Raw genomic sequence first — 56054 nt, 5'->3', positions numbered from 1 at the left:
TTCCATCATTATCACATTCAATTCCATTTCCCGCATCACCCGTATCTACGAATTGTGGATCACGTTTTGAGATAGAGAAGGAAACTTTCCCTGTGAAACCAAAATCAAAATCATAGTCATCGTCTGCTGTAGCATAAGCATATAAATATTTAGGGGACACCGTTCCGCCAAAGAATTCAAAAGCATCATCATTGGCATAAATTGTCTGCACATTCTCGATGATTGTTTTGCTTCCTACTGCCCCAAAAGTCAAGGCATTGATTTCTGAGTTAGGTAAAGCAGCAATTCCAGCATACTCAATACGCACATATTTCATCACGCCACTGTTATCCTCATCATTCGAACCACCATAAGCACGGCCGATACCACCTTCGATCGTAGGCTCTGAGGTACGATTCGTTTTAGCTCTTCCTAGGATAACGATTCCTCCCCAATCCCCTGGAGCGCGTTCGCCAGCTGGTCTTCCAGATGTAAATACGATTGGTTTAGCTGCTGTACCCTCAGCTTGAATTTTAGCCCCGCGCTCGATACACAAAGCGCCCTTCTCAGAGATATCACTTTTGATAACTGTTCCAGGCTGAATAATTAATGTAGCTCCATCAGTTACGTACACGTATCCTTTTAATGTCCATTCCTTATCCGCAGTTAACGTAGTGGTTACGGAAATGTTACCACTTAACGTCGTTGTGGAAGGCACGTTGATTGGGGCTACATCGCCACCTAAATCCTTTGAACAGCTAAATGTCGCTAAAGCTGCTACGATAAAAAGTAATTTTTTCATGTTAGAAATTGTAATTAACGGTGAGTGAAACGGATGTTTCGTTGTTTGTTTTAATTAAATCACGTGAAGGCTTTTGGTAGAAAACAGTGGGCTGAGCGAGCATATCACTCACCGCCAATTTAATTTCTCCCTTATTATATTTTCTTAAGAAAACGATATCAATAACGTCTCTTGAGTTTTCGAAAATGTCTGGATACCCCTGAAAACCAACTGATGCAATACGATCACCAACTCGGTTATAGGTTAAGTTGATGGTATTATTTCCTTTGTGGAAATTTAACCCTCCATTCAATGCATAATTTGATTGACCTTGCAACTGACGTTTAACACCTTGCACTTCCACTTCAGATTGAATTAATGCCATGTTTGAGTACAAGTCCAACCAAGAATTAATGGACTTTCTAAATTCCATTTCTAAACCATATACAATGGCCGATGGTGGATTCGTGTAGGTCAAAGCTAAATTCGAAGGAACTGAACCATCGGCTACAATTTGCTCAATAGGCTTAATGAATTTCTTTCCAAAAACGCCCACAGAGAAGATTTCACCCGCATTAGGATAGAGTTCCCACTTAAAGTCCACATTGTAGATATCCGATTTTTCTAAGTCTTTGTTTCCTAATAACTGTGCGTTACGAACGAAGTCATAGTAAGCAAAATTTGCAACCTCACGGAACTCAGGTCTAGCTAAGGTCTTACTTAACGATGTTCTCCACTTTGTTTTCTCTGTGGCCGCATAGGTTAAATTCAATGAAGGTAAAAGATCTAAATACTCACGCTGTACATTTACTTTTTGGCCACTAAAATCAGCCGTTCCAATCGTAAATACGTTGTATTCTGTCCTCAAACCGGTATTTAACTTAAGTAGACCAATCTCTTTTTCGTACATCACAAATCCACTCGCTAAGTCAAAGTCCGCCGTATAGCGATCCGTATTATTCGTTATCTCACCTAACATATCGATGGTTTCATAACGGAAAACACGTGCCTTGAAATTTCTGTATTTCTTCAAATAACCCATCCCTACCTTAAAATCACCAATGGACTTATTAATAGATGCATTCCCCGAATTTTCATCCATCACGCTCCAGAAGCGATAAGTGTCTCTCCAAGCTGTTAGGAATGGATTCCCCGAGTTTAAATACGATGCCGTAGGATTTACACGATAATCAGGCTGATCGCGAAGCATTAAATTATAACCTACGTTCAAATCCCAAGTCTTAATTTTCGCATCAAATTGGGTATTAACCACCATTTTGCGAATTGCGTTTGAAGAATTACTGAATACATTCTGCACGTTATCGTAGTTCTCTCCTGTTCTATTTAAGAAGTAATCCTCTGTTTGGTAATTCGCGATAGTTTTCCAGCTATAGCGATTTTCGCCTAAATAGACCACATTCAATAAACCGCTTACCGACTTCGTTTGGGAGAAGTTAATGTCTTTGTATTTGTAGGCTAAATCCGTAGAAGACAAATAATCAATCCGCTCGGTCGTATTTGAAGAGAAGGTGTTTCTCGCTGTAGAGCTAAACAATACGTTCCAGTTATTTTTCTTGACCCCAAAAGAAACGCTACCATTGATATTTGGAATACTTGACGATTCAGAAATTCCTGGGGAATCAATCAATTTCGTATAAGCACGCTTATCCCCGTTACCACTAATACGAAAGGTATTTGTCGAAGGGAAAATAGATGGGAAAGGGACAGATTCAATTAATCTGAAGCTTTTAAAGGTAGATAAAGAACCATAACTAAGCCCTAAGGAAGCGGACGCAAAATCACCCGAAACTTCTTTGGTTGTAATCTGAACTAAACCACCAGCGAAATCACCTGGCAAATTAGCAGCAGCCCCTTTATTAATAATAATGTTATCAATTAATGCCGTAGGAATAATGTCAAAAGAAAAGGCACGACGATCTGGTTCCGTTGAAGGCAATTGAGTTTTATTTAACAAGGCAGAATTGTAACGATCTGCAAGACCACGTACGAGTACGAATCTATCATTCTGTATCGTAACACCACTCACACGCTTCAACGCATCACTTACGTTTCTATCGGGGGTTTTCTTAATGGATTCAATCGACAAACCATCTGCCACGATGTAACTAGCTTTCAACGTATTAATTAACGCAGACGCAGTTTCCTTCTTTGCAACAGTCCTTACAACGACATCAGAAAGTAATTTACTATCCTCTTCTAATTCAATTGAAACGACAATAGGATCTGCGCCAACAACAAAAGAGTTATTGACATATTCTTTATATCCTACATAACTTGAACTTAACGAATACTTCCCTGGAGCTACATTTTGAAATACAAATTTACCATCAACGTCAGAAGATGCTCCAATGTTTTTTCCTGAGGTAGGATTCTTTAACCAGATCGTGACACCTATAAGTGTCTCCTTAGAAGACTTGACAACTCCAGAAACTTGAGTTTGACCAAAAGAGAAAAGTGGGGATAAAGCGAATAAAAGGATTAATTGGTGCTTAAATGAATACATGATAGAATTGGTGTGAAACATTGTTTTTCTTGACTTAATCATGCAACAAAAATATTACCCCCAAATCCGGAAACTATTAAGCCATTGTAAGGCTTCTGTTAGGCCAATATTAAATCGAAGTTCGATCCGTTAACAATTTGGTAACACAGCGATTCGTTCCTAAAAATTTACCTTTTCCGTTCCGTTTTTTGGTATAATTCCAAGAATTATAATTTTTTATAGAAGAACTTTCTTGAAAAAGTGAAATTTAATGTGGATTTAATTTGCGGAGTTTTTCAAACGCATACATTTGAATCAGCAAACGGAACTAATCCGCCTAAACAGTACCAAACAAAAACGCTTATGAAAAAGCACATCAAAAACGCTATGGCTGTCGCATTTTTTGCAGCTAGCATGTCTGTGGTTTCTGCCGCGAATGGAGCAGAAGTAACTTTACCAGTAAGCATCGATCAAGTAGGAAAATTTAAGTTTTTGGTCAGCGCTGAACCTAAATCAAATGTATACGTCATCATCCGAGATGCAGATAATAATATCATTCATCAAGAAGTCATTTCTTCGAAGAAATTATTCAATCTAGCCAGTTTAGTTGATGGAAAATACCGCCTAGAAGTCCAAAACGCACGCAAACAAGTGCTGACTTCTAAAACATTCAACATCCTAACTGAAGTGAAGCGCGACATGGTTGCGGTTCAATAGGAAAATGCCAACAAAGTGAAAGATTAAGGGGAAAAGGGCGCGGAGATTCTGCGCCTTTTTATTTGTCCCATAAAAAAGCCCGAAGCGAGTAACTTCGGGCTTTTTATTAGTTCATTAGATCCACAAATTGATCGAACAAGTACCGCGAATCATGCGGTCCTGGAGACGCTTCTGGGTGATGCTGGACCGAAAATGCCTTACGGCCTTTCACACGTAAGCCCTCTACGGTATGATCATTTAAATTGACATGCGTTAATTCAGCCTTTTCAGAAGATTTCAACTCATCCATCTTCACGGCAAAACCATGATTTTGTGAGGTGATCTCAGACAAACCTGTGATCAGGTTTTTCACGGGATGATTCAATCCACGGTGCCCATTGTGCATTTTATACGTAGCTAATCCGCACACCTGAGCCAAAATTTGGTGTCCTAAGCAAATGCCAAATACCGGTTTATCACTCGCCAAAAATTGCGATACTGTCTCAACAGCATACGGCATCGTCGCTGGATCACCTGGACCATTCGAAACAAAGTATCCATCTGGATTCCAAGCTGCGATTTCAGCAAACGGGGTTTTAGCGGGGAAAACTTGTAAGTAACAATCGCGCTCAGCGATGTTGGACAGAATACTTTTCTTTACACCTAAATCCAAGACAGCTACCTTCTTGCTAGCTGAAGGGTCACCTACGAAGTAAGCTACTTTGGTACAAACTTGAGATGATAATTCAAGACCTTCCATCGAAGGAATCTTAGCTAACTCCGCTTGTAGCGTAGGTAAATCAAAAATCTCCGATGAAATCAAGCAGTTCATGACACCTTTCGTACGGATATGTCGTACAAGTGCACGGGTATCAATCCCTGAAATACCAACTAGATTAGCCTTCGCTAAATAATCTTGCAATGATCCATCTGCTGTTTCACGTGAATGAACACTGGCAAATTCATTACACACCATACCGGCGATTTGAACTTGGCCTGATTCCGCTTCAAGTCCATCAATGACACCGTAATTTCCAATATGCGCCGTGGTATTGATAATCACTTGGCCACTATAGGAAGGATCGGTATAAATTTCTTGATACCCTGTCATGCCGGTATTGAAGCAGATCTCCCCTCCGTGGGTTCCGATCTTGCCTAAAGCCTTGCCATGAAATAGGGTTCCATCTTGTAATAAGAGTACTGCGGGTGTCGACTCAGTAACTTTCATATAATATGTGCTAAATAATTGGCTATCAATCCTAAAAAAAGGGCTTCAACGAATTGTTGAAGCCCTTCCAAAAAAATCTGGGAAAAGAATTAAGCGTCTTCTCCTTTTTCTTCTGTAGGCTCCTCAGTTGCAGGTGCTTCAGGAGCATCTGCTACAACATCAACAGCTGGTGCTTCAGCAACTACCTCTGCGGCAGGCGCTTCCTCAACCACTTCTGCAGCTGGTGCTTCTTCAACTACTTCAGCAGAAGGAGCTTCAGCAACTGGTGCTGCGGCTACTGCCTCATCTTTCTTAGCTCCTGCACGACGGCTACGACGTGTTTTGCCTGCTTTCTCAGCAGCTGCAGCTAACATAGTTTCGTTGAAGTCAACTAGCTCGATGAAACACATTTCTGCGTTATCACCTAAACGATTGCCTAACTTAATAATACGTGTATAACCACCTGGACGATTCGCTACTTTCTCAGAAACGATGCTGAACAATTCTTTGATGGCATCTTTATTTTGTAAATAAGAGAAAACCACACGACGATTGTTTGTGCTGTCAGTTTTTGATTTCGTGATCATTGGCTCAATGTATTTACGCAACTCTTTTGCTTTCGCAACAGTTGTTTCGATACGCTTGTGCAAGATTAACGAAGAGGCCATATTAGATAATAAGGCTGCTCTGTGGGAAGCTGTTCTTCCTAAGTGATTGAATTTTTTACCGTGTCTCATTGTTGTAATTCGTAAGTTAAAAGCTCTTTCGAGCTGCGGTTAGTATGCGACTTGCGTACCACCTATTACTTTTAGTTTAATTATTAATCTTCGTCTAAACGATATTTAGATACATCCATTCCGAACGTTAGACCTTTTTCTTCGATCAATTGTTCTAACTCAGTTAAGGATTTCTTACCAAAGTTGCGGAACTTCATCATATCTGAAATTTCTAATTTCGCTAATTCTCCAAGTGTACGAACGTCTGCAGATTTCAAGCAGTTGTACGCACGAACAGAAAGATCTAAGTCAGCTAATGAAGTCTTCAATAGCTTGCGCATGTGAAGCATTTCTTCATCTACGACATTGTCTTCTTCTGCTTTAGGAGTTTCAAACGTCATTGTTTGATCAGAGAACAACATAAAGTGTTGGATCAAGATATACGCAGCACCTTTCAATGCATCTTCTGGGTGGATAGAACCATCCGTTTCGATATCAAGAACTAATTTCTCGTAATCTGTTTTTTGCTCTACACGTGTGTTTTCAATGCTGAACTTAACGTTCTTGATTGGCGTGTAGATCGAATCGATTGCGATGTGTCCGAAAGGAAGCTCGTTTGCACGAGGCTCATCTGCAGGCACGTAACCGCGACCTTTTTCGATAATTAACTCTACCTCAACTTCTTTAGAAGCATCTAAGTGACAGATAACTAAATCTGGGTTTAGGATGGTAAAGTAAGGAGTGAATTTCGCGATATCACCGGCAGTAATGGCTGTTTGGCCCTTTACTTTCAATGTCACTTTATTCTCTAAAATCTCTTGTGCTTTCTTGAAGCGAACTTTTTTCAAGTTTAAGATGATTTCAGAAACATCTTCATGTACACCTTCGATGGCAGAAAACTCGTGTAAAACACCAGAGATCTTAACACTTGTGATCGCATACCCTTCTAAAGAAGAAAGTAGGATTCTACGAAGTGCGTTACCAATGGTAACACCGTAACCTTTCTCGAGCGGCTTGAACTCAAATAACCCGTGAAAGTCATCGGCTTTCTCCATCACAACTTTTTCGGGCATTTGGAATGCTAATATTGACATATTTCGTAGCTTAAAATGATACTGAAAAAACGTTTTTGGTACTCTTATTTTGATCTAAAAAATCCTAAGGATTATTTAGAGTACAACTCGACAATTGCTTGCTCGTTGAAGTTCTCTGTGATTTGATCTCTTTCTGGGTATGCCAAAAATTTACCTACCATATCACTTTCTGACCACTCTAACCAGTTGTAACGCTTTGGCGAACGACCAGCTAATGAGTTAGTAACAACTTCTAACGATTTCGATTTTTCACGAACACCGATCAATTGACCTGCGCGTAAAGAGTAAGATGGCACATTTACTACTTCACCGTCTACAATGATGTGTTTGTGAATAACTAATTGACGTGCCGCACGACGTGTAGGTGCAATACCTAAGCGATAAACTGTGTTATCTAAACGTGCTTCACACAATTTCAAAAGGTTCTCACCCGTGATGCCCTCTTTAACAGCGGCTTTGTGGAATAGGTTTTCGAACTGACGTTCTAAAATACCATACGTGTATTTTACCTTTTGCTTCTCCTTCAATTGGATGGCATATTCAGAAACCTTTGAACGTTTCCCTTTACCATGCATTCCTGGAGCATAATTCTTACGAGCTAATGCTTTGCTCGGACCTAAAATTGGCTCGCCGAAACGACGCGCAATCTTGGATTTTGGACCTGTGTATCTAGCCATTTTGTTTTAAAAGTCAATGCACCTCTTATGTGCAGTGAAGTAATTAAATTGTGAATAAAAGCGGGGGAAAATAATTACTAATTACCCCTGCATAAAAATTATTAAACGCGACGACGTTTTGGAGGACGACATCCATTGTGAGGCATTGGTGTGATATCACGGATAAGTGATACTTCGATACCTGAGTTTTGGATGGTACGGATTGCAGACTCACGTCCAGCACCCGGCCCTTTTACAAAAACCTCTGCTTTCTTCATTCCTGCTTCAACAGCTACTGCTGCGCAGTTAGATGCTGCCATCTGTGCTGCATAGGGAGTGTTTTTCTTCGACCCACGGAAACCCATCTTTCCTGCTGAAGCCCAAGAGATCACTTGACCTGCTGAGTTTGTAATGGAGATAATGATGTTGTTAAAGGAAGCTTTGATGTGTACTTGACCAACTTGCTCAACTACAACAACCCTTTTCTTCGCTTTATCTTTTCTTTTTGCTTGTGCCATACTATTTGATAAATAAAATTGGGTATGAGGTATTTCCTCTACTTATTACTTAGTTACTTTTTTCTTGTTAGCAACTGTTTTACGACGACCCTTACGAGTACGTGAGTTGTTTTTGGTGCGTTGGCCACGTACTGGAAGACCCTTACGGTGACGCAATCCACGGTAACAACCGATGTCCATCAAACGCTTGATGTTCAACTGAACTTCAGACTTAAGCTGTCCTTCTGTTTTGAATTCAGCGGCGATGATCGCACGGATCGCATTCGCTTCCGTATCGTTCCACTCACCAGCTTTCTTGTCAACGGAAACCGCTGCCTTCGCTAAAATTTTCTGAGCAGTGCTACGACCTATACCAAAAATATAAGTCAATGCAATTTCTCCTCTTTTTTTGTCGGGAATATCAACCCCTGCAATACGAGCCATATAGGTAATTAATTGTTGTGATTAATCAATTTAGTTTGAATTATCCTTGTCTTTGCTTGAACTTAGGATTCTTCTTGTTAATAACGTAAAGCTTACCGTGACGACGAATCACCTTGCAGTCTGCACTACGCTTTTTAATAGATGCTTTAACTTTCATTTTATTTACATTTATGGGTTAAACCCTCTTTTTACTTATAACGATAAACAATTCTAGCTTTACTTAAATCGTAAGGTGACATTTCCAACTTCACTTTATCTCCTGGCAGAATCTTAATGTAGTTCATGCGCATCTTGCCTGAAATGTGGGCAATCACTTGATGCGTATTCTCTAATTCTACCCGAAACATAGCGTTCGAAAGAGCTTCCAAAATAATTCCGTCTACTTCTATCGAAGATTGTTTGGCCATAATCCTTTATTTAAATGTTCAACAATACAGTTGATGTTTTTAATACTTCTTCAATGTAAGCAAACGTTGTCAACGCTTTCGGACCATCCTTTGTCACGCCTACCGTGTGCTCAAAATGTGCACTCGCTTTGCGATCAATCGTACGGATTGTCCAGCCGTCCTTGTCCACCGTAATCTGGCGTTTCCCCAAATTGATCATCGGCTCGATCGCAATGACCATACCTTCTTTCAATTTAGCTCCATCACCGCGGCGTCCATAATTTGGAACCTCAGGACTTTCATGTAGATTTTTACCTACACCATGCCCCACTAATTCCCGAACGACTCCGTAGCCCAATGCCTCCGTATACGACTGCACCGCACTACCCACATCTCCAATTCGCTTACCCGCATGGGCTTGATTCAAACCCTTATACAAGGACTCTTTTGTCGCTTGCATTAACTCTTGTACATCAGCCGCAACATTTCCTATTCCATAGGTATAGGCGCTATCGGCGTGAAATTTATCTTTGTACACCCCTGCATCAATCGAGATAATATCTCCGTCTTGCAAAGTCAAATCCCCTGGTAATCCGTGAACGACTACGTCATTCACCGAAATGCATAAGGAATATGCGTACTTTTTATCTCCTACTTGGTAATTTAAAAAGGAAGGATGTGCTCCATGGTCCTTAATAAATTGGTAAGCAATCTTGTCTAACTCCAGTGTAGTAACTCCCGGCTTTACCGCCTTCGCTACTTCGGCATGACACTTTCCAAGAATTTCCCCATTCGCTTGAATGATGGCCATCTCTTCTGGCGTCTTTAAGTAAATCATCTTAACGAGTGATCACTTCAGAACGACCCTTTACGCGTCCCGACTGCATTAAACCTTCATACTTACGCATCAACAAGTAACTTTCAACTTGTTGCAATGTATCTAAAACTACGCCCACAAGGATTAACAAAGATGTTCCTCCAAAGAACGAAGCAAAACCACGGGTCACACCAAACAAGTTGGCAATCGCCGGAAGAATCGCAATAATTGACAACATCACAGCACCAGGCAACGTAATACGATCCAAGATGCTCGCAATGAAACCGGCTGTTTCTTCACCTGGCTTAACACCTGGTACGAAACCACCACCACGCTTCATGTCGTCTGAAATTTGTGTTGGGTTAATCGAGATGGCTGTATAGAAAAATGTAAATACAATAATCAAGAATGCGAACAACACATTGTATTGCCAAGTAGTAAAGTCGCCAAACGACTGAGCTACCGATGAGGCAAATTCAGATTTATCCGCAAATGATTGAGCGACTAAACCTGGAATAAACATTAAAGCTTGGGCAAAGATGATTGGCATAACACCAGAAGCATTTAGCTTCAACGGGATGTATTGACGCTCACCGCCTACAGCCATATTACTTCCTACTACTTGCTTTGCATATTGAACTGGAATACGGCGAACAGCTTGTGTTACCATAATCGCACCCATAACGATAAAGAATAGGGCAATAACTTCAATAATGAATAATAAAGCACCAGCCATACCACGAGATCCTGCTTCTTGTAAAATAGACGCTGGGAAACGAGATACGATACCGATCATGATCAACATTGAGATACCGTTACCAATACCTTTGTCGGTGATTTTCTCTCCCAACCACATACAAAACATCGTACCACCTACTAAAATGGCAACACCGTATAAACGGAAGAACCAAGGATCTACTAAGATTGCCTCCGTAGGAATGGTTACTTGCAAATAGGTAAAACCTTGCGCTGCGGTAACAAAAATGGTTAAGATACGGGTGATTTGGTTCAATTTCTTGCGACCAGACTCACCGTCTTTTTGCATTTTTTGGAAATAAGGAAGCGCAATCGTCAATAACTGAATCGCAATGGAAGCTGAGATGTACGGCATGATACCTAACGCAAATACAGATGCATTGCTAAGGGCTCCACCGGAGAACATGTTCAACAAGCCAAATAGACCACCGTCACTTGGTTGCGAAAGCTTCGTCGCGTCTACACCTGGTAGAACGATATAAGAACCTAGACGAAAGAAGGCAATAAAAAGCATCGTATTTAGAATACGGCCTCTTAATTCCTCGATCGAAAAGATGTGCTTGAAAGTTGTTATTAACTTGTTCATTCGATTAGAATAGGGGATTAACCAACAATTGCTTTACCGCCAGCAGCTTCAATAGCAGCTTTAGCAGCACCCGAGAAACCTTTTACTGTAACCTCTAATGCAGAAGTAACAGCTCCACGGCTAAGGATTTTCACTAAGTCTGACTTAGATACTAAACCGTTGCTGTAAAGTGTTTCAAATGTGATTACTTTCGAACCTGTCGCGTCAGCTAATGCTTGTAACGTATCCAAGTTGATTGCTTTATATTCTACACGATTGATGTTCTTGAAACCGAACTTAGGAACACGACGTTGGATAGGCATTTGACCACCTTCGAATCCACGCTTACGTGAGTAACCTGAACGAGACTGAGCTCCTTTGTGACCACGAGCAGAAGTTCCACCTAAACCAGAACCTTGACCACGACCTACTCTTTTTCTAACTTTTACTGAGCCTTCAGCAGGCTTTAATGACGATAATTTCATTGTAATTGGGGCTTAACGCTGCCGTTGCCGGCAACTCGCGTGTTAATTAAATATTTTCTACTACGATTAAGTGACCTACCGCACGAATCATACCCGCAATGGCTGGGTTTAACTCATGTTCTACGGATTGACGAATCTTTCCTAATCCTAAAGCTTGGATCGTACGTTTTTGTACTTCCGGGCGCTTAATTGCACTTTTTACTTGAGTAATTTTAACTTTAGACATTGTATGTTCTATTAGAGAGGCTTACGCGCTCTGATTATCCATTAAATACTTTTGCTAATGAAATGCCACGTTGGAACGCTACACTATGTGGAGCACGCATCTTCACTAACGCATCGATTGTTGCCTTCACCACGTTGTGTGGATTAGATGAACCTTTAGATTTTGCTAGGACATCATGGATACCCGCAGATTCTAACACGGCACGCATCGCACCACCGGCGATCAATCCTGTACCTGGAGCAGCTGGCTTAATTAAAACGAAACCGCCAGAGAATTTACCTAATTGCTCGTGAGGAACTGTTTTCTTCAACAAAGGAATTTGGAATAAATTTTTCTTCGCATCTTCGATCCCTTTTGTGATCGCGTCTGTTACTTCGTTTGCTTTTCCTAAACCGTATCCAACGACACCGTTACCATCTCCTACTACCACAATGGCAGAGAAACTGAAACGACGACCACCTTTTACCACTTTAGCAACACGGTTGATGGCTACTACCTTCTCCTTCAACTCACCTTCGTTAACCTTTACAGGTTTTGCTTGTAATTGCGACATATCTTATTAAAATTGTAAGCCACCCTCGCGAGCGCCTTCAGCTAATGATTTAATTCTTCCGTGATATAAATAACCGTTACGATCGAAAACTACTTTCGTAATTCCTGCAGCCGCAGCCGCTTTCGCGATTGCTAAGCCTACCGTTTTCGCAGCTTCGATGTTATTGTTTACTTTGTCCTTCTTGTAAGAAGTCGCAGAGAACAATGTTTTTCCAGCCAAATCGTCTACCAATTGCGCATAAACTGCTGTATTAGAACGATATACTGTTAAGCGCGGACGCTCTGCTGAACCAGCTATTTTAGCACGTATCGCACGTTTGATGCGGGTTCTACGTAAATCTTTTGTTGTTGCCATTGTTTAACTTGTTTGTGTGGATTTCCGGCCCACGCTAATTATTTATTTCTTACCGCCTGCTTTACCAGCTTTACGACGAACTTGCTCACCCAAGAAACGAACACCTTTACCTTTGTAAGGCTCCACTGGACGTAATGATTTGATTTTAGCAGCTACTTGACCGATCAATTGCTTGTCGATACCTTCTAAAACAACCATTGGGTTCTTTCCTTTTTCCATCGCAGTAACAACTTTGATTTCAGAAGGAATAGCCATGAAAATAGCGTGAGAATATCCCAAGCTTAATTCCAAAATATTTCCTTGATTAGCGGCTTTGTAACCAACACCGATAATCTCTAAATCTTTCTTGTAGCCTTCACTTACACCTACAACCATGTTGTTGATCAATGAACGGTATAAACCGTGCATCGCTTTGTGACGCTTTTGCTCAGTTGGACGAGCTACTGTCAACACACCATCCTCGATATTAACGATGATATCTTGATCAATTTGTTGAGACAAAGTACCCTTAGGGCCTTTTACTGTCACTAAATTACCAGCGCTAACATCTACAGTAACTCCTGCAGGTAATGTGATAATTTTTTTTCCAATTCTAGACATAAAAAAATGATTTGCTTAAATTACGAGTTGCCTCCTTTCAGCGTGAAACAATTAATATACGTAACAAAGTACCTCTCCACCTACGTGAAGTGTACGTGCTTCCTTATCTGTAATTACTCCTTTTGAAGTAGATAAGATAGCGATACCTAAGCCGTTCAATACACGTGGCAACTCTTCAGCGCCATTGTACTTACGAAGACCTGGTTTAGAAATACGAGTCAAGTTCACGATAGCAGGTTGCTTCGTTACTGAGTTGTACTTCAAAGCTATTTTGATTGTTCCTTGTACAGAAGAATCATCGAACTTATAGTTTGAAATGTATCCCTTATCAAAAAGCACTTTCGTGATTTCTTTTTTGATATTGGAAGCAGGAATTTCAACTACCCTATGGCGTGCCTTCAAGGCATTTCTCAATCGGGTTAAATAATCTGCTATTGGATCTGTCATTGCTTTTAAATTTGCCGCATGCCGTTAAAATGGCCTGCAAAATTACAAAAATGAATTTAATTAATCAAATTTTAGTTTACCAGCTGGATTTTGTAACCCCTGGGATTAAACCGTTGGACGCCATTTCACGGAACGTAACACGGCTAATTCCGAACTTACGCATATATCCACGAGGACGACCTGTTAGTTTACAACGGTTGTGTAAACGCACTGGAGAAGCATTCTTAGGTAATTTATCTAATCCTACGTAATCTCCAGCTGCTTTCAAAGCTGCACGCTTAACTGCATACTTAGCTACAGTTGCTTCGCGTTTTCTTTCTCTTGCTTTTACTGACTCTTTAGCCATTTTGTAAAAATTTAAAGGTGTTATTAAAGCCTAAAGGCCACTTATTTTTTGATATTTGAAAAAGGCATTCCAATCGCTGCCAATAAAGCATAAGCTTCTTCATCTGTAGGTGCAGTCGTCACAAATGTGATGTCCATACCTGAGATTTTAGACACTTTATCAATTGAAATTTCAGGGAAGATAATTTGTTCCTTCACACCTAAGGTATAGTTACCACGGCCATCGAAACCTTTCTCTGATACTCCTTTAAAGTCACGTACACGAGCTAAAGAAACCGTAGTCAAACGATCTAAAAACTCATACATACGATCTCCACGTAACGTTACTTTCACACCAATCGGCATGTTCTCGCGCAACTTGAAGTTTGAGATCGCTTTCTTAGAGATTGTTGCCACCGCCTTTTGACCAGCGATTTGTGAAATTTCTTCTACTGCAACATCAACTAATTTTTTGTCGGATACTGCTGCTCCAACACCCTTGTTGATTACAATCTTCGTAATCTTAGGTACTTGCATTACTGATTTGTATTCGAACTTAGTTTTTAAGCCTGGTACAACCTCCTTCAGATAACGCTCTTTTAATCTAGGTACTGCCATGTTCTTATATTTTGTGGATTTCCGACCCACGTTTTACATTCAATATTATGCGATAAACTTACCTGTTGTCTTTGAGTAACGTTGTAATTTACCTTTCTCGTTTAATTTACGACCCGTGCGAACAGCCTTTCCATTTTCTACCACCATTAGGTTAGAAATGTGGATAGATCCCTCACGCTTTTCGATACCACCTTGTGGATTGCTCGCTGAAGGCTTCACGTGTTTTGTTTGAAGGTTAGCACCTTCGACAATTGCACGTGATTTCTCTGTGATCACTTCTTGGATAACACCTGTTTTACCTTTAGCGTTACCAGCGATAACCATCACAGTATCACCTTTCTTGATGTGCAATTTTGTTTGCTTGATAATTTTCTTTTCCATGGTATGATTCTTTCTATTGGTTCCCCAATATGTCATCTATCTTATAAAACTTCAGGGGCTAAGGAAACAATTTTCATAAATCCTGCCTCACGTAATTCACGTGCAACTGGCCCGAAAATACGTGTTCCTCTTGGCTCATCATTCGCGTTTAATAACACAGCTGCGTTATCTTCAAAACGAATATATGTTCCATCCTTACGACGAATTTCTTTCTTAGTACGCACGACAACCGCACGAGAAACCGTACCTTTTTTCATGCTAGATGAAGAAAGGGCTGATTTTACTGAAACGACAATTTTATCGCCTATAGACGCATATCTTTTACCAGTACCACCTAGCACACGAATTACCAAAACTTCTTTTGCTCCAGAATTATCCGCTACGCCTAATCTTGATTCCTGCTGTAACATTATCTTTGATCTTTAAAATTAAAATTTGATTAACAAGTAGTCTTATTTCGCCTTCGCGATAACTTCAACTAATCTCCAACGCTTATTTTTTGAAAGAGGACGCGTTTCCATCACTTTCACTGTATCACCGATACCACACTCGTTATTTTCATCGTGTGCCATCAATTTAGTAGTCTTTTGTACGAACTTTCCGTACAAGGGGTGTTTTACCTTACGGTCAACAGTTAATGTGATTGATTTATCCATCTTATCACTAACTACTTTCCCAATCCTTACCTTTCTTAGATTTCTCTGTTCCATCGTTGGTTTGTTACTTGTTAAACAATTGACCATGAGCGTTATATCGACACGGTCTATTAAAAATTAATTAATCTTAAGCATTGATTGCCTTCGTTAGAGCAGTCTCTAATTTGGCGATCAATTTACGGTTTTCACGAATACGCATTGGGTTCTCGATCGGTGAAATAGCGTGTGCTAATTTCAAACGAGTCAAGTTCTCTTGCTCAGCCGCAATGGCTTTCTTTAATTCGTCTACTCCTAATTTGTTTATCTCTGCGTTTTTCATAACAATGCTATTTGGATGTTTAAACCTCCAGGTTTAAAACCTATTCTGAATAATCTCTACGTACGACAAATTTCGTGCGCATCGGCAATTTTTGCGCAGCTAAACGTAATGCCTCTTGCGCTAATGCTAACGGTACACCCGCCGATTCAAACAAAATAGTTCCTGGACGAACGTTTGCTACCCAATACTCAGGAGCTCCCTTTCCTTTACCCATACGAACCTCTGCAGGTTTTTTCGTAATCACTTTGTCAGGGAAAATTCGAATCCAAACCTGGCCCTCACGCTTCATAGCACGAGTTACCGAAATACGAGCCGCTTCGATTTGACGTGCTGTAATACGTCCTGGCTCTAACGATTTAATAGCGAATGATCCAAAATCAATTTCGTGACCACGGGTAGCAACACCTCTTACACGGCCTTTCTGTGACTTACGAAATTTCGTTCTTTTTGGTTGTAACATCTTCTTAAAAGTCTAATATCTATTTCTAAATTAATTTTAGGCAATTAGCGTTTTCCACCACGACCACGGTTACCCGCTCCTGGACCACCTGCCTTGTTACGATCTCCACCTTGATCACCATCTGGACGACGTCCGCGACCACCACGGTCACCTGGACGACCACCACGGTCACCTGGGCGAGAATCTGCTGCTGTAGACTGCAAGCCCATGTTCGCATTTGGCGACAAATCTGGCTTACCGAAAACCTCACCACGGAATACCCATACCTTGATACCGATCTTTCCGTAAACAGTTAACGCTTCTGAGATCGCATAATCCACATCCGCACGCAGCGTATGAAGCGGAATACGTCCCTCCTTATATCCTTCAGAACGTGCCATTTCAGCACCACCTAAACGACCTGATAATTTCAACTTGATTCCTTGAGCACCTACACGCATCGCTGAAGCGATTGCTTGCTTCATCGCACGACGGAAAGAAATACGAGCTTGTAATTGTTGAGCAATTGCCTCACCGATCAATTTCGCATCGATTTCTGGACGCTTAATCTCAAAGATGTTGATTTGAACATCCTTACCTGTGATTGCTTTTAACTCTTCTTTTACCTTGTCAACTTCAGCACCTTGCTTACCGATAACCACACCAGCACGAGCTGTGTTGATTGTCAATGTAATGCGCTTTAAAGTCCGCTCAATAATAACTTTAGAGATAGAGCCTTTTGGAATACGAGCAGCAACATATTTTCTGATTTTCTCGTCTTCGACTAGTTTATCAGCAAATGTCTTGCCTCCGTACCAGTTAGAATCCCAACCTCTTACGATACCTAATCTTAATCCAACGGGGTTAATTTTTTGTCCCATTTCTTGTTTTATCTAATAGTTAATTATTCTGCTGTAGTTTCTGCCAAAATAGGAGCTGCCGAAGAAGCTACTACGATGGTAATGTGATTCGAACGCTTCAAGATGCGGTGACCTCTTCCTTGCGGAGCAGGACGTAAACGCTTGATTGAAGCTCCTCCATCAACGAAGATCGTTTTGATGAATAAATCTGATTCCTCAATTTTAGCATCCACATGCTTGTTTTGCCAGTTAGAAACGGCTGAGAGTAATAATTTCTCGATAGCCTTCGCACCAACTTTGGGCTCAAATTTTAAGATACCCAACGCTTTGGATACTTTCTGTCCACGTACCATGTCTGCGACAATACGCATTTTCTGCGGCGACGTAGGAACATTTCTTAATTTAGCAATTGCTTCCATTTTCAATATTGATTACAAGACCAGCTGGTCTTTTTATTATCTTTTACCTTTGTCTTTTTTCGCAATGTGACCACGGAAATTACGCGTCGGTGAAAACTCACCTAACTTGTGACCTACCATGTTCTCAGTTACATAAACCGGAATAAATTTATTCCCATTGTGAACCGCGAATGTGTGACCAACGAAATCCGGAGAAATCATTGAACGTCTTGACCAAGTTTTGATTACTGACTTCTTGCCAGAATCATTCATAACTTGAACCTTGTTATCAAGGCGGTAATCAATGTAAGGACCTTTTTTTAGTGAACGTGCCATCTACTATTTTTTTCTTCTACTGATGATAAGACGATTAGTGTGTTTTTTTGGATTACGAGTTTTCTTACCCTTAGCCAATAAACCGGTACGAGAACGAGGGTGACCTCCTGATGAACGACCCTCACCACCACCCATTGGGTGATCGACTGGGTTCATTACAACACCACGAACACGTGGACGACGACCTAACCAACGATGACGACCTGCTTTACCCAAGTTAACGTTCATGTGATCCGAGTTAGATACCGTTCCAATTGTCGCAAGACAACGAGCCAATACCATACGCATCTCACCCGAAGGCAACTTCAATGTCGCATATTTTCCATCACGCGCTAACAACTGAGCATACGTACCAGCCGAACGAACCATTTCAGCTCCTCTACCTGGTTGCAACTCAATCGCGTGAACTAATGTACCCAAAGGGATATTTGCCAAAGGCAATGTGTTACCTACTTCTGGAGCCACTGACTCACCTGAGATAACTGTTTGGCCTACTTGAATACCTGCAGGAGCTAAGATATATGTCTTAACACCATCTGTATATTCGATCAAAGCGATACGTGACGTACGGTTTGGATCATACTCAACTGTCAAAACAGTTGCAGGTACATCAAACTTTTGACGAGCGAAATCAATCACACGGTAACGACGCTTGTGACCACCACCGATATAACGCATCGAGCGACGACCATCTGCATTACGTCCACCGGTACGCTTGATAGGCTCCAAAAGGGGCTTATACGGCTTGTCCGTAGTAATCTCCTCGAACGTCGGCGCAATGCGATGACGCTGTCCTGGAGTAGTTGGTTTAATTTTTTTAATTGCTGCCATTTAATTAGTTCAATTTATCGGGATGAACCCCCTTAATTATTTTTATTAAATTCCTTGGTAGAAGTCAATTACTTCACCTGCTGCTACTGTAACGATCGCCTTCTTAATTGTAGACGTACGTCCTGAAGTAACTTTTGTACGCGTGCTCTTGGATTTTACTTTTCCAATTTGACGCATCGTTTGTACATCTTGTACATCGACACCGTACATTTTCTTAACCTCCTTGGCAATTTCAATCTTGTTTGCTGTCAATTCAACCACAAACACGTATTTGCCTTTTTCTTGCATGGCTTGCGACTTTTCAGTCAAGGCCGGACGTTTAATAATGCCCATTGTTTATTTCGTTTAAACAGAACCGAAGTCCCGCAAATTATTTACTAAATGTTGACTCAATTTTTTGGATCGCATCCACCGTGATTAACAATTTCGATGCGTTAACCAAATCATATGTATTCACATCAGCCGCGTTTGAAACTTTAGCCTTTGGAACATTACGACCAGACAATACCACATTCTTGTCCACATCGTTTGTGATCAATAATGATTTTGTGTTGTCTAAAGAAAGAGCTTTCAACATAGCTAAGTATGCTTTCGTTTTTGGTGTATCAAATGATACGGTATCCAAAATCGCGATATCACCTGACTGAGCCTTTGCTGCTAACGCAGATTGACGCGCCAATGACTTCACTTTCTTATTCAATTTAAAATGGTAATCACGTGGACGTGGACCGAAGATACGACCACCACCTTTCATCAAAGGAGATTTCATCGAACCCGCACGCGCGCCACCCGTACCTTTTTGTTTCTTAATCTTACGCGTCGAACGCGAAACTTCTGCACGCTCCTTAGCTTTGTGAGTTCCTTGACGTTGGTTAGCTAAATATTGCTTCACATCTAAGTAAACCACATGCTCGTTTGGAACAATTCCAAAGACCTCATCAGAAAGAGTTACTTTCTTTCCGGTGTCTTTTCCTGCGATGTTATATACTGATAATTCCATACTTCAGAATGTCTATAGGCTATGCCCGAATTTTAATTTTCAATGATTACGTATGAGTTCTTAGCTCCAGGAACTGATCCAGAAACAACTAACAAGTTCTTATCTGAATAGATCTTCAAAACTTGTAAGTTTTGAACCTTTACACGATTACCTCCTGTACGACCCGCCATACGCAAACCTTTGAATACACGAGATGGGAATGAACAAGCTCCAATAGAACCTGGGTGACGACCACGATTATGCTGACCGTGAGTTTGACCACCCACACCGGCAAATCCGTGACGCTTAACAACACCTTGGAAACCTTTACCCTTTGAAGTACCTACTACGTCAACAAAAGTTTCAACTTCTAACATATCAACAGTTAAAACATCCCCTAATGCTAAAGGCTGCTCAAACGTGCGAAATTCAACAAGTTTCTTCTTTGGAGTCGTGTTTGCTTTTTTGAAGTGACCCAACAATGATTTTGTTGTGTGCTTATCCTTCTTCTCACCATAACCGATTTGAACGGCGTTATAGCCTTCTTTCTCAACGGTCTTCACCTGCGTAACCACGCAAGGTCCGGCTTCAATCAGCGTACATGCAACGGATCTTCCGTCTTCCATGTATAGGCTGGTCATTCCGATTTTTTTACCAATAATTCCAGACATAGTATTTTTTTATAATTAAAAAATATGCTTACAAGGCTATCGAGGCTTGTTGTAAGACTTTTATTCAAAATCGTTTCGCAACGATCTAAGAATCACATTAAATAAAAAGCAGAATTGGTAAAAGGCGACAAGATGACACCACTGTGGATAACAGTGAAAAACACCTTGTGTAGCTTAATATTTAATTCATGGGCTGGGCATTCAGCGATCATAAATCAATACCAGTTCTGACACAAAAATCGAGCTTATCTCAATTTTAGACCTGTTTCGACACGTATTTCTGTGTTTTGAATAAATTCGAGAAGTTCTGCCAACCTCTTTCGGAATTGAAAACTACGTTTGTCGAACGGGAGTGCAAAGGTACAGAAAAAAATAACACGTGCAATAGGTTGGGTAAAAATATTTTGAAAATCAAGGAATTAGGGGGGAGTGGCTAGTAGTAAGTAGCCAGTCGCTAGTCATCAGTCACTAGTCCGAAGTCCGGAGGGGATGAGTCCGAAGTCCGAAGGAAAAAAGGACAATGTTTATTTACTTCTAAATATGAGTTAGTAGTCAGTGGTCAGTAGTCAGTCCGAAGTCCGAAGGAAAAAAGGACAATGTTTATTTACTTATAACTATGAGTTAGTAGTCAGTGGTCAGTAGTCAGTCCGAAGTAAGAATGAAAAACAACGACAAAGTGTATTTACTTCTAGCTATAATCTAGCGACTAGTGACTAGCGACTGGTGACTGACCACTTTCCCCTCCGGACTCCGGACTTCGGACTAACTACTGACTACTGACGACTTGCGACTCCCCTAAAATTGTATTTTTCTCATTTTCATGCCTAGAAATTGAACTTATTTTAGTATTTTTGGCCTTTAATTGCTGAAAATCAGGTACTTTATATTTATTTCCCAAGAAAAAAAATCATTATGTCAAGTTTATCCACTCAAACAGGAGTATTGCACGGAGATGCGGTGCAGGAATTATTCGAGATCGCAAAAAAGAACCAATTTGCCCTTCCAGCTGTAAACGTTACAGGTACTAACACAGTAAACGCAGTATTAGAAGCTGCCAAAGCTGTTAACTCACCCGTAATCATCCAATTCTCAAATGGTGGCGGTATTTTCTACGCTGGAAAAACCCTTTCAAATGAAAATCAAGCTGCAGCCGTAGCTGGTTCAATCGCAGGCGCATACCACGTTCACCAAATGGCCAAAGCCTACGGCGTTCAAGTTGTCCTTCACACCGACCACTGTGCTAAGAAACTTTTACCTTGGATAGACGGTCTTTTAGACGCTGGCGAAAAATACTTTGCTGAAACTGGCCAACCGCTATTTTCTTCCCACATGATCGACTTATCAGAAGAGCCTTTGGAAGAAAACTTAGAAATCTGTGCCAAATACCTAGAGCGTATGTCCAAAATGGGCATGACACTTGAAATCGAGCTAGGTGTAACTGGTGGTGAAGAAGATGGCGTGGACAACTCTGACGTTGACTCATCTAAATTATATACCCAACCTGAAGAAGTAGCTTACGCATACGAGGTATTGAGCAAAATCTCACACCGCTTCACCATCGCAGCAGCATTCGGAAACGTACACGGTGTTTACAAACCAGGTAACGTAAAATTGCAACCCGTAATCTTGAAGAACTCGCAAGAATTCATCAAAGAGAAATATAGCCTAGCTGCTCAGAAACCTATCAACTTCGTATTCCACGGTGGTTCAGGTTCTTCTCGTGAAGAAATTCGTGAGGCACTATCTTATGGTGCAATCAAAATGAACATCGACACAGATACACAATGGGCATTCTGGGACGGTATTTTAGGATTCTACAAAGCAAACGAAGGTTACTTACAAGGTCAAATCGGCAACCCAACAGGCGAAGATTCTCCAAACAAGAAATACTATGACCCACGTGTTTGGTTGCGTAAAGCAGAAGAGGCATTAGTTACTCGTTTAAAAACTGCTTTCGAAGATTTGAACGCCACAAACGCGAACCAATACTTATAATCTTTCGAGATATTTGAATTAAAAAGGGGGCTGCTGCGCAGCCCCCTTTTTTCTTACCTTTGCCAATCCTCCAAGGTTTGGCAAAGGTAGGGGATTTTAAGATTTTTTAATCTTCATCTCCGGACAAAAAAGAACGAATATCAACATCCTGATCTTCTTTCATATGAAATTGCGTAAACTCACGTAGACTCCCAAACCAGTCCAACACAAACTTTCGATCAACCACCGATTCACTGGGTTTAACAATATATTTATACGAACTCCAATCCCACGTGCGAAAGTCGGCACACAAATGATTCTTTTCCGGATTCGCATGAATGTAATGAATCAGATAAGTTAGATAATAGTCGTCGCCAACAAGCACCCGCTTGAATGGACCTTCAAATAACGACCCAGTACGAACATGATTCTTGTTGAACGCCAACGCATAAGTTCGAAAGAAGATTTTAAACTGCCCTGCAATTAATTCGTGTTCTGTTCGCCCCATAAGCTGCTCAGGACTGAAATAACGTACGCGAACTAAAAAATGATAATGATTTGCATTCAGACTATAAGAAACGACATCCAAATACCCTTCCAAGTAACGCTTCCAAAGCAACATGAAATAATGATAATTCGAGCGCGACTTAAACATCAACTTGCGATCAATGGCCCGATTATAAATGTGATAAAACTTGCCTGACTCAAATCGAGTCAAATAATGAGATAAATGTGACATAGTGATTAGATTTTTCACTAAAACTAAGCACATTAAGCAAGCCTAAATAACCTATTTCAAAAGTTATCAAGTTCCTGATATTCTATTTAAACAGCTTGAATTTCCCCGCTCTCCCCCCTACCTTTGCCAAACCTTGGAGGATTGGCAAAGGTAAGAAGACTACTTCCGAAATATCACCCCCTTCGTCAGCTCATTCAACACCCGAATCTTCTCCTGAAAATCCCCCTTCAACGTCTTTCGCACGGCCTCCATCCCCTCAAGCCCCTCCTGAATCTCCTCCGGAATCACATCCTCCAAAAACGCCCGAATCCGCTTCGCTAAAGTAGGCGACTTCCCATTCGTGGATATCGCAATCTTCAAATCCCCCTTCTGCACAATCGAACCCAAATAAAAATCACATAAGTCCGGCGTATCCGCAACGTTACACAGTAAATGACGCGCAGCACACGTCTCATTAATCATCTCATGCAACTCCCGATTATCTGTCGCGCAAATCACCAAATCCCGACCATCCAAATCCGCCAACTCGAACCCACGCTCACATAAAACAACCTGCGGATAATCCGCTAAAAATTCTAGCGTATCCGGACGAAACATCGGTGCGACCAACGTCACCTGCGCGGCAGGCGAATTGCGCAACAACGCAGACGCCTTCTCAAGCGCCACATTCCCGCCCCCCACGACCAGCGTGTTCAAACGGTCCAACTTTAAAAATATGGGGAAAAGCTCATTCATGGGCTTATTTTTTACCGGCCAACTGGCCACAGGCCGCATCAATATCTTTGCCGCGCGATCGGCGGACATTCACAATCATCTTCTTACTCTCCAAAAACGCCGTAAACTTAGCCAACGCATCCGCCTCCGCATTCACAAAATCAGCCTGCTTAATCGGATTGTACTCAATTATATTAATCTTACAAGGCAAAAGACGCGCAAATTCATACAACTCCCGCGCATCCTCGACCGAATCATTAAACTTATTAAACATGATGTACTCTAACGTAATCTCATTCTCCGTCTTCTCATAAAAATACCGCAACGCCTCCGCCAAAGCCTCCAACGTATTCGACTCATTAATCGGCATAATGCGATTCCGCTTCTCATCATTCGCCGCATGCAACGACAAGGCCAAATTAAACTTCACCTGATCATCGCCCAACTTCTTAATCATCTTCGCAATCCCCGCCGTCGAAACCGTAATCCGACGCGACGCCATCCCCAAACCCTCCGGCGATGTAATCATCTCCACCGACTTAAGCACATTGGCATAATTCAATAAAGGCTCCCCCATCCCCATATACACAATATTTGTCAAAGGAATTCCATATTTCTCCTGCGCCTGATCCCGAATCAACACCACCTGATCATAAATCTCAAACGCCTCCAAATTCCGCTTCCGATCCATATACCCCGTCGCACAAAAACTGCAGGTCAACGAACACCCCACCTGCGACGAAACACACGCCGTCATCCGCTCCCGCGTCGGAATCAAAACCCCCTCAATTAAATGATCATCATACAAAGCAAAACTCGACTTAATCGTGCGGTCCGTACTCACCTGCATCTCCGAAGTCGTTACACATTGTAAGTCAAAGTTGGCAGCCAACCACTCGCGCGTCGACTTAGGAATATTCCCCATCGCCTCAAACGAGCGGGCCGACTTCTTCCAAATCCACTCATATACTTGTTTGGCGCGAAACGCAGGCTCCCCATGCTGAACCATTTCCTGCTTCAGCATCTCCAAACTCAAATTCCGTATCGCCCGCTTCTCCAATACCATGTTATTTTTTCAATAATTCACCCACTTTGGCAGAAATCGCCTTACCATCTGCTAAACCAGCCAACTGCTTCGACGCAACACCCATCACTTTCCCCATATCCGCCGGACTAGACGCTCCCACCGAAGCAATAATCTCAGCAATACGCGTCGTCAATTCTGAATCGGATAATTGCTTGGGCAAAAACTCCTCAATAATCGTCAACTCCGCCTGCTCCTTCTCCGCCAAATCTGGACGATTTTGAGCCACATAAACCTCCAACGAATCCTTACGCTGCTTCGCCGCCTTCATCAAAATTTTCATCTCCGCATCCGCAGAAATGCCACCTTCCGAAGCACCCGAAGTCTCCTCCAATAAAATCATCGATTTAATCGCACGCAACGCACGTAAACGATCTGCATCTTTTGCACGCATCGCATCTTTGATGCCCGCCTCAATTGTTTCTTTTAATGCCATGTTATTGATTAATATGAGCTAAAACTCCGTCTATAAATTCCCGATGATTACTCAAACGAGGTACCTTGTGCTGACCACCCAACTTTCCGCGACTCCGCATCCAGCCATAAAATGTCCCCTGAGGAGCCGCATGGACAACCGGAGGACCTAAAACCAAATCATACGAACGCTTCGCATCATAATCCGAATTGCTTTCCCGTAAGGTCTGATCCAGCACAGCCGCAAAGGTACACAAATCTTTCGGTGCTTTTGAAAATTCAACCACCCATTCATGACTCCCACGTTTCCCCCCATCCATATACACCGGTGCCGCCGTATAATCCTTCATCTCCGCATCCGTTGAACGACAAGCCCGTGCAATCGCCCGCTCCGCATTCTCAATAATCAATTCCTCCCCAAACGCATTAATAAAATGCTTCGTCCGACCCGAAATCTTCACGCGAAAAGGACTCAAGGACGTAAAACGAACCGTATCCCCAATCTTATACCGCCATAACCCCGAATTCGTTGTAATCACCATGGCATAATTCACCCCCAATTCCACCTGCTCCAGCGGCACAATCGATTCCATCTCCTCACCCGTTTCCCCCATCGGAATAAACTCGTAAAATATGCCATAGTCTAGCATCAGCAACATCTCATCCGGACGACTCAAATCATCCTGAATGCCAAAAAAACCCTCCGACGCATTATAAATTTCCAAAAAGCGAACCTCCGACGACGGGAAAACATGCGACTGAAATAAATCTCGATACGGCCCAAAAGCCACCGCCCCATGAACCAAAAACTCAAAATTAGGCCAAACCTCCAAAATCGAACGCTTCCCTGTAATCTCCAATATCTTCTCAATCAACACCAATGTCCACGTGGGAACACCTAAAATACTCGTCACATTCTCTTGAGACGTCTCCAAAGCCATCTTCTCAATCTTCTGATCCCAATCCCCCATCAACGCCACATCCAACGACGGCGTCCGAATCATCTGCGCCCATATCGGCAAATTCTTCATCACAACCGCAGACACATCTCCCATCAGCATCCGTGAATTCATCGTATCCGATGACAAACTCCCCCCAATAGACAATCCCTTCCCCTCAAATATCTTGGTTTCTGGCTTATTTTGAATCAACAAGGTTATCATGTCCTTGCCTCCCATCATGTGACACTCCTCCAAAGATTCCTTCGAAACAGGAATAAACTTACTCCGCGCATTCGTGGTCCCCGACGATTTGGAAAACCAAGAAATTGGCGAATTCCACAACACTTGTTGCTCCCCTTGCATCATGCGCTCGATGTAAGGAAACAATTCCTCATACGTCGAAATAGGTACCCGTTCGCGAAACGTCGCATACGAATTGAAATCCGCATATCCATAGGTGCGCCCCCACTCTGTATCCCGACCATCCGTAATTAATCGAGTCAAACCATCATACTGCAAATCCAATGGACGCTCATACATAGCCTCAATCCGCGGCATGCGCCGCTTCATAAACCACAATAAAGTCTCATTAAATAAGGACATCTAAGGAAGTTTGGGCGAACGGTCCGGGTAATCAGTAATCAAACCGTCTACCCCTAAATCAATCATTTTTTGAATATCCACCCGAGCGTTTACGGTCCACGGAATCACCTGCATCCCATTCGAATGACAATACGCAATCCTCGAAGCATCCAACTGCTTATAACTTGAACTGTAAATCGCTGGCGTAAAGCCCAATTCCGTCACTACGTGTGAAGGCGATTCGTTATCGACTAGAGCCGACAAGCTGACCTTTGGCCAAACCTTATTCCAATACCGAAGTACATCAAAATCAAAACTCTGCAAAACCACAAACTTCCAATCAACCGCCTCCGCAATCACCGCGTGTACCGCCTTCGAGAAATCCGCTACAGCCGCAGGTTGAGATTTGCCATATTCAGCCGGATCCGACTTAATCTCAATATTATAGTAAATAGGCTTTCCTGTTTTCTTTCGAAATGCCTCACCCATCGCTAGCACATCTCGCAATAAAGGCTTAACTGCCGCCACCGCGCGTTGCTCCGGAAACAGTCGATTCCCACGCTTGCCCACATCATACGTTCGAATCTCCGCATAAGTCATTCGAAACAAATTCAATGCACTTTCCTCCGACTTCAACACCGGTTCCCCCGACGGATGACTTGCATACAACGAATTCATATATGGCTCATGACTCACCACAACCTGACCATCAGCTGAAAGACATACATCCATCTCAAGCACCTGAACGCCCATGCCTAACGCATGTTCAAAAGCAGGTAATGAATTTTCTGGAAATAATCCGCGGCAACCGCGATGACCTTGAAGGAATGGCATTTGGGCCATAATCGAAAAATTTAATAGCAAAAGTATAGCAATTTTCATGTTTAACGACGCTGCGCTTTTTTGCGTTTTTCTGCCACCACGAGCTTCACCTCATTATATAATTGAATAAAATCCTTAGGCTCTTTGGCATAAGATTCCAAACTCTTAACAAACGTAAGGGAATCCACTCCATGACGCTTCAATGTCTTTTTTTCGAGGAAATGGTACATCAACAAACTTGAATCCATGTTGGTGACACCCATAGAGCTAATATTTGCCTCATCGATATGAATATCTGCCAAAATCTGCGCCATTTTCTTTTCCTCTATACGCTCAGGCTTGCCCAATTCGGAACAGCCCAGCAGACCCACAAATAGCACTAAATAGCCTAATTTCATCTGTCAAATAAAGGCTTAAATTAGAAAGCTTTTCTCGGATTTCATTCAAATTGCCCAAAAAATAGGTAATTTAGCGCCATTCTAAGCCAAAATACCTGATTACAGAAATGGATATTCGATCATTTCTTTCCCGGATTGTGCAATTGGAAATTCGCATCAGAAAAGCGATCAATACCCAAATGCATGGCAACTTTTCCTCCGTTTTTAAAGGATCAGGATTAGAATTCAGCGACCTACGACAATACCACTACGGAGACGACATTAGGCACATCGACTGGAACACAACCGCCAAAGGACACGGAACCTACGTCAAACTATTCAAAGAAGAGAAAGAACAAACCGTCTTCTTCCTCATCGACACAAGCGCATCTTTACTCGTAGGCCGAGAACAAATCTCTAAATTAAACACCCTCAAAGAAGTCGCCGGCGTACTCGCGTTCTCTGCCATCCAAGAAGCAGGGCACATTGGCTTTTGCGCCTATTCAGATAAAATTGAAAAATTCATGGCTCCCGGCTCCGGGAAAAAACATGGATACCGCGTTATTTCAGAGCTTTTTAAATTAAACCCTGAAAATACGGGCACCGATATTAAGTCAGGCCTCCGATTTGCCCTGCAAACATTAAACCGAAAAAGTATCGTTTTCGTACTTTCTGATTTTTTGGACGAAGGATATGAAGACCTACTCAAAGCCGTCGCAAAAAAACACGACCTAATCGTCATCCAAGTACATGATCAAACAGAAATCAACATGCCAAATTTTGGCATTATCCCTGTATATGATCCGGAAAGCAGAACGACGTCCTACATCAATACGTCCACCAAATCATTTAAATCTCTTTTGGTTGACAATACAAGCCGCATTCAAGGCCTAAAACAAATGTGCAAACAGTGGCAAGCAGATTATGTTTCCGTCGAAACAGGAAAGGACTTTGTGCCAGCCCTAGTTAAACTTTTTAGAGTTAGAAGATGATGCAAAACAAACCTGTTCAAATCAAGGGGCAATTCATCGAAGACTCTGCCAAAATTGGCCAAGACATCCATTATAGCCTCCGCGTCATTCATCCAAAAGGGCAAGAAATATTCTTCCCAAGCATTAACCAACGGTTTGGCCAATTACAACCCGTTAAAAAAGACTATTTTACCACCAAAACCCAAGGAAATTTAAGCGTAGATTCAGCCGTATATACCTTCAAATCGTTTTCGATTGAGGACTACCAACTACTCCAAATTCCCGTGTATACCTGGGCTGATGCTGATTGTACCTTACTGGCCGACAAACCTGATACCATCTTTTTAAAGCGATTAGTGCCCAATGCGAAATCGATCGACCTGGATTCGTTGTATCAAACCATTCCGATCCCGCCGCTTCAACCCAAAGCAGACGTGAAAAATGTACTCTGGGGAGGCGCAAGTCTCATCATACTCATTGGTCTTGTCTATTGGCTTTTTGGAAATCGCATTGAACGTGGGTTGCGTATCTACCTGCTTTGGCGCAAAAACATTGAATTCAAGCGCTCATTCCAGCGGCTCCAACGAAACATTTCGAACACAAATAAAGGACTTCAAAACCTTGAAAATGCCTTTTCGCTTTGGAAAAACTACTTGGAAAACTTAACCAAACTTCCATTTTCTACGTTCACAACCACGGAAATGGTCGACAACCTCAAAGACAAACGTTTAGTTAAAGTTCTTAAAGAGGTAGATTCAGCTATCTATGGAGGCAATTTTTCCGAAAAAACAGTAGACGCAGTTAAATTACTGACCGAAATTGCTCAATCTTTGTACTTAACCGAGCGCGAAAAAATTAGCCTGGAGAAAAAGAACGGATGATACCAAGCCTGAAATCTTTTTGGAACCTATTGGAATCGATTTTCGTGTATCGATGGGAGCATGAATTATTCCTCTACCTACTTCCCCTTCCGCTCATTTTACTGTTAATTCGCTACCTAATTCGACGCAACAGCAAATCAAAAGTTGTCCTATCTTTCATCAAACCAATCAAACAAAATAAATTAACGCGGCTACTTAGTTTCATCCCCGATACCGTACTCAGCCTTTGCCTGGTCTGCTTAATCTTTGCTTTGGCAGATCCTTATCAGGTCGTGTACCACCAGCGAATCCAACAAGAAGGAGTCGAAATCGTTATTGCCATTGACCTATCCTCGTCCATGCTCAATAAAGACGTATATCCATCCCGCCTAGAAGTAGCCAAACAAAACGCAAAAAGCTTCATCAAAGCACGTAAATACGACAATATTGCCATCGTGGCATTCGCAGGAGCTCCCTACTTAGCCAGCCCACTCACCCAAGATACCGCCTTCTTACAACACAGTATTGACCGCCTGCAAACCGACCAAATTCCGGAGGAAGGTACCGCACTCGGAGATGCGCTCGGCATGAGTATAAATCAGGTACGCGAAGAAGCCAACCCGAAAAGAATCAACATTTTAATTAGTGACGGAAACAATACAGCCGGGAATTTAGATCCGCTCACCTCAGCTGCACTCGCTAAAACATTTGGCATTAAAGTTTATACCATTGCCGTGGGAAGTCAAAAACCATCACTCGACCCCGTAGACGAAACAACACTCCGACAAATCGCAAGCAAGTCAAACGGCCGCTTCTTCCGTGCCACAGATCAATCCACCTTGCAAGCAATTTTTAACGAAATTGACAAACTCGAAAAATCTAGAAAACTGATTATCCGCGACGAGGAACACGTATCATCCGCATTCTCATTTTTTATAGCAGCCTGTGCCTTTTATCTACTAAGTCTCATCCTGAAACTCACGTGGATCGAAAATATGTTAGAAGATTAATATGATCCTATTCCCAAACGCCAAGATTAACCTTGGCCTCTACATTACCAAAAAACGTCCCGATGGGTTTCATAATCTGGAAACATGCTTCGTACATGTTCCTTGGGCCGACCTACTTGAAATAACCGAAAGTGAGTCATTTACGTTTACCTCAAGCGGTCTAGCCATTGAGGGCCCTGTCACGAAAAACCTATGTTTTAGAGCCTATGAGTCACTTAAGGCCGACTATAAAATTCCTCCTGTACACATTCACCTACACAAAGTCATTCCAATGGGTGCTGGTCTCGGTGGAGGATCTTCTGACGCTAGCTTTACACTGAAGGGATTACGTGACTTGTTTAAATTGCCCCTGACAGATGCCGACTTGCTTCCCTACGCAGCTCAACTTGGAAGCGATTGTGCCTTTTTTTTAAACCCGCAAGCACAAATAGGTACCGGAAGGGGTGAAGTTCTTGAACCTGTCGACCTAAATTTATCAGGGAAATACCTCGTGTTGATCTACCCTAATTTTGGGATATCGACCCAAGAAGCATTTGCTGGTATCAAGCCCAAAAAGGCCCCGATCAAAATCAAGCAAGTCATAAGCCAACCGCCACAAACGTGGAAAGAGGCCCTCTCCAATGATTTTGAAGGAAGCCTCTTTCCAACATATCCACAACTCGCGCAGATTAAAACCGAATTATACGACCTCGGGGCAATGTATGCCGCCATGAGTGGATCAGGATCAACACTTTTTGGTCTATTCGACCAAGAAATTGAAATCCCTACGTCCTGGAAAGCCTACCCGCACTGGCAAGGATTTATACCTTAATCTTTAGCAAAAATAGCTTCCAACGCCGATGCGCCTTGTAACACGACCTGGCCAGCTGGCAATGCTTGTTTCGGAATGATGCCCACATACTCCTGGGTCGCTCCTCGAACCTCAACAGGAATTTGCTTCATCGACCCATTCGCCAGCTCCACATAAATAAACCCACCTTTGCCCACGCGCGCTAAACCGGCTTGGGGAATGGTCAACATCCGTTGGGCCCCCACCTGAATCTCCGCATTCACAAATTGACCAATCGTAAAATTAGCCTCCGCTGCCTCCGACACAAAATGCCCATGGATAGGCGTCAGCCGTGTTGTCAAATCTACCTGTTTACCTACTAAAAATACTTTGGCCTTCGCCGTCATCCCATTGCCACTAAATTCAATCACTTGACCCAACTTGATTTTCGCCAAATCCCGCTCAAATACCTTTAATTCGATATGTTTATGCGCCACACCCACAATCTTAACCAATACATCCGTAGGAGACACAAACTTGCCTATCGCCAAAAACTGCTCATCGATATACCCGTCTATCGGAGATCTAACGACCAAGGTCGAACTAATATTTCCCTGCGCTAAAGACTTCATGTCACATCCCAAAATCTCTAATTTTAAGGCCAACGACTTAGTTAAGGCCTGTAAATTACCTAGATCCGCCTCCGACTGTTGGAACTTTTTCTTGGATCCCACTTCCTCCGCCTGCAAGACCTGCTGGCGCGAACGCTCGGAAACCAATAAACTCATTTGACTTTGTGCCTGCAAATATTCCTGCTGCATTTGAATAAAATCTAAGCTGGTTAGGGTAGCTAAAATTTGGCCCTTCGCTACCTGCTTGCCAGGCAATAATTCAAACGTAGATTTAACATACCCCGAAATAGGGATAGAAACGGACGCTTGTGAGATAGGTGGCACATCGACCAAACCCGTACATGAAATGCGTTCCGAGATCTCGCGCTGCTCCAACTGCCCTAATACGATTCCCGCGCGCTGCTTTTGATCTGCACTTAACTGGATGACACTAGGGGCTTGCGCCTCCTCAGCCGTTTCTTTCTTGCCACAACTTGCGGCAATCACTGCGATTAATAAAATGATGTACTTATTCATTGCCTAAAATAGTTTCGATTTGAATGATGGATTGGTTATACGCCAAAACCTCCTGTAAATATTGTTCCCGAATTTGCCAAGCCTGCTGCGTATTTGCCAGCATCTCCACATATTCAATTTCGCCTTGTTGGTAACTCTTCAAAGCCGTTTTCTCCAGCCAAGCCGCTTGCGCTAAACCTGTCTCTTGGTAATATTGCAACGAACCTAGGTACTTTTCTAGCTGGGTCAAATACCCCGAAAGCTCAGCCGTAACCTGAGCAACTCCCTGTTCCTTTTGGCTCGCATAAACCTGTTCCTGACTTTTTGCCGCAGCCACCCGTGCCTTTTGGCCCTTCGTAAAAATAGGAATGGACAACCCCGCTTGTACATAATTTTGCCCCCCTTGATTTTCAATACTTTGCGAGACTACACCCAAACGGATATCAGGCATCAACTTTTTACGCTCCACCTCCGTTTGCAATTTCCCTTGCTCAATTTGCTCATTCAGCATTTGAACATAGGGCGCGGCCGACAAATCTTTACGCGTTGAAAGGACCAAGGTGATTTTTTCCAATCCCTGAATTTCAAAAGGTTCAGACCGATTTAGCCAATAGCCCAACTGCTGATAGGTAGCTTTCATGTCTAAAAACAGCGCTTTTTGCTTTTGTTGGAACTCCCGCAAGCGCGCCTCCGCAGCCACCAATTCTAGCTTACCCGTTTCACCCTCCTTAAACTTAAGCGTCGCCGCACGCTTCATTTGGACATACATGCTGTCTTGTACTTGGAGGTACTCCAACTGCCTTTTCTGCAACAAGATTTGGGAATAGGTCCACTTAACAGACGCCAAAACTAAATTACGGGTCATTTGTAAGCGTTTTTCTGCCAACAGTTTTTGAGCCGTCAACGCTTTCACCTGTGCCTTTAGTAAGGAAGGCCAAGGGATACTTTGATTTGCGATAACGGTATAATCTTGACTAAAGTAGGTTTGCGTTTTCCCATACTGAAAATCCAATGTCCCCTTAGGCAATTCGCGGCCTGTGGCGATCAGGTCCTGGGCCGTCTGCACCTCTAAGTTGCCAGTTTTCAATAAAGCATTGTTTTTAGTCGCGATTTCCAAACATTGATCTAGAGATAAACGTGGCGTTTGCGCCGAAATACCAAAACCGAATAACAAGATTAAAAGGGTTAGCGCAGAGGTATTCGCCTTCAATTTACGCTCTCGACGAGTCATCAAAATCGAATATACCACCGGAATCACAACGAGCGTCAAGAACGTCGCCGTGATCAAACCGCCAATCACCACCGTGGCCAATGGCCGTTGCACCTCAGCTCCTGGAGAAGTACTGAGCGCCATGGGCAAAAAGCCTAAAGATGCCACCGATGCCGTCATAATCACAGGTCGGAATCGTAACTCCAAGCCCTTTTGCAAGCGCTCAGCGACAGAGAGTCCTTCGGATGCCAATTGCTTAAAATAAGACAGCAAGACAATGCCGTTTAACACCGCCACGCCAAACAACGCAATAAATCCAATCCCCGCAGAAACGGAGAAAGGCATGTCACGTAACCACAAAGCAAATATGCCTCCAATGGCTGAAAGTGGTATCGCGAGGTAAATAATCGCTGCCTCCGTGATCGACTGAAATGTGAAGAAAAGTAAAACGAAAATAAGTACAAGCGCGATAGGCACAACGAGACCCAAACGTGATTTCGCGGCTTGAAGGTTTTCAAACGTTCCTCCATAGGTCACATAATAACCTGCCGGTAAAACTACTTTATCTTTCATGATCTGTTGAATATCAGCTACGACACTCTCCACGTCCCGATTGCGGACGTTAATTCCGATCGTAATCCGACGGTGCGTATTATCCCGCGAAATCTCCACCGGCGCATTTTCAAAGTCGACCTGCGCAATTTCCTGCAACGGAATCGGTGCTCCTTCCGGACGCTCCACATACAATTCGCGTAGATTTTGGATATCTGTCCGATGTGCACTATCCATCCGAACCACTAAATCAAACCGCTTTTCGCCTTCCATCACAATCCCAGCTGTCTCCCCCGCAAAAGTCGTTTTGATGAGTTGGTTTACCGTTTCGACTTCAATCCCATATTGGGCCATTTTAGCCCGATCATATTTCACGACCAGCTGAGGTATGCCATCGATTTGCTGCACTTTAATGTCTCCGACGCCTTCTACCTTACGAATAAATCGGGCTGCGTCTGTCGCATGAGTGAACAATTCTTCCAAGTCCTCCCCAAAAATTTTAATGGCGATGTCCGACTTTACCCCAGCAATTAACTCGTTAAACCGCATTTGAATCGGTTGAGTAAATTCAAAATTCACTTCTGGAAATGCATTTAAGGATTCATCCATCTTCGCCTCAAGCTCCTCCATCGTCTCCGCCTTCGTCCACTCCTTCGGGTCTTTCAAGATGATCAGTAAATCACAAGCATTAATTCCCATCGGGTCTGTGGGGATTTCAGATGCACCAATGCGCGAGACCACTTGCTTGATTTCATTTGGATATTCCTTCAGCAATAATTTCTGGGCTTCCGTATTGATATGTATGCTTTGGCTCAAGGATGCATTGGTAGGCAAGACGACTTCCACCGCAAAATCCCCCTCATTTAATTCGGGAATAAACTCGCCTCCCAACGTGGAGAATACATATAAACTACCGGATAGTAACAGTACCGATGCAATGACCACTTCCTTACGTTTTTGCAATGCCCAATCCACCATAGGTTTATATCCCCGATATAAGAAGTTCATGATGCGATCCGCCATCGTAACTTCATGGCTTATCTTTTTATTGAGGAACATCGCCGATACCATCGGGACATAGGTCAAAGACAAAATCAATGCCCCAATAATCGCAAAACTCACTGTTTGGGCCATCGGGCGGAACATTTTCCCCTCGATACCTCCCAAAGCCATGATGGGGAAATAGACAATTAAAATGATGATTACTCCGAATGCTGCCGACTGGAATATGGCTTGCGCGGAGATCGTAACCTCCTCATCCATGGCTTGTTGGCTCAGCACCTCACCCTTTCGATGTATGTGCAGTCGATGAATAATCGATTCTACAATGATCACCGCACCATCCACAATCAACCCAAAGTCAATTGCCCCCAAACTCATGAGGTTAGCAGAAACACCAAAAATATGCATCAGCGCAAAGGCGAATAACAAACTCAAAGGAATAACTGACGCTACGATTAAACCTGCTCGCCAGTTGCCGAGCAACAACACCAGAATAAATACGACAATAAGACCTCCTTCAATCAAGTTCTTCTCCACCGTCGAAATGGACTTCCCAATCAACACACTTCGGTCCAAAAAGGGCACAATTTTAATCCCTTGTGGCATTGTTTTCTGAATCTCATCCATACGCACCTTGACATCCTTAACGACATTATTCGCACTGGCGCCTTTCAGCAACAACATCACAGCACCCACAACCTCTCCTTTTCCATTCCGGGTCATCGCTCCATAGCGCATCGCTTTCCCGAATTGCACGGTCGCCACATCGCGCACGAGCACCGGCATTCCACCGGGGCCACGTTGGGCAACCACCACTTGCTCAATATCAGCTAGCGAAGTCAGCATTCCTTCTGAGCGGATGAAATAGACATCCGTACCTTTCTCTAGGTAGCTACCCCCAGAATTGGAATTGCTATTTTGTAAGGCGGTAAATACTTGGTTTACCTGAATCCCCAAGGCACGTAAACGCTCTGGATTCACGGCAACTTCATATTGCTTTAGATGTCCACCAAATGAACTGACTTCCACAACACCGGGGATACCCAGCAATTGGCGTTTCACAATCCAGTCTTGGTAGGTGCGTAAATCAGCTAAGGAATATTGATCTTCAAAAGCAGGATCAACCTCTAAGGTATATTGGTAAAATTCCCCCAAACCAGTCGTTATAGGTGCCATTTCGGGCACACCAGCGCCTTTTAAGAGGTATGGTTCTGCACCCTTAAGCTTCTCAGAGACTTGTTGGCGCGCCACCTCCATAGCCACAGCATCGTCAAAAACCACGGTAATGATGGACAATCCCATGCGCGAAACGGACCGAATGTCTTTGACATTGGGAATGGTTCTTAGGGAAATCTCCAGCGGGTACGTGACAAATTTCTCTACTTCGGACGCAGCCAAGGCAGGAGATTGGGTAATCACTTGAACCTGATTAGACGTGATGTCAGGCAGGGCATCGATGGGAAGTTTGCTTAAAGAATAGCCTCCCCATGCGATCAGACCGAATACAAAAAGGGATACTACCAATTTGTTTCGAATACTAAATGAAATAATGGAATTAATCATATTGCTCGTTTATGTAACCTAAAAAAATCAGAATGATTTTTAGGCCCGGGGCGGCGCGATCAGTACGCGAACATACGAGAATTGATATTGGTTTTCCCAGCGAGCACGCGCGCGAACGACGTAGGCTAGTGCTAATGGGATCAGAAATAATAAAGAAAAACTTGGTAACACATAGCCCATGGCCCCACTCATATCGAATGCGGGAAGGGTAGGATGTTTCGTGGTTTTGGTGTGCTTGGAGTCAGCGGCGTAATGCAGCCAAAGGAAATCGGTAAAACTAATGCCTTGGGGACTCAATTTTTGATGATCTTGAAAATGCTTGAGTAATTCATTTGCCTTAAACGATTGCTCTAAACCTACCTTCGGGATCAGACTACCGGAGAAGAAAAGTATGAACAATAAAAGGCCTAACGCATTTTTCATAGCCCAAATGTAGAAAAAATTCGAAATTTATTGGATATTTAGGCTCCCATTTTGAAAATATTATGGGAGCTTGGCAGAACCCTATTTTGGGTTTAACAAATTATGGATGAAATAAATCTTTTGTGGCATCAGCTCACGGACTCGGAAACGATCATTCGCTCTGGCCTTCTGGTAATTACACTGATTGTTTTTGCTGAAAACGGTTTATTTTTCGCCTTTTTCCTTCCCGGAGATTACTTACTCTTTTTAACTGGAGTTTTTGGTGGAACCGGGGTATTGAAGGAACCCTTGTCGACAATCTTAATTAGCATTTTCCTGGCTGCCGTCATCGGCTCGCTACTCGGTTATTTATTTGGCCGTTTTTTTGGCAATTCATTACAACGCAGACCCGATAGTTTCTTCTTTAAGAAAAAGCATTTGGAGTCAACACGCGACTTTTTCGAGAAGTATGGGTTTATGGCCTTAGTCATTTCCCGATTCTTGCCTGTTGTCCGCACCTTTACGCCCATTTTAGCGGGTATCAGCCACATGCCCTGGTATAGTTTTATTGTGCTTAGCTTTGTTGGCGGTGCCATGTGGGTAGGTAGTTTAGTGGCGGGTGGGTATTATATGGGCCAACATTTCCCTTGGATTATCAATTACGTCCAGTACATCATTTTGTTTTTCCTGGGAATTACTACGTTTACAGTTGTTAAAGGGTATTTGAAATTACGAAAATAGGATGATCGAGCAGTTTGGCTATGTAGCCGCTTTCATTTTGGCTGGTGTTTTATTCTTAGCATTCGTGTTAACGCTCGCGCGATTCGTTCGTCCAAACAGGCCAAATGAGGAAAAATTAAGTACCTATGAATCCGGCGAAGAGCCTAGCGGAAATGCCAATACCCGTTTCAATCCACGCTTTTACGTAATCGCCTTACTCTTCGTTTTATTTGAAGTAGAATTAATCTTTTTATTTCCTTGGGCTGTCGTATTTCGAGACAAATCACTGATGGCAGCAGCCCCAGCTTGGTCTTCATTTGCACTAGTAGAAATGTTAATTTTTGTGGGCATTCTTGCCCTTGGACTAGCTTTTGCTTGGAAAAGAGGCTATTTAGATTGGGAGCAACCGGCTGTTAAATCACCCGAAATTGACAGTCCTGTTCCGCCAGAGGCGTACGATTCTTTTCGAAAAAATTAATAGGCTGGATTTGACATGAAAATCCGATTCCGGAATTTCATCCCTAAGACAATTTCGTGCGATCCCATCGACTGACGCGCATATCCGTTGGAATGCATTTCATACACATAGGTCAAATTTAGGGCATTGGACACATGCGCACCCACCATGATACCAATCGCATCTTTATGGCGATACGTACCGCCTACCCAGAATTGCTCATCATACTTCACGCGCATATTGGCCTCTGCTACTAGCGTCGCCCCCTTCATGTATTTGACTAACACGGCCGGCGAATAGGTCCAATGTTCCCCAGACCGGATATCGCCACCAGCCTGGAAAAAGACGGTTGGCGCAACAGTACCCATCCATTGAGTTGCCCCATTTTTCTTAAAATTCAATTGAGCTAATAACCAAAGTTTCCGATCCGGATCAATTGTTTCATCTGCAGAGACCTCAGCAATCAATGGGTCATAAATCGCATCGCGGGTTGCCTGGCCATTATCGCTACTTTTATTAGTGAAGAAGAAATCCCCAAAAACTGGTTGGTTTGCAGATAATCCCACGTAAAATTTACGCGTATAATACAAAGCTCCTACATTAATCAGCGATTGCCCTCCTGAAATCCTCCCTGCGGGTAAGCCAGATGAATTCGAATAGGTAATAAACGGATCGCCTGCATCTCGAACATTGAAATTTGTCATGTCAAGAACTCGCTGATAATATCCAATCGACCCGCCTGTCGCTAATTTTCGCTCCCCACCCAAGGATAAATGATACGCATACGTGCCGCTGAGTGACATACTCGTGACAGGGCCGATTTGATCAGAAAGTAATTGCATACCTACGCCCTGGTGGAAATTCACTTTGCGCGTTTTCTTGCGAATGTAGGTAGGTGAATAGTTCCGACGAATCGTTTTTGACATGTACGGCGTAATGCCCGTCGACGTGCGATCTGATTTGTCAAAGGCAAAGTTGGCCGTTGTATAAAACGTCCGATTCGCCGTATTTATCCCAGTCCATTGTGTTCGAAAACCCGATTGCACATCCCAATAATCTTCAAAACCTGCAAATGCCGGATTGTACAAAAACCGATTCATCATGAATTGAGAAAACTGGGGAGTTTGTTGGGCAATCCCTCGAAACGAGGCCAAGAATAAAAAAAGGAGGATTAAAAATCTCATTCGCGCGTAATAGAACCACAAATTTCGGTTAAATATATTTAAATTCGTTAGAACTTTTCGGAAATATGCGGGGTTTTTAAAATTAACGCACCAACAACATTCGATATGCCCACACAAAGCTACCCGCTACAACGCGTTCCAGGCTTCTCAAAATTACTCCTCGATTACCTAGCCGGCAAACCCGAGCTAAATCCGTTTTATGGAGCGACGCCTACGCTGGAATCTTTCCGTGCGCAAATCGATCAAAAAAAATCAGTTAATCGGCAAACGTTGGTGGAGGTTTTAACAGACCAATATCAAGGCATCTCAGATAGCCCCAACATCCATTGCCTGTTGGACGAAAAAACATTTACGGTATCGACAGGGCACCAATTAAACCTGTTGACGGGCCCATTATACGTGATTTACAAATTGGTTTCGACCATCAATTTGGCCCGAAAACTACAGCAGACTTATCCTGAATTCAAATTTGTGCCAGTTTATTGGATGGCAACCGAAGATCACGATTGGGATGAGATCAACCACTTCCATTTATTTGGAAAAACCTATACCTGCACCAGTTCGCAAACAGGGGCCGTTGGCCGATTTAAGACAACTGACCTTGCGGATTTAATCAACCAATTACCAGCTGGAATTCCCATTTTTAAAGACGCTTATCAAAGCAGCGAAACGCTCACTGAGGCCGTACGCAAATATGTCCATGCCTTGTTCGGCGAAACCGGTTTACTCTGCATTGATGCGGATGATGCTAGACTGAAGGGCTTGTTAAAATCAGTGATCGAGGCGGATGTGCTCACACAAGCCCACCAAAAACCCGTGCATGACACGGACGAAAAGCTCGTTTCATTGGGGTATAAACCCCAAATTCATGCACGCGAGATCAACTTTTTCTACATGAAAGGGGATCTTCGGGAGCGCATTGAGCAGCGTAACGGAACGTACCACGTACTGAACACGGATATCCGTTTTACCCAAGAAGCCATCGAAGCGGAGATTGCAAATCACCCCGAAAACTTCAGCCCGAATGTCGTCCTTAGGCCCTTATATCAAGAAATCATCTTGCCCAACTTAGCCTATCTTGGAGGGCCTGCAGAGGTAGGATATTGGTTCCAACTGAAAAGTATTTTTGATTTACACCAGGTTCCCTACCCAATTTTGCTACCTCGCAATTTTGCATTAGTTGTCCCACCGCTCGTTGAAAAAAGACTCGAGAAACTGGAACTTTCCATCTTGGATTTATTTCAAGAGGCGCATGTGTTGCGCGCTACATTCATCGACAAGCACACCAAAAATATCCTAGACTTAGGCGATGAGCATGAGCGTCTTTCTACGCTAATGAGTAAAATAGCCCAAAAAGCACAAGCCATCGATGAGACCTTAGAGCCCGCGGTTCTAGCCGAGGAAACACGTTGGCAAAAAGGATTAGACCGGTTGACAAAGAAAATGCGCAAGGCAGAGGAACGAAATCAGGAGACTGGATTGCGCCAACTAGCTGCTGTGAAGCAGGATTTATTCCCCGAAGGACATTGGCAGGAGCGATACACGAATTTCCTGGAATTTTATATGTCGGACCCTGCGTTTTTAGCCAAGCTTTATGCCGCATTTGATCCACTTTCATTTGAATTAACTGTACTCAACCACTAGATGCCTGAAAAATTAGACCCCAACGCATTTGTCACGGCCGCCTCACAAGGGCCGATTCTCGACGTGCGTTCGCCAGGGGAATTCCAGCGGGCACATATTCCCGGGGCAATTTCATTTCCGCTATTTACGGATGAGGAACGTGCGCGTGTAGGAACCATCTATAAACAAGCAGGAAAGGATGCCGCGGTAGAACTGGGACTAGAATTCGTGGGCCCGAAACTGGCCAAATGGGTCAAACAAGCCAAAAAATTGGCGGTCAACAATACCGTATACGTCCATTGCTGGCGCGGTGGCATGCGCTCAGGTAGCATGGCGTGGCTCCTAGAAACAGCAGGTATCCAAGTAAAATTACTGGTGGGTGGGTATAAGGCCTACCGCAATTTTGTCCTGTCGAAATTTGAGGAAACGATTCCCCTCATTGTTTTGGGCGGGAAAACAGGAAGTGGGAAAACCGATATCCTATTAGAAATGCAAAAGCGAGGCGTACAGGTCATTGACCTAGAAGGAATCGCACATCACCGGGGCTCGGCATTTGGGCATCTGGGCTTGGAAGAGCAACCGACGTCCGAACATTTTGAAAATGTACTCGTAGAACAATTGATGCAAATGGATTATACAAAGCCCATTTGGGTCGAGGATGAAAGTAGGCACATCGGAAAAGTATTTATGGGTGCTTCCTTTTACGATCAATTACGTGCCGCGCCTGTATTGTTTTTAGACATAGATGCACAATATCGCTTACCTCATTTGGTCGAAGTATATGCCCATTACCCCAAAGAAGATTTAGCCCGAGCCATCGATAAAATCAAAAAACGCCTCGGCGGAGATCATTATAAAAATGCGCAAGAAGCATTAGAAACAGGGGATTTCTCTGAAGTAGCCGCCATCACCTTGAACTATTATGACAAGGCCTATGTGCATGGATTGGAAATTCGCGCGAAAGAAAATATCCACCGCTTGGTGGTTGAATCATGCGAACCCATGGTACAAACAGATGCTGTTATGGCCCATCCTTTATTCACCAAGAACAAATGAACGAAGCATTTTTAAAACAAATATTAGGCCGACATACCCAAACGAAGCCGTTTCCAGCAACGTCTGATATCAAGAAACTATTTACTAAAATAGTCTTAACACTCTTTCCCGAGCAAACGCGGAAGCAGATTGTGAATTTGGCAGACCTTCAATTAATCTGGGAAAGTATAGAAAATGGCCTTGAAAGTATTTTGCATACCATGAGTCATGATTTACCTACGAGCCCGCAAGAAATCACGAAAAGTTACATGAAGCGGATACCTGGTATTTATGAATTGTTACTCACCGACGTCCAAGCGATGGTCGATGGAGATCCGGCGGCAACCACCGACTATGAAGTCATTCGGACCTATCCAGGATTTTATGCCATGGCATTTTACCGATTAGCACATGGCTTGCAACAAGAAAATGTCCCCTTAATGCCCCGAATTCTAACCGAATATGCCCATTCCAAAACAGGAATTGATATCCACCCCGGTGCGGAAATAGGGCCTTATTTCTTCATGGATCATGGAACGGGAATCGTTATTGGAGAGACCTGCGTGATCGGCGAACGGGTGAAATTGTATCAAGGCGTAACGCTCGGTGCACTTTCGGTGGCCAAATCGATGGCCTCCACCAAACGCCATCCTACGATCGAAGATGGTGTCGTGATTTATTCCGGAGCCACGATTTTAGGTGGAGAAACGATTGTAGGTAAAGACTCGATCATCGGCGGAAACGTCTGGCTAACGCGTTCCGTGGCCCCCAACACCAAAATTTACCACCAAGAAAATTTAAAAGTAATCGAAGAATAGGATGTCGACATTATTAGAGCTAGTTGGCAACACGCCCCTCGTTGAATTAACCAAACTACATGCAAACCCGCGTGTCCGGATATTGGGCAAGCTAGAAGGAAATAATCCAGGTGGATCCGTGAAAGATCGCGCCGCCAAAAACATGATCGAATCTGCGATCGCACGTGGTGAAATCAAGGCGGGCACTAAATTAATCGAAGCTACTTCGGGGAATACGGGTATCGCATTGGCGATGATTGCTCGGCTATTTGGACTAGAGATCGAACTGGCGATGCCTTCAAACTCCACCCGGGAGCGCGTGCTGACCATGGAGGCTTTTGGCGCCAAAGTAACTTTAACGGAAACTATCGAATCTGCCCGTGATTATGCGGTGGATAAAGCGGCATCGGGTGAATATATTTTATTGAATCAATTCGAGAATCCAGATAATTATTTGGCCCATTACAAAACGACAGGCCCCGAAATTTTCCGCGATACGGATGGAAAAGTGACGCATTTCGTCAGTTCAATGGGCACGACGGGCACCATCATGGGCACGTCGATGTACCTAAAAGAACAAAATCCCAATATTCAAATCGTAGGCTGTCAGCCCACAGAAGGGTCAAAAATTCCAGGAATTCGTCGGTGGCCGATGGAGTACCGACCGAAAATATACCAACCGGAACGCGTGGATCGCATTATGGATATTTCGGAGGAAGAGGCGACGGTGATGACTCGCCGACTAGCACGCGAAGAAGGTGTATTTGGGGGGATGAGTAGTGGTGGCGGCGTGGCTGCAAGTGTACGGTTGGCCTCAGAACTTGAAGAAGGCTTAATTGTGTGCATTATTTGCGACCGAGGTGATCGCTATTTGTCGAGCGGGCTATTTGGTGAGTAAAACACCTAGCAATTGATAATGCGTAGGTGAACCCCAACGCATCTGCTGCATGCCCTCAATGGAGTATGTTTGTACCTTGCCATCCACAAAATTCATGTGCATTTTCTTGCGCGTATCAAACAGGAAATTGGTCTGCGACATCTCAATTTCAATCGAAGCGGGACGCTCAAGCGCGTCAAGCTGAATCTTCAATTTTTTCACAGGCAAATCTTCTCCTATCTTCAAGGAATACCAGCGAAATCCGTCATCAGATAGATTATCGTAGCTTTTGTCGAAGGCAGGCTTATTTAAATCAGATTCGATAAACAACGCCCACTCTTTCTCCCAATCCATATCTGAAATGACTTTGACCTCCTTTTTTCCATCCAAAATCATGGTCTTGTGTACCCGAGGTGGATGCTTTTGCATAGCGCTAATCTCTTGGCTTATGTAGCTTGCTAGCGGGAAATAAAGTTCTTTTTGTGCGGGTGCAGATTCCTCCGTACAGGCGCTCGTCATCCAGATAAAAGGGATGAGAACGAACAAAAAACGGATACGGGATTGGATTTGCATAACGGGCGTAAAGGTAAAGAAAAAATCCTTGAAGTCGGCTGACTCCAAGGATCCGTTCACTTAAGCGGTGAGCATCTCCTCGATGGGGATGCTAAGGACTTTCGTCAGGTCAAATAGTTTTTTTGCGTTTGGATAATGTTTGCCAGATTCCCAATAATTGTAGGCACTTTGACTGACGCCAACGGCCCGGGCGACTTGATTCTGGGTTAATTTTTTCGACTGCCGTGATTTGATTAAAAGCACGGAGAACAAGTGTTTGGTTTTCATATATGATTATGGGTTAGGTAAATAATTCTAGGAATATGTATGCTTGTTTTGGATAAACCAATTTATTGGACTAAAAAAGCTTGATAATATAAGCTACCTGATAGAACATGTCGCAAATTTGCGCGCGATTTAACTAAATAGACAGCGTCAGTCGGAATTGGAAAGGCAAAAAAAAAGGTCGGTGAGGAACACTCACCGACCCACTCATAAATTGCATGAATTACAAATTACGTTTCTTTAATTCACTCACAGCAAACTCGGCCGCACGAGCGGTCATAGCCATGTAGGTCAACGAAGGATTCACGCAAGAAGCCGAAGCCATCGCGGCACCGTCCGTCATAAATACGTTTTTCACTTCGTGTACTTGGTTGTACTTATTGACAATTGAATTCTTCACGGATGTTCCCATGCGCGCCGTACCCATTTCGTGGATACCTAAGCCAATATGCGTATCTGATTTGTTGTAGGCATTGATATTCTTAAAGCCAGCAGCTTCCAACATTTCAGCCGCATCGTTCATCATATCTTGACGCATTTTCAATTCGTTTTCACCAAAATTTGCTTCAAACGAAAGCACGGGTAAACCCCACTTATCTTTTTGATCGCTCAATGTGAATCGGTTATTTGGATCTGGTAAAATCTCACCAAAGCCCCCAAATCCTACCGACCATTGTCCTGGATGGGTTAAGCTTTCTTTGAAGTCGGCACCAAAACCATCTTGACCCACACCACGGCCCCAGCCATCACGACTCGCACCACCTTGGTATCCGAAACCACGTGAATATCCACGTTTATCCTTGCCCCAGTTGCGGTAACGCGGAATGTATAAACCATTTGGACGAGCGCCAAACATGTAATCTTTATTGAAACCGTCAACCGTCGCGCTTGCGCCTACGCCCAAGTGGTGGTCCATGATGTTACGACCTAATTGGTCTGAATCATTTCCTAAACCATTTTGGTAACGGTTCGATTTTGAGTTCATCATGATTGCTGTAGAACCAATTGCTCCTGCATTCACAAAAATGATTTTGGCAAAATACTCTTTCGACTCCATCGTATTTTGATCGATCACACGAACACCTTTTGCCTTTTGTGATTTCTCATCGTAGATGATCTCAGCCACAATCGCATTGTGTACCATCGTCAAACGACCGGTACGTTGCGCTGCCGGCAAGGTAGCCGAAAGTGAACTGAAATACGCGCCATAAGGACAACCGCGCATACATTTGTTTCGGTAGTTACATGAAGAACGACCCAAATCTGTGTGCTGCTTGCCTGGTTTAGTTAGGTGAGCTACGCGGCCAACCGTCACAGGACGACCTAATTTTTTATTTACTTCATTTTTGAAATGAACCTCGGGAGCCGTCATTTGCATGGCTGGCAAGAAATCCGAATCTGGCAATACGTCCAAACCTTCTGCTTGTCCTGAAATACCTGCAAATTTCTCTACGTATGAATACCAAGGAGCCAAATCATCATAGCCAATTGGCCATGGCGTTCCGATCCCCTCTTTCTCGTTGGCCAAGAAATCCTCCCGGTTCCAACGGTACGTTTGGCGACCCCATAACAACGATTTACCACCGGTGTGGTAGGCACGGATCCAGTCGAATCCACCTTTTTTCTCGATGTATGGATTTTGCTTATCGTTTTCGAATAAGTAGCGGTGCTCTTCGTTTGGCGTATAGCCCGTGCGCATGCCTGCCCAATATTCCTCAGCAGCCATGTTGGTAGGCCGACCGCGATGGTCGAATTCCCATGGATTTTTCATGGCTGTTTCGTAGCCTTCGATGTGTTTGATCTCGCGACCACGCTCCATCACGGCTACTTTAAGTCCTTTTTCAGTTAATTCTTTCGCGGCCCAACCACCCGAAATTCCGGATCCAATGACGATAGCGTCAAACGTTTGGGTCTTGATTGCATCTATATTTAGATTCATTTTCTTGTGTCGTTTGGGATTAGTATGCGAATGATTTTTGATCCGGCTTCATGTCCGAAATAACTTCGAAGCGGCCTGGAACAGGTTCGTAAACGAAAGAAGCTTGCGTTCCTTTTTCAGACGTGTAATAGCCCAAAAGTGTCAATTCTTTCATCACACGCCAGAACGGAACTCCGCCGGCACCTTCTAAAATGTCTTTGTCTACGTTATCGCCTACTTTCACTTTACTCGCAGAATAACTCTTCAATAATTCTTTGGTATCAGCCTCTAATAAGGTCAACATCGCCACTTGGGCTTCGTTTGTTTGGTCTAGGAATTTAGCTTTGGCTAAATTATCTACCCCTTTTTTAAAGCTTACATGTTCTGGTTTTTTGTAACAATCGTTCAGCATCATTTCGATGAATGCAGGAACGCCCGCGTCGATGGCGCCAGGTGTAGTGGTTCTTGGAATAATGTGCTCGGCAACGGCAGCGACAATTTTTCGTTGTAAATCTGTCAACGAAAACGTGCCTGCTTCAGCGATTACACCGGCTTTTTTTGCCTCCATCGCGAAAAGGGTCGGTGCGCTAAAAACACCGCCTACTAACATCGCAATGCGAGAGACAGCTTCTCTTCTCTTAAGCATAGTTATTGTGTTAAATTGTTCAGGTCAAATGCCAAAATTTTCTTCCATTTTGGCAAGCGACAAAATTAATCAGAAACTCCGTTTTTCAAGGGATTATTTAGCTTTTTCTAGCTTTAAAACTAAATCTATGCGGTATGGAGGTAATTGTTTAACATCGATATGGATCCCTTGTTTCTCCACAGTTCCGTTCAAAGTTTGCGTTTCTCCGAGCATGGCTACCGGAGCTTTTTTGTAAACGCCTGGAATGTAGATTGTTTCCTCATTCGGACGCTTCAATAAGTGTACATACACATGCGTATCGGTCTGCGTAGTTACGCCCCAAACTTGTGGACCTAATGGACCGCCGCGTGTTCCATAAATAGATTCGCCGTGCCCTTTAAGCCAGCGGCCGGCAACGGCCAATGAGTCCGTGAACTCAGGTTGGATTTCGCCCGTTGGCATTGGACCCACATTCAATAACAAGTTGGCATTACGTCCCGCAGCACCCACCAATAGGTGAATGATCTGTTTCGGGGTCTTGAATTTCCGGTCGGTGATATTATATCCCCACGCCCCGTTAATGGTTTCGCAGGATTCTAGTGGAAGTTTTGAGGCCTCCTGGTAGCTCAAGCCGGAGTGGTTTTCTCCCGGTAGATCCCGCTCAAACATTTGAAAATCTTCTCCAGGAATCGGATCTAGGTGGTGATTGTTTCCAATCATACAGCCAGGTTGTAACTGGTGAATTAAGCTGTAGATCTCATCATATTTCCAGTCGATGCGTGACTTGCGATCCGCATTGCCTTCTGAATTCGTTTGATCCCAGTGGCCATCAAACCAAATGTTATGAATTTCTCCGTAGTTGGTGAGTAACTCGGTCAACTGCGCTTTCATGAATTTGAGATAAGAAGCATAATCCCCTTTGCCTTTACGGCCACTTTTCTGTCCAGTACGGCCGGTCTCCCAAGGATAATCGTCGCGGTACCAGTCCAGCGTTGAATAGTACAAGCCTAGTTTCATGTCTTGTTTTTTACAGGCTTCGGCAAGTTCTTTGAGGGCATCGCGCTTGAAAGGGGTATTGGTGATTTTCCACTCGGATTGTTTCGTATCCCAGTTGGAGAAACTATCGTGGTGGCGTGTGATGAAAATGATGTATTTCATCCCGGCATTTTTGGCGATACTCACCCAGGTATCGGCGTTGAATTTACTTGGATCGAAGGCGGGCATCAGCCGACCGTAATCATTTTTTGAAATCCCTTTGTTGTTCATGACCCACTCGCCATCGCCGAGCATGCTAGAGAGACCCCAGTGGATAAACATGCCGTATTTACGATCTTGGAAAGCTTGGCGTTCTTGGAGATTCGCCTCAGAGGGTGTGTATTGTGCCAAAGCTGGTAAGCTCATTAATGTGCACAAACATAACGTACTTAATTTCATAGAGAGATAAGGTTTAGGAAGAGGCAAATTATCAAATTTTTGGATAGTTTTATCAGTTTGCGAATAGGATTTTCGCGAGATTTTTTTGTTTTTTGTGTCGCGACGAGCGGCCAGACACCCTGCCGACGTCCCACTTAAATTTTCGTTTATGCAAGAAAGTGCGCCTATTTTTGATAATAATAAAATACCAGTTAAAAAGCTTTGGCAAGTGATTATCGCCTCCTCTGTGGGCACCGTGATTGAGTGGTATGATTTCTATATTTTCGGCAGCTTGTCGGCCATCATCTCCCTTTCCTTTTTTCCTAAAGAAGACCCAACTGCCGCGTTCATTTCAACGCTGGCTGCTTTTGGAGCTGGCTTTGTGGCTCGGCCATTTGGTGGAGTGATTTTTGGTAGACTAGGTGATCGCATTGGTCGGAAATACACGTTTTTGTTGACATTACTCCTCATGGGCGGATCCACCTTCGCAATTGCGTTCATTCCTTCTTACTCAGAAATCGGCCTAGTAGCTCCGGCCATTTTACTTTTACTGCGGATTATTCAGGGTTTGGCATTGGGTGGTGAGTATGGAGGTGCGGCAACGTATGTGGCTGAATATGCCCCAGATGCCGAGCGTGGAAAATATACAGCCTACATTCAGACAACGGCAACGCTTGGATTTTTCGTATCCATCATTGTGATTTTGGTTTCGCAAAACCTGATGGGAGATGCAGTGTTTAGGGATTGGGGCTGGCGGGTGCCTTTCGCATTATCCGGAATTTTGGTGATCGTCTCCTATTTTATTCGTCGGAACATGCACGAATCTCCCCTGTTTTCGAAGTTGAAAGCGGAGGGTCGCTTATCTGAAAACCCGTTGAAGGAAGCGTTTGCGAGTAAAGAAAATCGCCGACTGATGTTGGTGGCCATGTTTGGTGCCATTGTGGGCCAAGGGGTGGTTTGGCATACGGGCCAATTTTACGCACAGATCTTTATCAATAAAATTTTGAAGGTGGACTTCACGACAACGAATCTCATCATTGCGGCTTCGCTTGTCATCGGAACTCCGCTTTTCGTGTATTTTGGAAGCCTGTCGGATCGCATCGGTCGGAAAAAGGTGATGCTGGGCGGTATGGCGCTAGCTGCCATTTTCTACTATCCGCTATTCGCGTGGATGTCGGACATCGTCGACCAAGAAGGAACCCTCGTAGGAGATGCCTATTTTCTAACCATGACGGGCAAAGTACAATTGGCATTTATTTGTACCTGCTTGGTTACGTTTGCCGCCATGGCCTATGGTCCTATTGCTGCATTTTTAGTTGAATTATTCCCGACCAAAATTCGGTACACCTCCCTATCCATCCCCTATCACTTCGCGAATGGGGTGTTTGGCGGCTGCGCGCCATTTGTGGCAACGTGGTTAGGCGCCGTGACGCATTCTAATTTTGCGGGTATCTTTTATCCGATCGCTTTGGCAGCCATAACGGTAATCGTGGGGGTAATTTACTTGCCGGAGACGAAGGGGAGGGCGTTAATGGACTAAATAGACGTTGGACGTTAGACGTCAGACATTGGACCTGTACTTGTAGAGACGCGATACTTCGCGTCTTTTTTTTAAAGCGTAAGCATGTAGCCACACGTCCGATGTCTAACATCTGACGACCAGCATCTAAACTGATACTTCGCGTCTTTATAATATCTGATTGAACTCAATGATTTCTCCGGATGGCCCTTTGACATTAAAGAAACGGGTACCGTTTTTCCAGAATTGCAAATAAGTAGGCGTGGCCTCTAAGATTTCAAATCCAGCCTTTTTCAACGTTTCGAACGCATGGTCCACATCAGTGACATCGATGGCAAAATGATCCACATGTCCATTTTTGCGTTGCTTAATTTCTGCTAATTGCTTCTCGGGCATTTGGTATAATTCAACAATCACCTCGTGATTTTTCATCATCACGCAGGTGCCAAAACCACCGTCAAACTCGAAAGGAGATTCCATTACATTTTCAAAACCAAGACGCTCGTAGAAAGGAATGGAAACTTCCAGGTCGTGCGCGGGAATACCGATATGCTGGATTTTATGGATAAAATCGATTTTCATAGGTGTTTTCATTTGGTTTGAAACACCTAAAATAAGGCTAATTATTTTAGCACAGGGCGTGCGTAGGGTAATTTTTGCACCAATTTCATGTCATAGTAGGCCGATAACCCCAACGATGCCACGCTGCCTGCCGCGTCCAAATTCAAAAACCCGTCGGCATCCATACAAGCCGGATCCACAAAGGCATGTTGCAAAGATCCAATCACCAAAAACGTATTATTCAGCTCAATGGGAATAATTTGCTCCAATTTCATGGCGTATTGCACCGGACTCCCACCAACGAACGGCACGGGAAAGTCGGCCTGATACATGGGCTCTAAACCTACCTCCGAAAATTCATTCACGCCATTGGCGTATTTGGCACTGGTCTGATGTGCTTGGGAAATTTGGTCTACTGAAATGTGATTGATCGTATAAAAACCAGTCGCTTCGATGTTACGCAAGGTATGCGGCGCGGCCTCCAGCGGACGATTCACGAAAGCGATCAAGGCAGGATCTGCCCCAAGGTGCACGATATTACTAAAGATGGCGAGGTTCAGATGTTGGTCTTTATCCTGCGACGCAATCAAGGACGCACTTTTAAACCCGGAAAGCGAGTTCACAAAATTTGCACGCGTAAAGCGATCCCAATTCGCCAAATCAGCTAAAGAAAAATGTTTCATGTTGTCCTAACGCGTTCCCGCCTTTTTTGTTTACACTTTAACGGTCCATTTTACGTAGGTCAGCACACGCAAAATAGCATACCAAATCACCAAATAGACCACCGCTCCCATCAACGACGCAACGTATGGATTGGATACGTGTCCCGCAATGGCTCGATGGTACATCCAACCCACAATTCCCTGATCGCCTATTTTAATCATATTCAATGCACGCGGAATAATCCCCGAAAAGAAAAACACGAGCATCGGATGCATCCCAAATAACAGAATGGGAGCGATGAAGGTTGTTTGGTTTTTCTCATCCACGAGGTAGCGCAAAACGGATAAACTGAGTAAAGCCCAGCCTGCAGTGACGCAAACAAATGAACTTGTCCACAAGGCTTTGTTCATCGGGAATGTCAGGTCCCAACTAAAACCAATCACTAACAAAATAAGGCCTCCCAAGGCTAAAAGGTGCGTTTTTCGGAGCTGAGTACCTGCAATCAGTCCGATGATGCCTGTCGCGATAGAGGGAATGGTACTTAAAATTCCTTCAGGATCCCAGGTTTTGGACACCGCCCATAAATGACCGGGCAGTACTAAATTATCCACAAACGCCGCCAAATTAGTTCCCTCGTTTAAATTGGCCGGACCCACGCCAGGCACTGGAATCAAGGTCATGATGGCCCAATACCCTACAAGCAAAACGGCTGAAATGACCGCGAGGCTGGGCAAGTTGACACGGCCATAGGCAAATCCCACGATTGCATAAACCACCGCAATACGCGGCAATACCCCCGGAATACGCACCGACTTAAAATCTTCCAGACCACTAAACGCCAGTCCAAACATCATCACCGCCAAGACAATCGACACGATCAATTGATTTTTCGCCGCGTATTTTCCAAGGAGCGCGATGGTGATGAGTGCCGTGAAAACTAGGCGAATCAGTAACAAAGGGATTCCGTCTAAATCTCCCACATGTATCCGACTGAAGAAACTGAGAAAAAATCCTAACAAAAATATACGTAGTGTCCGCGTGATTAATTTCGATACTGGAACGGGTTCGCCGTCGGGTTTGGCGAGTACAATCGAGACACCTACGATGAACAAAAAGAAGGGAAAAACAAGGTCGGTGAGCGTGCAGCCATGCCATTTGGCATGTTCAAAAGGCGCATAAATATGGCCCCAATCTCCAGGATTATTGACCAAAGTCATGAGCATCACAGTCAGGCCACGAAAAACATCTAGGGAGATGACGCGGTTTTGCATAGGTAAATCGGTTAATTTGCAGGTAAAGCTAAAAAAATGATTTTAATAAATATCGCCTTGGCCATGCTGAGTTACCAAACCCCAGATTCATCCGCTGTCAACCTGCTCGTTGGCTCATATACGCGCCAAGGAAATCCCGGCATCGAGATCATCGATCCTAAAACCCGAAAAACGGTTCACGCCGTTGGGCAGTCGCAAGCTTCGTTTCAAGCCTTGTCGAAGGACCACCAATACCTATTCTCGGTCCACGAGGAAGTAGACGGGAAAGGCGCAATTAGCTCTTACAAGCAAGAAAAAGGCACTTTTTCACGTCTGAGTACACAGTTGACACAAGGCGACGCCCCCTGCTTCGTCTTATTTCGCGAGGCAAGTCAAACCGTTTATGTCGCCAATTACCTGGGTGGGAACCTCAGTGTTTTTCAAACGAAAGCTGGGCAGATTCAGCCCATCAGCCAAAATATCGTCTATCCAAAACCGAGTCATGCGCACATGGCGGTGGTCATGCCGGATGGGGCCCAACTGGTCGTTACGGATTTGGCGGCGGACAAAATTCACGTGCATGCATTACTATCCAATGGCCTTGTGGCGACACAGTATGAGGATGTAGAATTGCCGAAAGGAACGGGGCCGCGGCACATGGTATTTAATTCATCGGGGGATATTGCTTATGTACTTGGGGAATTGAGCGGGACGGTGGATGTATTTCGAATTTATGCGAATGAGTTTACGCATCTGCAACGGATTGTGATAGACCAAAGTGCCGGGAATCCGAATCATGCTAGTGCCGATTTGCACCTGTCACCCGACGGAAAATGGTTGTTGGCCTCCAACCGTAAAACGCAAAATTCCATTCGGGTATTGGCCGTTTTACCTTCTGGAGAATTACGCGATCACAAAGAGGTACTCGTGGGAAAGATGCCTCGCAACTTTCAGTTTGATCCAAGTGGACGCTATGTTTATGTGGCGAGTCAAGGGGAAAATCGCATCCAAAAATTTGCTTTTAAGGATGGTGAATTAAGCGATACGCAGGAGGATATTGAGGTGAAACAACCTGTGGCGATCTTGTTTTTGAGGAAATAAAAGACGGTTAGTTTCGCGTCGCTACAAAATGAAAAAAGCCCCAGAATTTCTTCCGGGGCTTTTCATTTAGTCTGCTCGATTTATGTATACGTACGTACTAATTTCTGGCCGCTTACCAAAGAAGTCAATCAAGTAATAATAGGTGCCATCGGGAAGATCCACTCCCTTGTTGTCCGTACCCGCCCAGTTGTTCTGGTAGTTGTTGGTTTCGTAGACTAGCGTGCCCCAACGGTTATAAATCATCAAGTGGTTCGGCTCGAATCTCAAAATACCCGGGATGATTAGGTAATCATTCTTGCCATCGCCGTTGGGTGAGATACCTCTTGGTTTCAACAAGTCGCAGATGTCTTTGTCCAAACGGTTCGAGATGCCATCCTTATCGCAATCCGGTAGATTACCTAGGTTGATGTCGTCTTCTAGCTTATCCAAGATTCCATCGCCATCTGTATCCGTATCTACGTAATCTGCTAGGCCATCTTTGTCGGTGTCTAGTGGTGCTTGATCGAGGCTCGTGATTCCACGCTCATCGGCATCGCTGTACCCATCGTTATCAGAATCTAGGTCTAGGTAGTCAGGTCTTCCGTCGTTGTCTGTGTCTTTGGTGCCTTCGTACTTATCTGCAATACCATCACCATCCGAGTCTGGATCCAAGTAGTTCGGGATGCCATCTTTATCCGTATCGATGGTCGTCTCGACTAGATCCGTGATGCCGTCGTTATCGGAGTCCGTATCGATGTAGTTTGGTTTGCCGTCTTTATCGGTGTCTACAGTCGTCTCCGTCTTATCATCGATCTTGTCATTGTCTGAGTCTAGATCTAAGTAATCCGGCGTGCCGTCTGCGTCTGTGTCTAGTGGAGATTCAGGAGTCTTGCCAGCTTCGGTTTGATCCGTGATGCCGTCATTGTCTGAGTCTAGGTCAAGGTAGTTGGCCGTGCCATCTTTGTCCGTGTCGAGTGGCTTTTCTGGGTTAGCTCCTGCCTCGATTGCATCGGGGATGCCGTCGCCGTCTGATTCCGTATCGACGTAGTCTGACTTCCCGTCTTTGTCCGAGTCTACTTCCGTTTCGATGGCATCAGGGATACCATCGCCATCGGAGTCTGTGTCTTGGAAGTTCAGCTTGCCATCGCCGTCTGTATCGATCGCCTTCTCGTTCTTATCTAGGATCTTGTCATTGTCGGAGTCTTCATCTCTAAAGTCTCTCACGCCATCTTTGTCCGTGTCTACATCCGTTTCAATCGCATCGAGTATCGTGTCGTTATCTGAGTCTAGGTCTTCAAAGTCGGCCGTACCGTCTTTGTCGGTATCTACTGCTGTTTCGATGATGTCTAGGATCTTATCGTTATCCGAGTCAGTATCTCTAAAGTTTGGCATGTCATCTGCGTCCATGTCGGCTCCTAGCTCGATGCGGTCTTCGATCGTGTCGTTGTCTGAGTCTGCATCTAGGAAATCTGGTGTGCCGTCTTGGTCGGTGTCGATGGCTGTGTTGTCTTTGGCGTATTGCTTGCGATCATCCCAGCCGTTGTTATCTGCGTCTTGAAGTGTCGTACAGCTCACACATTTATCAGCTCCCTCCCAGGAATCTACAATGCCATCGCCGTCTGAGTCCGTATCGCGGTAATTGGGAATGCCATCTTTGTCTGCATCATTGATGCCTTCAATGCCATCGGCAATCCAGTCGTTATCTGAATCTTGATCTCTGAAGTTGGGAATCTTATCTCCATCCAAATCTCCGCCACCTTCTGTGCGGTCAACCAGTCCGTCGCCATCTGAATCTAGATCTAAGTAAT

66 protein-coding genes (2 of these 66 only partly in view) are annotated in these 56054 nt (G+C 43.7%); 14 read left to right on the top strand and 52 right to left on the bottom strand.

Going from position 1 to position 56054, the window contains the following annotated elements:
• Together U0R10_RS08335 and U0R10_RS08330 are read right to left on the bottom strand one after the other, a co-directional pair.
• Positions 1–781: the 5' portion of a T9SS C-terminal target domain-containing protein gene (locus U0R10_RS08335; protein ID WP_377983503.1), read on the bottom strand. Its footprint begins 431 nt before the window's first position; the window shows 781 of its 1212 coding nt (coding positions 1–781); its start codon is at positions 779–781; its stop codon lies off the left edge, out of view.
• A 1-nt stretch (position 782) separates the two neighbouring features.
• Positions 783–3284: a TonB-dependent receptor gene (locus U0R10_RS08330; RefSeq protein ID WP_377983502.1), complete on the bottom strand. Its 2502-nt coding sequence runs from the start codon at positions 3282–3284 to the stop codon at positions 783–785.
• 342 nt (positions 3285–3626) lie between these two features.
• Between U0R10_RS08330 and U0R10_RS08325 the strand changes: the two genes are divergently transcribed.
• The gene (locus U0R10_RS08325) at positions 3627–3980 is read left to right on the top strand and encodes a hypothetical protein (RefSeq protein ID WP_377983501.1); all 354 of its coding nucleotides are present in this window, start codon (positions 3627–3629) and stop codon (positions 3978–3980) included.
• A gap of 106 nt (positions 3981–4086) precedes the next feature.
• Here U0R10_RS08325 and carA read toward each other — a convergent pair whose 3' ends face one another.
• The 30 genes from carA to rplC all read right to left on the bottom strand — a co-directional run bounded on the left by carA (position 4087) and on the right by rplC (position 20574).
• Positions 4087–5187 carry a glutamine-hydrolyzing carbamoyl-phosphate synthase small subunit gene (gene carA, locus U0R10_RS08320; protein ID WP_377983500.1) on the bottom strand — a complete coding sequence of 367 codons (1101 nt, stop codon included), beginning with the start codon at positions 5185–5187 and terminating at the stop codon, positions 4087–4089.
• Positions 5188–5276: 89 nt separating this feature from the next.
• Entirely contained in the window at positions 5277–5903 is a 627-nt protein-coding gene (gene rplQ / locus U0R10_RS08315) for a 50S ribosomal protein L17 (RefSeq protein WP_377983499.1), read from the bottom strand.
• Positions 5904–5986: 83 nt separating this feature from the next.
• The gene (locus U0R10_RS08310; protein WP_377983498.1) at positions 5987–6976 is read right to left on the bottom strand and encodes a DNA-directed RNA polymerase subunit alpha; all 990 of its coding nucleotides are present in this window, start codon (positions 6974–6976) and stop codon (positions 5987–5989) included.
• A 71-nt stretch (positions 6977–7047) separates the two neighbouring features.
• The gene (gene rpsD, locus U0R10_RS08305) at positions 7048–7653 is read right to left on the bottom strand and encodes a 30S ribosomal protein S4 (RefSeq protein WP_377983497.1); all 606 of its coding nucleotides are present in this window, start codon (positions 7651–7653) and stop codon (positions 7048–7050) included.
• 101 nt (positions 7654–7754) lie between these two features.
• Positions 7755–8150 carry a 30S ribosomal protein S11 gene (rpsK, locus tag U0R10_RS08300; RefSeq protein ID WP_315574872.1) on the bottom strand — a complete coding sequence of 132 codons (396 nt, stop codon included), beginning with the start codon at positions 8148–8150 and terminating at the stop codon, positions 7755–7757.
• Between the two features lie 45 nt (positions 8151–8195).
• Positions 8196–8573, bottom strand: coding sequence for a 30S ribosomal protein S13 (gene rpsM / locus U0R10_RS08295; protein ID WP_377983496.1), 378 nt, complete (start codon positions 8571–8573; stop codon positions 8196–8198).
• A gap of 40 nt (positions 8574–8613) precedes the next feature.
• Positions 8614–8730 (bottom strand): type B 50S ribosomal protein L36, encoded by a 117-nt coding sequence (gene ykgO / locus U0R10_RS08290; protein ID WP_130895424.1) that lies wholly within the window; start codon positions 8728–8730, stop codon positions 8614–8616.
• A 31-nt stretch (positions 8731–8761) separates the two neighbouring features.
• Positions 8762–8980, bottom strand: coding sequence for a translation initiation factor IF-1 (gene infA, locus U0R10_RS08285; RefSeq protein ID WP_092013982.1), 219 nt, complete (start codon positions 8978–8980; stop codon positions 8762–8764).
• Between the two features lie 10 nt (positions 8981–8990).
• Complete coding sequence (gene map / locus U0R10_RS08280; RefSeq protein ID WP_377983495.1) at positions 8991–9797, bottom strand: type I methionyl aminopeptidase; 807 nt, start codon at positions 9795–9797, stop codon at positions 8991–8993.
• A 1-nt stretch (position 9798) separates the two neighbouring features.
• A complete protein-coding gene (secY, locus tag U0R10_RS08275; protein WP_377983494.1) occupies positions 9799–11118 on the bottom strand; it encodes a preprotein translocase subunit SecY in 1320 nt (439 codons plus the stop codon).
• Between the two features lie 17 nt (positions 11119–11135).
• Entirely contained in the window at positions 11136–11582 is a 447-nt protein-coding gene (rplO, locus tag U0R10_RS08270; protein WP_377983493.1) for a 50S ribosomal protein L15, read from the bottom strand.
• Between the two features lie 46 nt (positions 11583–11628).
• Entirely contained in the window at positions 11629–11808 is a 180-nt protein-coding gene (gene rpmD / locus U0R10_RS08265; protein ID WP_377983492.1) for a 50S ribosomal protein L30, read from the bottom strand.
• A gap of 34 nt (positions 11809–11842) precedes the next feature.
• Positions 11843–12361 carry a 30S ribosomal protein S5 gene (gene rpsE / locus U0R10_RS08260; protein WP_377983491.1) on the bottom strand — a complete coding sequence of 173 codons (519 nt, stop codon included), beginning with the start codon at positions 12359–12361 and terminating at the stop codon, positions 11843–11845.
• Positions 12362–12367: 6 nt separating this feature from the next.
• Complete coding sequence (rplR, locus tag U0R10_RS08255; protein ID WP_377983490.1) at positions 12368–12715, bottom strand: 50S ribosomal protein L18; 348 nt, start codon at positions 12713–12715, stop codon at positions 12368–12370.
• A 42-nt stretch (positions 12716–12757) separates the two neighbouring features.
• A complete protein-coding gene (gene rplF / locus U0R10_RS08250; protein WP_377983489.1) occupies positions 12758–13315 on the bottom strand; it encodes a 50S ribosomal protein L6 in 558 nt (185 codons plus the stop codon).
• Between the two features lie 51 nt (positions 13316–13366).
• Positions 13367–13762, bottom strand: a complete 396-nt coding sequence (rpsH, locus tag U0R10_RS08245) for a 30S ribosomal protein S8 (RefSeq protein WP_130895432.1) — start codon at positions 13760–13762, stop codon at positions 13367–13369.
• 76 nt (positions 13763–13838) lie between these two features.
• Positions 13839–14108, bottom strand: a complete 270-nt coding sequence (rpsN, locus tag U0R10_RS08240) for a 30S ribosomal protein S14 (protein WP_377983488.1) — start codon at positions 14106–14108, stop codon at positions 13839–13841.
• A 41-nt stretch (positions 14109–14149) separates the two neighbouring features.
• On the bottom strand, positions 14150–14704 hold the full coding sequence (gene rplE, locus U0R10_RS08235; RefSeq protein WP_377983487.1) for a 50S ribosomal protein L5: 555 nt from the start codon (positions 14702–14704) through the stop codon (positions 14150–14152).
• A gap of 45 nt (positions 14705–14749) precedes the next feature.
• Positions 14750–15085, bottom strand: a complete 336-nt coding sequence (rplX, locus tag U0R10_RS08230; protein ID WP_377983486.1) for a 50S ribosomal protein L24 — start codon at positions 15083–15085, stop codon at positions 14750–14752.
• A 41-nt stretch (positions 15086–15126) separates the two neighbouring features.
• The gene (gene rplN, locus U0R10_RS08225; protein ID WP_377983485.1) at positions 15127–15495 is read right to left on the bottom strand and encodes a 50S ribosomal protein L14; all 369 of its coding nucleotides are present in this window, start codon (positions 15493–15495) and stop codon (positions 15127–15129) included.
• Between the two features lie 42 nt (positions 15496–15537).
• On the bottom strand, positions 15538–15795 hold the full coding sequence (gene rpsQ, locus U0R10_RS08220; protein WP_377983484.1) for a 30S ribosomal protein S17: 258 nt from the start codon (positions 15793–15795) through the stop codon (positions 15538–15540).
• A 73-nt stretch (positions 15796–15868) separates the two neighbouring features.
• Positions 15869–16060, bottom strand: coding sequence for a 50S ribosomal protein L29 (gene rpmC / locus U0R10_RS08215; protein ID WP_377983483.1), 192 nt, complete (start codon positions 16058–16060; stop codon positions 15869–15871).
• A 40-nt stretch (positions 16061–16100) separates the two neighbouring features.
• Positions 16101–16520, bottom strand: a complete 420-nt coding sequence (gene rplP / locus U0R10_RS08210) for a 50S ribosomal protein L16 (RefSeq protein ID WP_377983482.1) — start codon at positions 16518–16520, stop codon at positions 16101–16103.
• 44 nt (positions 16521–16564) lie between these two features.
• Positions 16565–17380 carry a 30S ribosomal protein S3 gene (rpsC, locus tag U0R10_RS08205; RefSeq protein WP_377983481.1) on the bottom strand — a complete coding sequence of 272 codons (816 nt, stop codon included), beginning with the start codon at positions 17378–17380 and terminating at the stop codon, positions 16565–16567.
• Between the two features lie 23 nt (positions 17381–17403).
• Complete coding sequence (gene rplV / locus U0R10_RS08200; protein ID WP_377983480.1) at positions 17404–17778, bottom strand: 50S ribosomal protein L22; 375 nt, start codon at positions 17776–17778, stop codon at positions 17404–17406.
• Positions 17779–17814: 36 nt separating this feature from the next.
• Entirely contained in the window at positions 17815–18093 is a 279-nt protein-coding gene (rpsS, locus tag U0R10_RS08195; protein ID WP_377983479.1) for a 30S ribosomal protein S19, read from the bottom strand.
• 3 nt (positions 18094–18096) lie between these two features.
• Positions 18097–18924: a 50S ribosomal protein L2 gene (rplB, locus tag U0R10_RS08190; RefSeq protein WP_377983478.1), complete on the bottom strand. Its 828-nt coding sequence runs from the start codon at positions 18922–18924 to the stop codon at positions 18097–18099.
• Positions 18925–18969: 45 nt separating this feature from the next.
• Entirely contained in the window at positions 18970–19257 is a 288-nt protein-coding gene (rplW, locus tag U0R10_RS08185) for a 50S ribosomal protein L23 (RefSeq protein WP_377983477.1), read from the bottom strand.
• Between the two features lie 37 nt (positions 19258–19294).
• The gene (gene rplD / locus U0R10_RS08180) at positions 19295–19924 is read right to left on the bottom strand and encodes a 50S ribosomal protein L4 (RefSeq protein ID WP_377983476.1); all 630 of its coding nucleotides are present in this window, start codon (positions 19922–19924) and stop codon (positions 19295–19297) included.
• Positions 19925–19956: 32 nt separating this feature from the next.
• On the bottom strand, positions 19957–20574 hold the full coding sequence (gene rplC / locus U0R10_RS08175; protein ID WP_377983475.1) for a 50S ribosomal protein L3: 618 nt from the start codon (positions 20572–20574) through the stop codon (positions 19957–19959).
• A 912-nt stretch (positions 20575–21486) separates the two neighbouring features.
• Between rplC and fbaA the strand changes: the two genes are divergently transcribed.
• Positions 21487–22569, top strand: a complete 1083-nt coding sequence (gene fbaA / locus U0R10_RS08170; protein ID WP_377983474.1) for a class II fructose-bisphosphate aldolase — start codon at positions 21487–21489, stop codon at positions 22567–22569.
• A gap of 106 nt (positions 22570–22675) precedes the next feature.
• On the opposite strand, the gene U0R10_RS08165 is transcribed toward fbaA, so the two are convergent.
• The 7 genes from U0R10_RS08165 to U0R10_RS08135 form a co-directional block, all read right to left on the bottom strand.
• Positions 22676–23287, bottom strand: coding sequence for a transposase (locus U0R10_RS08165; protein ID WP_377983473.1), 612 nt, complete (start codon positions 23285–23287; stop codon positions 22676–22678).
• A gap of 159 nt (positions 23288–23446) precedes the next feature.
• The gene (locus U0R10_RS08160; protein WP_377983472.1) at positions 23447–24022 is read right to left on the bottom strand and encodes a precorrin-2 dehydrogenase/sirohydrochlorin ferrochelatase family protein; all 576 of its coding nucleotides are present in this window, start codon (positions 24020–24022) and stop codon (positions 23447–23449) included.
• Positions 24023–24026: 4 nt separating this feature from the next.
• Entirely contained in the window at positions 24027–25067 is a 1041-nt protein-coding gene (gene rlmN, locus U0R10_RS08155; protein ID WP_377983471.1) for a dual-specificity RNA methyltransferase RlmN, read from the bottom strand.
• Between the two features lies 1 nt (position 25068).
• A complete protein-coding gene (locus U0R10_RS08150) occupies positions 25069–25521 on the bottom strand; it encodes a GatB/YqeY domain-containing protein (protein WP_377983470.1) in 453 nt (150 codons plus the stop codon).
• A 1-nt stretch (position 25522) separates the two neighbouring features.
• Positions 25523–27043, bottom strand: a complete 1521-nt coding sequence (locus U0R10_RS08145; RefSeq protein ID WP_377983469.1) for a GH3 auxin-responsive promoter family protein — start codon at positions 27041–27043, stop codon at positions 25523–25525.
• A complete protein-coding gene (locus U0R10_RS08140) occupies positions 27044–27904 on the bottom strand; it encodes a glycerophosphodiester phosphodiesterase family protein (RefSeq protein WP_377983468.1) in 861 nt (286 codons plus the stop codon).
• 2 nt (positions 27905–27906) lie between these two features.
• On the bottom strand, positions 27907–28242 hold the full coding sequence (locus tag U0R10_RS08135; protein ID WP_377983467.1) for a DUF4296 domain-containing protein: 336 nt from the start codon (positions 28240–28242) through the stop codon (positions 27907–27909).
• 107 nt (positions 28243–28349) lie between these two features.
• On the opposite strand from U0R10_RS08135, the gene U0R10_RS08130 reads away from it, so the two are divergent.
• From U0R10_RS08130 to ispE, 4 genes are read left to right on the top strand one after another with little or no spacing between them, the layout of a single operon-like run.
• Positions 28350–29213: a DUF58 domain-containing protein gene (locus U0R10_RS08130; RefSeq protein ID WP_377983466.1), complete on the top strand. Its 864-nt coding sequence runs from the start codon at positions 28350–28352 to the stop codon at positions 29211–29213.
• Positions 29210–30073, top strand: a complete 864-nt coding sequence (locus tag U0R10_RS08125) for a hypothetical protein (RefSeq protein WP_377983465.1) — start codon at positions 29210–29212, stop codon at positions 30071–30073. Before U0R10_RS08130 ends, U0R10_RS08125 begins: the two co-directional genes overlap by 4 nt.
• Before the next feature lie 29 nt (positions 30074–30102).
• Entirely contained in the window at positions 30103–31062 is a 960-nt protein-coding gene (locus U0R10_RS08120; protein ID WP_377983464.1) for a VWA domain-containing protein, read from the top strand.
• 1 nt (position 31063) lies between these two features.
• Entirely contained in the window at positions 31064–31873 is an 810-nt protein-coding gene (gene ispE / locus U0R10_RS08115; protein ID WP_377983463.1) for a 4-(cytidine 5'-diphospho)-2-C-methyl-D-erythritol kinase, read from the top strand.
• Here the strand turns inward: ispE and U0R10_RS08110 are convergent.
• From U0R10_RS08110 to U0R10_RS08100, 3 genes are read right to left on the bottom strand one after another with little or no spacing between them, the layout of a single operon-like run.
• Positions 31870–32979: an efflux RND transporter periplasmic adaptor subunit gene (locus U0R10_RS08110; protein WP_377983462.1), complete on the bottom strand. Its 1110-nt coding sequence runs from the start codon at positions 32977–32979 to the stop codon at positions 31870–31872. The two genes, ispE and U0R10_RS08110, sit on opposite strands and share 4 nt — an antisense overlap.
• Positions 32972–37285: a CusA/CzcA family heavy metal efflux RND transporter gene (locus U0R10_RS08105; protein WP_377983461.1), complete on the bottom strand. Its 4314-nt coding sequence runs from the start codon at positions 37283–37285 to the stop codon at positions 32972–32974. The genes U0R10_RS08110 and U0R10_RS08105 overlap by 8 nt, the downstream gene beginning before the upstream one ends.
• Positions 37286–37324: 39 nt before the next feature.
• The gene (locus tag U0R10_RS08100) at positions 37325–37708 is read right to left on the bottom strand and encodes a hypothetical protein (protein WP_377983460.1); all 384 of its coding nucleotides are present in this window, start codon (positions 37706–37708) and stop codon (positions 37325–37327) included.
• A gap of 102 nt (positions 37709–37810) precedes the next feature.
• On the opposite strand from U0R10_RS08100, the gene U0R10_RS08095 reads away from it, so the two are divergent.
• Together U0R10_RS08095 and U0R10_RS08090 are read left to right on the top strand one after the other, a co-directional pair.
• Complete coding sequence (locus U0R10_RS08095; RefSeq protein ID WP_377983459.1) at positions 37811–38428, top strand: DedA family protein; 618 nt, start codon at positions 37811–37813, stop codon at positions 38426–38428.
• A gap of 1 nt (position 38429) precedes the next feature.
• Entirely contained in the window at positions 38430–38885 is a 456-nt protein-coding gene (locus U0R10_RS08090; protein ID WP_377983458.1) for an NADH-quinone oxidoreductase subunit A, read from the top strand.
• On the opposite strand, the gene U0R10_RS08085 is transcribed toward U0R10_RS08090, so the two are convergent.
• Positions 38882–40048, bottom strand: coding sequence for a PorP/SprF family type IX secretion system membrane protein (locus U0R10_RS08085; protein ID WP_377983457.1), 1167 nt, complete (start codon positions 40046–40048; stop codon positions 38882–38884). The two genes, U0R10_RS08090 and U0R10_RS08085, sit on opposite strands and share 4 nt — an antisense overlap.
• A gap of 105 nt (positions 40049–40153) precedes the next feature.
• On the opposite strand from U0R10_RS08085, the gene bshC reads away from it, so the two are divergent.
• Genes bshC through cysM form a run of 4 tightly spaced genes read left to right on the top strand, consistent with a single transcriptional unit; the run spans position 40154 to position 44401 of the window.
• Positions 40154–41692 carry a bacillithiol biosynthesis cysteine-adding enzyme BshC gene (gene bshC, locus U0R10_RS08080; protein WP_377983456.1) on the top strand — a complete coding sequence of 513 codons (1539 nt, stop codon included), beginning with the start codon at positions 40154–40156 and terminating at the stop codon, positions 41690–41692.
• A complete protein-coding gene (gene mnmH / locus U0R10_RS08075; RefSeq protein WP_377983455.1) occupies positions 41693–42727 on the top strand; it encodes a tRNA 2-selenouridine(34) synthase MnmH in 1035 nt (344 codons plus the stop codon). It abuts the gene before it with no gap.
• Positions 42724–43524, top strand: coding sequence for a serine O-acetyltransferase (locus U0R10_RS08070; protein ID WP_377983454.1), 801 nt, complete (start codon positions 42724–42726; stop codon positions 43522–43524). The genes mnmH and U0R10_RS08070 overlap by 4 nt, the downstream gene beginning before the upstream one ends.
• A gap of 1 nt (position 43525) precedes the next feature.
• Positions 43526–44401, top strand: coding sequence for a cysteine synthase CysM (gene cysM, locus U0R10_RS08065; protein WP_377983453.1), 876 nt, complete (start codon positions 43526–43528; stop codon positions 44399–44401).
• Here the strand turns inward: cysM and U0R10_RS08060 are convergent.
• The 5 genes from U0R10_RS08060 to U0R10_RS08040 form a co-directional block, all read right to left on the bottom strand.
• Complete coding sequence (locus U0R10_RS08060; protein WP_377983452.1) at positions 44387–44953, bottom strand: hypothetical protein; 567 nt, start codon at positions 44951–44953, stop codon at positions 44387–44389. The two genes, cysM and U0R10_RS08060, sit on opposite strands and share 15 nt — an antisense overlap.
• Positions 44954–45013: 60 nt before the next feature.
• Positions 45014–45220 (bottom strand): helix-turn-helix transcriptional regulator, encoded by a 207-nt coding sequence (locus U0R10_RS08055; RefSeq protein WP_377983451.1) that lies wholly within the window; start codon positions 45218–45220, stop codon positions 45014–45016.
• A gap of 220 nt (positions 45221–45440) precedes the next feature.
• Positions 45441–47156, bottom strand: a complete 1716-nt coding sequence (locus U0R10_RS08050) for a GMC oxidoreductase (protein WP_377983450.1) — start codon at positions 47154–47156, stop codon at positions 45441–45443.
• A 19-nt stretch (positions 47157–47175) separates the two neighbouring features.
• Positions 47176–47781: a gluconate 2-dehydrogenase subunit 3 family protein gene (locus tag U0R10_RS08045; protein ID WP_377983449.1), complete on the bottom strand. Its 606-nt coding sequence runs from the start codon at positions 47779–47781 to the stop codon at positions 47176–47178.
• A 93-nt stretch (positions 47782–47874) separates the two neighbouring features.
• Entirely contained in the window at positions 47875–49194 is a 1320-nt protein-coding gene (locus tag U0R10_RS08040; RefSeq protein ID WP_377983448.1) for an alpha-L-fucosidase, read from the bottom strand.
• A gap of 148 nt (positions 49195–49342) precedes the next feature.
• On the opposite strand from U0R10_RS08040, the gene U0R10_RS08035 reads away from it, so the two are divergent.
• Entirely contained in the window at positions 49343–50713 is a 1371-nt protein-coding gene (locus tag U0R10_RS08035; protein ID WP_377983447.1) for an MFS transporter, read from the top strand.
• Positions 50714–50860: 147 nt separating this feature from the next.
• Here U0R10_RS08035 and U0R10_RS08030 read toward each other — a convergent pair whose 3' ends face one another.
• From U0R10_RS08030 to U0R10_RS08020, 3 genes are read right to left on the bottom strand one after another with little or no spacing between them, the layout of a single operon-like run.
• The gene (locus tag U0R10_RS08030) at positions 50861–51274 is read right to left on the bottom strand and encodes a VOC family protein (protein WP_377983446.1); all 414 of its coding nucleotides are present in this window, start codon (positions 51272–51274) and stop codon (positions 50861–50863) included.
• Between the two features lie 41 nt (positions 51275–51315).
• On the bottom strand, positions 51316–51936 hold the full coding sequence (locus U0R10_RS08025; protein WP_377983445.1) for a flavin reductase family protein: 621 nt from the start codon (positions 51934–51936) through the stop codon (positions 51316–51318).
• A gap of 30 nt (positions 51937–51966) precedes the next feature.
• Entirely contained in the window at positions 51967–53187 is a 1221-nt protein-coding gene (locus U0R10_RS08020) for an acyltransferase family protein (RefSeq protein ID WP_377983444.1), read from the bottom strand.
• Between the two features lie 36 nt (positions 53188–53223).
• On the opposite strand from U0R10_RS08020, the gene U0R10_RS08015 reads away from it, so the two are divergent.
• Positions 53224–54267 carry a lactonase family protein gene (locus U0R10_RS08015; protein WP_377983443.1) on the top strand — a complete coding sequence of 348 codons (1044 nt, stop codon included), beginning with the start codon at positions 53224–53226 and terminating at the stop codon, positions 54265–54267.
• Positions 54268–54333: 66 nt separating this feature from the next.
• Here the strand turns inward: U0R10_RS08015 and U0R10_RS08010 are convergent, their stop codons facing one another.
• A protein-coding gene (locus tag U0R10_RS08010) for a T9SS type B sorting domain-containing protein (RefSeq protein ID WP_377983442.1) crosses the window boundary here: on the bottom strand, positions 54334–56054 show its 3' end. Its footprint extends 2176 nt past the window's final position; only the last 1721 of its 3897 coding nucleotides appear in the window; the start codon falls outside the window, past its right edge; the stop codon is at positions 54334–54336.

The organism is Aquirufa avitistagni (assembly GCF_042715545.1).
GTDB classification, from domain to species: domain Bacteria; phylum Bacteroidota; class Bacteroidia; order Cytophagales; family Spirosomataceae; genus Aquirufa; species Aquirufa avitistagni.
This window is presented reverse-complemented; position numbering and strand designations above follow the sequence as displayed.

Coding starts and splice junctions, on each gene's coding strand:
- U0R10_RS08330 (WP_377983502.1), bottom strand. CDS start 3,284: ATGTATTCATTTAAGCACCAATTAATCCTTTTATTCGCTTTATCCCCA.
- U0R10_RS08325 (WP_377983501.1), top strand. CDS start 3,627: ATGAAAAAGCACATCAAAAACGCTATGGCTGTCGCATTTTTTGCAGCT.
- carA (WP_377983500.1), bottom strand. CDS start 5,187: ATGAAAGTTACTGAGTCGACACCCGCAGTACTCTTATTACAAGATGGA.
- rplQ (WP_377983499.1), bottom strand. CDS start 5,903: ATGAGACACGGTAAAAAATTCAATCACTTAGGAAGAACAGCTTCCCAC.
- U0R10_RS08310 (WP_377983498.1), bottom strand. CDS start 6,976: ATGTCAATATTAGCATTCCAAATGCCCGAAAAAGTTGTGATGGAGAAA.
- rpsD (WP_377983497.1), bottom strand. CDS start 7,653: ATGGCTAGATACACAGGTCCAAAATCCAAGATTGCGCGTCGTTTCGGC.
- rpsK (WP_315574872.1), bottom strand. CDS start 8,150: ATGGCACAAGCAAAAAGAAAAGATAAAGCGAAGAAAAGGGTTGTTGTA.
- rpsM (WP_377983496.1), bottom strand. CDS start 8,573: ATGGCTCGTATTGCAGGGGTTGATATTCCCGACAAAAAAAGAGGAGAA.
- ykgO (WP_130895424.1), bottom strand. CDS start 8,730: ATGAAAGTTAAAGCATCTATTAAAAAGCGTAGTGCAGACTGCAAGGTG.
- infA (WP_092013982.1), bottom strand. CDS start 8,980: ATGGCCAAACAATCTTCGATAGAAGTAGACGGAATTATTTTGGAAGCT.
- map (WP_377983495.1), bottom strand. CDS start 9,797: ATGATTTACTTAAAGACGCCAGAAGAGATGGCCATCATTCAAGCGAAT.
- secY (WP_377983494.1), bottom strand. CDS start 11,118: ATGAACAAGTTAATAACAACTTTCAAGCACATCTTTTCGATCGAGGAA.
- rplO (WP_377983493.1), bottom strand. CDS start 11,582: ATGAAATTATCGTCATTAAAGCCTGCTGAAGGCTCAGTAAAAGTTAGA.
- rpmD (WP_377983492.1), bottom strand. CDS start 11,808: ATGTCTAAAGTTAAAATTACTCAAGTAAAAAGTGCAATTAAGCGCCCG.
- rpsE (WP_377983491.1), bottom strand. CDS start 12,361: ATGTCGCAATTACAAGCAAAACCTGTAAAGGTTAACGAAGGTGAGTTG.
- rplR (WP_377983490.1), bottom strand. CDS start 12,715: ATGGCAACAACAAAAGATTTACGTAGAACCCGCATCAAACGTGCGATA.
- rplF (WP_377983489.1), bottom strand. CDS start 13,315: ATGTCTAGAATTGGAAAAAAAATTATCACATTACCTGCAGGAGTTACT.
- rpsH (WP_130895432.1), bottom strand. CDS start 13,762: ATGACAGATCCAATAGCAGATTATTTAACCCGATTGAGAAATGCCTTG.
- rpsN (WP_377983488.1), bottom strand. CDS start 14,108: ATGGCTAAAGAGTCAGTAAAAGCAAGAGAAAGAAAACGCGAAGCAACT.
- rplE (WP_377983487.1), bottom strand. CDS start 14,704: ATGGCAGTACCTAGATTAAAAGAGCGTTATCTGAAGGAGGTTGTACCA.
- rplX (WP_377983486.1), bottom strand. CDS start 15,085: ATGGAAAAGAAAATTATCAAGCAAACAAAATTGCACATCAAGAAAGGT.
- rplN (WP_377983485.1), bottom strand. CDS start 15,495: ATGTTACAGCAGGAATCAAGATTAGGCGTAGCGGATAATTCTGGAGCA.
- rpsQ (WP_377983484.1), bottom strand. CDS start 15,795: ATGGAACAGAGAAATCTAAGAAAGGTAAGGATTGGGAAAGTAGTTAGT.
- rpmC (WP_377983483.1), bottom strand. CDS start 16,060: ATGAAAAACGCAGAGATAAACAAATTAGGAGTAGACGAATTAAAGAAA.
- rplP (WP_377983482.1), bottom strand. CDS start 16,520: ATGTTACAACCAAAAAGAACGAAATTTCGTAAGTCACAGAAAGGCCGT.
- rpsC (WP_377983481.1), bottom strand. CDS start 17,380: ATGGGACAAAAAATTAACCCCGTTGGATTAAGATTAGGTATCGTAAGA.
- rplV (WP_377983480.1), bottom strand. CDS start 17,778: ATGGAAGCAATTGCTAAATTAAGAAATGTTCCTACGTCGCCGCAGAAA.
- rpsS (WP_377983479.1), bottom strand. CDS start 18,093: ATGGCACGTTCACTAAAAAAAGGTCCTTACATTGATTACCGCCTTGAT.
- rplB (WP_377983478.1), bottom strand. CDS start 18,924: ATGGCAGCAATTAAAAAAATTAAACCAACTACTCCAGGACAGCGTCAT.
- rplW (WP_377983477.1), bottom strand. CDS start 19,257: ATGGGCATTATTAAACGTCCGGCCTTGACTGAAAAGTCGCAAGCCATG.
- rplD (WP_377983476.1), bottom strand. CDS start 19,924: ATGGAATTATCAGTATATAACATCGCAGGAAAAGACACCGGAAAGAAA.
- rplC (WP_377983475.1), bottom strand. CDS start 20,574: ATGTCTGGAATTATTGGTAAAAAAATCGGAATGACCAGCCTATACATG.
- fbaA (WP_377983474.1), top strand. CDS start 21,487: ATGTCAAGTTTATCCACTCAAACAGGAGTATTGCACGGAGATGCGGTG.
- U0R10_RS08165 (WP_377983473.1), bottom strand. CDS start 23,287: ATGTCACATTTATCTCATTATTTGACTCGATTTGAGTCAGGCAAGTTT.
- U0R10_RS08160 (WP_377983472.1), bottom strand. CDS start 24,022: ATGAATGAGCTTTTCCCCATATTTTTAAAGTTGGACCGTTTGAACACG.
- rlmN (WP_377983471.1), bottom strand. CDS start 25,067: ATGGTATTGGAGAAGCGGGCGATACGGAATTTGAGTTTGGAGATGCTG.
- U0R10_RS08150 (WP_377983470.1), bottom strand. CDS start 25,521: ATGGCATTAAAAGAAACAATTGAGGCGGGCATCAAAGATGCGATGCGT.
- U0R10_RS08145 (WP_377983469.1), bottom strand. CDS start 27,043: ATGTCCTTATTTAATGAGACTTTATTGTGGTTTATGAAGCGGCGCATG.
- U0R10_RS08140 (WP_377983468.1), bottom strand. CDS start 27,904: ATGAAAATTGCTATACTTTTGCTATTAAATTTTTCGATTATGGCCCAA.
- U0R10_RS08135 (WP_377983467.1), bottom strand. CDS start 28,242: ATGAAATTAGGCTATTTAGTGCTATTTGTGGGTCTGCTGGGCTGTTCC.
- U0R10_RS08130 (WP_377983466.1), top strand. CDS start 28,350: ATGGATATTCGATCATTTCTTTCCCGGATTGTGCAATTGGAAATTCGC.
- U0R10_RS08125 (WP_377983465.1), top strand. CDS start 29,210: ATGATGCAAAACAAACCTGTTCAAATCAAGGGGCAATTCATCGAAGAC.
- ispE (WP_377983463.1), top strand. CDS start 31,064: ATGATCCTATTCCCAAACGCCAAGATTAACCTTGGCCTCTACATTACC.
- U0R10_RS08110 (WP_377983462.1), bottom strand. CDS start 32,979: ATGAATAAGTACATCATTTTATTAATCGCAGTGATTGCCGCAAGTTGT.
- U0R10_RS08105 (WP_377983461.1), bottom strand. CDS start 37,285: ATGATTAATTCCATTATTTCATTTAGTATTCGAAACAAATTGGTAGTA.
- U0R10_RS08100 (WP_377983460.1), bottom strand. CDS start 37,708: ATGAAAAATGCGTTAGGCCTTTTATTGTTCATACTTTTCTTCTCCGGT.
- U0R10_RS08095 (WP_377983459.1), top strand. CDS start 37,811: ATGGATGAAATAAATCTTTTGTGGCATCAGCTCACGGACTCGGAAACG.
- U0R10_RS08090 (WP_377983458.1), top strand. CDS start 38,430: ATGATCGAGCAGTTTGGCTATGTAGCCGCTTTCATTTTGGCTGGTGTT.
- U0R10_RS08085 (WP_377983457.1), bottom strand. CDS start 40,048: ATGAGATTTTTAATCCTCCTTTTTTTATTCTTGGCCTCGTTTCGAGGG.
- bshC (WP_377983456.1), top strand. CDS start 40,154: ATGCCCACACAAAGCTACCCGCTACAACGCGTTCCAGGCTTCTCAAAA.
- mnmH (WP_377983455.1), top strand. CDS start 41,693: ATGCCTGAAAAATTAGACCCCAACGCATTTGTCACGGCCGCCTCACAA.
- U0R10_RS08070 (WP_377983454.1), top strand. CDS start 42,724: ATGAACGAAGCATTTTTAAAACAAATATTAGGCCGACATACCCAAACG.
- cysM (WP_377983453.1), top strand. CDS start 43,526: ATGTCGACATTATTAGAGCTAGTTGGCAACACGCCCCTCGTTGAATTA.
- U0R10_RS08060 (WP_377983452.1), bottom strand. CDS start 44,953: ATGCAAATCCAATCCCGTATCCGTTTTTTGTTCGTTCTCATCCCTTTT.
- U0R10_RS08055 (WP_377983451.1), bottom strand. CDS start 45,220: ATGAAAACCAAACACTTGTTCTCCGTGCTTTTAATCAAATCACGGCAG.
- U0R10_RS08050 (WP_377983450.1), bottom strand. CDS start 47,156: ATGAATCTAAATATAGATGCAATCAAGACCCAAACGTTTGACGCTATC.
- U0R10_RS08045 (WP_377983449.1), bottom strand. CDS start 47,781: ATGCTTAAGAGAAGAGAAGCTGTCTCTCGCATTGCGATGTTAGTAGGC.
- U0R10_RS08040 (WP_377983448.1), bottom strand. CDS start 49,194: ATGAAATTAAGTACGTTATGTTTGTGCACATTAATGAGCTTACCAGCT.
- U0R10_RS08035 (WP_377983447.1), top strand. CDS start 49,343: ATGCAAGAAAGTGCGCCTATTTTTGATAATAATAAAATACCAGTTAAA.
- U0R10_RS08030 (WP_377983446.1), bottom strand. CDS start 51,274: ATGAAAATCGATTTTATCCATAAAATCCAGCATATCGGTATTCCCGCG.
- U0R10_RS08025 (WP_377983445.1), bottom strand. CDS start 51,936: ATGAAACATTTTTCTTTAGCTGATTTGGCGAATTGGGATCGCTTTACG.
- U0R10_RS08020 (WP_377983444.1), bottom strand. CDS start 53,187: ATGCAAAACCGCGTCATCTCCCTAGATGTTTTTCGTGGCCTGACTGTG.
- U0R10_RS08015 (WP_377983443.1), top strand. CDS start 53,224: ATGATTTTAATAAATATCGCCTTGGCCATGCTGAGTTACCAAACCCCA.